This is a genomic window from Pseudomonas sp. P110(2024) (genome assembly GCF_057480795.1).
This window is the reverse complement of sequence record NZ_JBLIYT010000022.1, coordinates 1-45,248: the sequence shown is the minus strand read 5'-3', so window position 1 is coordinate 45,248 and position 45,248 is coordinate 1. Positions and strand designations below refer to the sequence as shown.

Below are 45,248 nucleotides of genomic sequence, written 5' to 3'. Positions count from 1 at the left end.
GATCTTGAATTCTTCGGGGTAACGCTGACGACTCATGGCACCTCCTATTTGGGCCTCATTATGAGGCTTGGAGGTGTCTACGAAACCAGGGGCGATTCAAGTTTGACAAATTTAACTCAGCCTTCAATTGCTTTAAGTCGTCGCTTCAACTGCTCGTTAAGTGACATGCCGTGCACGCCTGAATGAATCTCGCGATGGCAGGACGGGCAGACAGCACCAACGTACCGAGGATGGTCGAGGCCTCCGTCAGAGAGCCGATTTACATGATGCGGCTCCAGGTATGGGGTTCCATCCTTCTTAATGAAGGGGGCTGGCTTGTCGCAGCTTTCACATAAGCCTTTGGCACGCATGAGGACGTAGTGAGCGACCTTCCGTCTACGCTGGTAAATTTTGCGATGCGCCGATTGGTCCATTGCATTCGTTATGGGCTTGCAGGCAGCCAGAGCGGCTATCCGAGCAGCAGCTAACGAATCTTCGAGTTCAACCCCCGTCCCCAACTCAGTTTCGATGTTCAGCTCTGGACTGCTCACAGGTACCAATCTGAATACAAGAGCAGTACGATCCTCACCATCAATATCCGGTTGGATTCGTTCAAAGACGTCGGCGCAGCAGAACTCACCTATATAGCGATTACCTTTCCCTTTACCGAGCGATTTGAACAGATGAAGCGCACGACCTGTCTCAGCATGCTCAGCGACAGCTCTGTTGCCACGGTTCAATGTCATAGGCCCACGCTGCCCTTCACCGGTGTAGAGAAACGCACCGTTCTCCCAGCGGTCGGCATAGCCGTATTGCTCGCCACTATCGCCTGTAAACAAGAAAATCGCCGGGTAGGTAGCAGATGCCGCTATGCCGCTCTGTCGGCTACCCCCGAATGGTCCGTTGATTTCAGTCACTCGATCGTAAATGGCCCCAGGCTCGAACTGCAGGACTACTTCTAGACCAGTGCTTTGCAGCTCGATGATGGTAAACCCACGCTTTTCTAAATAGCGGTTTGTGAGGTGTCCGCCAGGGAATTGGCCCACTGCGATGCCGGTAGCCAAGGAGACTATTTTCTTTGCTGGATAGGATGTATCCCCTACAGCAATCGCGTAGCGGTGGGCCGGGTTCGTCTCCCAACCAAGCCACTCTCGTTTTCCTCTAAAATCGCGGTCAAATTCCAGCAAAGCCTCGTCAATACGTTCCTTCGATACAGCTTTGATCGCCACGTGTGCTGCCCTTTGTCGCCGATGTTTGTAGGAAATTTCCCCATCGTCGCCAAAGTGATCAAACGGTTCAAGAAAAATGGCAAAGCGCCACTGCGATCGTAGCCTCCGCGCGAGAGTTCGTATGCGTTTCAGGTCCATATTCGTTGTGGCAGCAGGCGTGCCCAGGGTCTACGGAATCGGATTTTCCCTCTTCCTTGTAGTCCGTTTCCGAAACATACTCCTACCCCCTTACAGCCCGTTGCAGCCGCTGCATCACCCATCTAGTCTCGCCAAGTCGCTGCCAATTCAGCGGCCGGTTTTGACAGACCGGGAAGATAGTAACGCGCGTGCATGGCCGTCTATGGTGGCTGTACGTGGGGCACCTCGGTGCGCCGGTTTCCTATTTTCCCGGTCTGTCAACCCGCGTACAGCTGCCACCTTTCTGTTTGACAGCAGAGAGCGGTAGCTCCATTTGAAAATAGGAGCTCTACCATGCTGAAAATAGTCCCCGATCCACCTCTACACGACAAATACACCACCCACACCCTCGAAGACCTCCTGGTCCAGATCTCCGAATACCTCGTCTGCGCCCTGACCGTCAGCCAGCAAACCGTCCTGCTGCACGCCAAACCCCCAGGCCAGGTCCTGACCCTCGCCGCCATGCACGAAATCGACAGCGCCCGCACCCTGGTGGAAGTAGCGCTGAGCCGCGTGCAATCCCGGCACTGACCTGGCGAGCCTGGGCTCGCACTTGATCTTCACCGATCAGGCCCCGCGCTGTTCGCGGGGCCGCAGGAGGAATGGTATGGATAAGGAATTGCAGATCCCGTGCATCAAGAAACTCGCCACCACCGGCGTCGGGCATTTCGGCGAAGGCGCGCAGGTGAGTGTGCAAGACCCGCTGTTCCGTGTTGTGGCGGGGCATCCGCTGGACCATGCGGTGGAGCAGGCGACCGTGCTGATGTGTGCGGTGCACAAGATCAGTGATCTGGCGATGGTGGAAACTGATCATCTGCCTACGCTGCTGACAGCGGTGCATTACCTCAGTGGCATGGCCAAGGCGTTGGCCCAGGATGTGAATCATGGGTTGACGGTTCGCTTACCGGCGGAATAGCGATTGAGTAAATCGCCCGGGCAATATTACCTGGGCGCTTCCCCGTTCTGACATTGTGAGGGAATATTCAGCTGTAATAGTCCAGCGCTACCGAGCAAAGTTGTGCGCTGTACCGCCAACGAAACCGCTTTCAGCTATAGGCCCGCCCATGGATGCGACCATTGAACTGAAGATCAAAAACGCGCTGCACGATCTCTTCGCCGCTGTCGGGCAACTGCAGGCGGCCTATCCTGGCAAGCCTTTTACCCTGGACGGTAGGTTGGTCGGCGATATCGGCGAGGTGGTGGCCAGCCTGGCGTACAGGCTGACGCTCAATGACGGGCTCACCAGGCATCACGATGCGGTTTGTGATGCGGGGCGTAATGTGCAGATCAAGACCACCTTCGGCACCACCCTGACATTCCCCGTGCATCACGTGCCTGATTATTACCTCGGTATTCGCATGAACCGGGATGGCACGTTTGAAGAGGTCTACAACGGTCCGGGCTATCTGATTCAGCAGCAACTGGCTGGGCGCAGGCCTACGCGTACGGGGTTGCATGGGAATCTGATGGCCATGCTCAGGCGGTTGAATGGTACGGTGGCTGAGCAGGATCGGATACCGCGGCGTTGAGCGGGGTTGTTTTGGCAGGGTAGGTCCCAGTTCGTTATGAAGCAGGCCATGTGGTGGATGGCACCAGCTGCGCCGGTGTTGGGAGCAGCCCACTCCCACAGGATTTGTTTTCGCCTAGCCGCTATGGCGCCAGGTTCACCCCGTTACAGCGGCCCTTGGTGGAAAAGTCGTTGATCTGCCGCGCCTTGTTCACCGACATCAAGATCGTGCAGCCGCCAGGATGGGCCACGTCGTCCCAGTAGTTGGTATGGACCATCACATTGCCTTGCATCTCGGCTGTACTGCCGACCACCTCCTTTTGCACGTAGGTGGTATCGCGGTACCAGCCCAACTGCACCCCAGCGCCGTTGGGCAGCGGCTCCATGCGCATGGGCGGGCCGAAGAAGTCGATGGCCTGCTTGGCGTCGCGCCCTTGCCATTGGTTGCCCGCCATCAGCTCCGGCAGGGTCGGGATGCAGCCGGCCAGCACAGGCAGCAACAGGCCAAGGACCAGCAGAGGACGCGTGCTCATCGTGGGGTGTTCGCCAGCATGTCGTCCAGCTCCTGCACTGCCTGGCTGTTGGCCTGCACGCCAATCAACTGGATGAACATGGCCTGGATGGTGGCGACCATCTTCGCCGCCGGCATCTTGCCGATCGACAGCATCTGGTTGCGCGCGCGGTTGTCGGGGGCGCAGACGAAGGCGAAGGTGCGCTGCAGCCAGTAGTCCTTTGGTGCGGCCCAGTCTTTGGCGTTGGTTTTCACATCGCGCACGGCGCCGTCGAAGCGACGTATCGCCCGGGCGCTGTCCAGGCGGATCTGGCGCTGTTTGCATTTGACCTGCACCTCGTAGGCGGCGAGGGTCGGGAAGGCCGGGTCTTCGAACAGCTGCATGACCTGGGCCGATTGCACGCCACCGGGCTTTTGCAGGATGCCAGCGGCATCGGCGACGTAGACCTCGTTGTGCAGGCGTTCGCCTTTGCCGTAGATGATCCAGTAGTCGCCCGAGGCGGGGGCGGCCAGGGTTGGGATGCTGCAGGTGAGGGCCAGGATGGCCAGCCATTGGCAGAGGGGGGGAAGTTTGTGACCCATGGAGTCCTTTCCTGGTTTTTGTAATCCAGAGGGGACTATACGAGTGCTGGGTGAGTAGGGTCGATTAGGGCGGTTGTGCTAATGGCTAAAGGCCTGCGGCGTTCAGGTGCGGTTTAGAGCGAGCGCCTGTGCCGATCGATCGGCAATGGGCATGTAGTTCCGTTCTGAAACATGTAACGGTGGGCTTGTGCCTCATTTCCCTCAAGTCATTCTGCTGTACATTCCCTTGGTCAGACCGCACATGCGGCAGTTGTCGCATAGTTCGGATGAAGGAGCAAAACATGTCCAAATCAAGGGTGAACGTGGAACTTCTGGCCATCGAATGCGAAGCGCAGGAGGCCGAAAAAGCCATTCTTGAGCTTGTGCACACGGACATTACCGAGAACCCGGAACGTCTCCAGCCCATCCCTGCATCGTTGCTGAGTCGCATGGCTGATCTTCGGGCACGGGCACAAGCGAATCGCAAGTGCACCGTGCTGTTCGAAGGTTGAGAGCGTGATCGTCAGCAGACAACTTCTGCACACTCACGCCCCCGGCCCTGATTGTGCCATCCCCCGTTCCGCTTATACCAAAGGCTACGTTGGCCGCCCTCAGATTGCCCGCTCCAGCAGTTGGGCTTCGGCGATCTGTCCGTTCTCATAACGCAGCAGTACCTGACGCTCCCCTTGATCGAACAGCGACTGCTGCAGTTGCTGGGTGTCCTGCGGGCCTTGGGCCAAGACGCTGCTCAGGCCGTCCAGTTGCGCCGTGAAGCTTTGTTTCAGCGAGGCGTCGAGGCTGAACATGCGTGAACTGGTCAGTTCCATCTGCGAGTTGTAGATGCTGCGGCTCTGGTTACCGATTTCCTCCAGTTGGCCGAGACTTTCGAGAGCCTTGGCCGCCTGGGTGCGATAGCGTTGCAGTGGCTCGGCCAGGTAGCGCAAGGCACAACTGACCACCTGCAGCTGTGCGGTTTGCAGGTAACCGCTGACCCAACCCTCCATCTTCGTCAGGCTGCCCAGCAATGCCTGGCGGGTGCTGTCCACACCGAACAATCTGTCAGCCTGCACATCTTGGGCGTGCTTCAGTTCTTCGTTCATCTTGCGATCGAAGTATTTGGCCAGGGAGGTGATCTGGCTATGTTGATTCTCAAGTGTCTGGCGGGCAATGCTGTCGATGCCTTCTTGCGGATAGTGATCGAGCACGCCTTGGGTGTACTCGAACATCCCGGTCAGCTCTTCCCACTGTTTTTCGTCCAGATCGTGCTGCACGGCATCCAGTTGACGCTTGATGGCGTCCAGCTTCTCGTTGATGTCGTGCAAGTGCTTCTGGCCCACCGCCGAGGACACCGCGTTCCACACCACGCCACTGAGCAGCACGTTCTGCAGGTCTTCAGGCAGTGACAGGCTGGCCTGTTCACTGATCTTGCCGCCGGTACGCACGAAGGCCCGGACGCTGCCGTCGCCGTTGGCGTTCTTGGTCAGTGTCTCGAACGGCAGGCTGCACACCACGTAGTTGCCGCTAGCCAGCTCGCCCATGGCGGCCAGGCCGGGCACATTGGCCAGCAGCGGGTTGAGCGCACTGATCTGGTCGGTTGGCAGTGAGCGATGGGTACCTGCGGGCGGGCGTTGCACGACGTTGAGCTTGAGCAATGTGCCGCCCTGGCCGTCCTGGACCACCAGGTCGGCCGTGGTCTGGGAAGCGGTGGCCACTGGCTGGGTGTCGGGGCGTGTGGCCGGGGGCGTGGCGGGTGCTTCCCGGCGCAGGCGGATCCAGCCCATCTGGGCAACGAAGGGCACGGTCACGCGGTAGGCTTCAGCCACGCTGCTGTGCAGGCCCACGCCGGCCGTGAAGGCAGCGCCGAAGGGGTTCAGGCGCAATCCGGTGGTCGCGGCCATGGTGAACAGTGCCGCGCTGCGCGAGGCGGAGAGGCCGATCATGCTGGCGGCCCCTTTGGGCAGCGCCTCTTCAAGTTTGAACAGCCCAGCCAGCACCTTGGTGCTGGTGGCCCGCTCGAAACGCTCGCTGGCCGGTAGCTCCCGCCAGCCGGCACCGAACAGCGCCAGGGCGATCTGGCGTTCCTTGTCCGCCACGCTGGTTGCGCCGCTGCCGTTGAGCTTCTGGTACACGTCGTTGACGATCTCGGCGTAGGGCACCGCCGATTTCTTCAACAGGCGACGGGCCAGGTTCATGGCCGAATGCCCGCCGAACTGCTGCAGCTCATGGCCCAGCAGGTCAAGTTGCTGCTCGGTATAGCCCGCCGGTCGCGAGCTGTGCTTGGCCTGTACCAGCTGCTTCTTGATGTCTGCATCCAGGCCGGCGCGGCCCCGGGAGAAGTCGGTGATGATGTCCACCAGAATGTCCACTTCTTCGGGCGTGGCGCTGATGAGGCTGGTGAACAAGTCGTCGTCGCAATCGATTCCTGAGGTTGCCATCGTGTGTCCTTACCTTTTGAACGGTGTATCGGGTAAAGGGAGCGGGTGCCCCCGTACAAGGTGGGGTGGGCTCAAGGCACCAGCCAGGTGCTGGTAGGCCTGGCGTCGCGCTGAATGGCGACAGCCTGGCAGTGTTCCAGTATCGGCAGGATGTAGGTGATGACGACGGTGCCTGGACGGCCATCGGGTTGGCGACGAGCGGCGTGGCAAAGCGGGCCGGCGTTTTCTGGCGCTAGATTGGAGCGAATCTCCACTGCGTGTGCTTCCCCGAAGTGTCGGTTGCTGGCCAGGTAATCTAGCGTTTGCTGGAAGGCCGCACGGGTCAGGGTGATTGAGCTGTTGTTCGTGCCGGTTACCACCCTTACGTGGTCGTTGTTGACCGCCGCGATTCTGAAACGGGTGTTGCTGGCGTTGGAGGGCGTTCGCAGCTCCGTCCCCTGTAAGCGGCTGATCAGTGCCCAAAGAGTGTTATCGACTTGGGTAATGTGCTGCATGGCGTCCTTCCTTGTTGTTCGCTGTTCGTCTTCCTAGATTAGCGTGGCATGATGTCCGAATGACATCATTCTTTGGACTTACCTGTGTAACGATCCACGGCGGTCCTGCAGCTGCAATTAGGCGTGCAACAGGTGTCCTACCGCGTGTCGCCCGCATCGCGGGGCAAGCCCGCTCCCACGATGATTTCGATGGTGTCGATTGCCCTTCGCGGAACGTGCCTTCGCCTCTTTAATGTTGTAGTCCCTGGACTACTAAAATGAGCGAATTTTGTAGCCTCGGTGACACAAAGCCTCCTGGATGAACCACGGTCTGGAGTTGCTTGACCATGACCTTGACGTCCATGTCCGTTCCAGGCTCGTGGCCAAGCTTTATCGGCGCGTGACAATAACGCGGCGATGATCGAGCAGCTTTGCGTCTGAATTGCTGGGCAAAAGGTAATCCCGCTCGGGGTTGTCAGGTGAGCCTTGCCTTTATGGAATCTTGATCCCCAGTGAATTGAGAGTGGGTGTATCCATCCTGCCATTCACGGTCAGGGCACTATCCATTTGGAAGGCCATTAACGCGCCACGAGTAGCCTTGCCCAAGACCCCATCAATTGTGCCTTGATAGTACTGGCGAACCATAAGTGCAGTCTGTACGCGCTTGACCAAGTTGCTTTTCTGTTCGTTGGTCGCGCGGGTCTTTGACGTACCCGGGCTCGCTCCGGGAGCAGTGCCGGTCGACTGATAAAGGCTATTGCTACCTGAAGTACTGTGCGAAGTACTCGGCGCACTGTAGCTCCGCGTGCTCGTTGCGGGCGGGCTGTAGTAACGAGGCGCGCTATAGCCACCGGACCCGCTGTAATGGGAACTGTGGGAGCTATGGGACCGATGTGAGCTGTGCGAGCGATGTGCCGCATAAATGTTCACTGCGTCTGCGGCATTGAGCGTATCGGCAAAGACTGGAGGCTGCAGCTTGTCGCTTGGTTGCCAGTTCGCATCGGCAAGCGGTGTATGGCCCGCCTGTGCCAATGTGGTACCAGCCATCGGCAACAAGGTGATGCCACTGATCAGGATTTTCCAGCGGTCAAGCAATTTCACTGTGCACTCCTTGCATAGGCGCTAAAGGCCTCGGTCGATAGTTGTCGTACGCCGCGGCTCTGCCAGCGGTCAGTGTGGGATTTGAAGAACCCTGAGCAATGTTTGACGGCAGCGCATTGCTGACAGGTATCGATGAACAGGTTTTTCCAGTCGGAGATGCTCTGGCGGGCGAATCGTGAGAGGTGGGGTGGGATCAAACACAGGGGCAGGTTGTAGATTGAAACCGGCATCCCACGGTTGAAGAGGAAATAGGCGGTTTGGCTCAATGCCTCTTGATAATCCAGCGGGTCAATCCACAACTCCTCGTAGTGCTTTCTGGCCAGACCAGTACTTTCGATACCCATCAACGCAACGTGCCGTACGAAGGGGAGGTTCCTGAACACGTAATGGGCTAATTCAGGCAAGCGTGGTGTGGTCAGGCGACTGAGTACCACGCGTATCTCAATGATCTGGTTAGCGCGTGCGAGGTTATAGAGTCCTTGCACGGTTTCGCTGAAGGCGCCCGGGGACTGAACTACATGGTCATGGTCGACTGCGTTGTCGGCATACAGCGGGATGCCCCAACTCAACTGTGGGTGGCCTAGGACCGCGAGGGCTGCGATCCAGCTCGGATCTTTGAACAGCCGACCATTGCTGAGCACATGTATGGACTTCCGCGGCAAAACGGTTTTGCACTTGGCCAGAATCTCAAGCAGGCCATCGCGATAAAGTGTGGGCTCTCCGCCGCTGATCCCCAGGTTTTCCTCGCCTGCATCCATCAGGTCGATCAGTCGAAGGTTTTCCTCGATATGCCAGCGGTCATCGATATCTTTAGGCGGTTGCGAGCACATCAGGCAGAGACTGTTGCAACGATCCGTCATGAACAGCAGGTTACTGTCTGACCCGCGTCGATAGAGCACTCTTACCAATGCATTGCCAGGGGTAATGGCAATGACATCGCCAGGTTGAACGACATCCGGGTCTTTGGGGGAATGCAGATGTAGCCTGCCGTTGTCGAAGGGGCTAGTGAGTGACTCTGGGGTCAGGAAGCCGCCCACTGGCAATGAAACCAGATGTGGATTTCGCTCAAGATCTTTGTTGGGTAGCCAGAGCAGCAAATCATGGAATTGCGCGGCACCGGCGCAAACTGCGACACCTTGCTCAATGAACTCATCCAAGGTGATGACCTTGAGCAGCTTTGGTTCATTCAGGTGTTGAATTTCGAAGTGGGTATCTTTGCGCAGCATCGTCCTCAGCCCCTGTAGCCTGGAAAGCGAACATCGTTGTATGAGCGCCTGTTCAACCAGGACAGCAGTACCCTTTGGACGTTGTCATCTCCGTCGCGAAGCAAGGCGAACAAGTGCTTTAACAGCCCCATGTTCTTCTTGCAGAAACTGCTGAACAACCGGTGTCCGATCGGATCACCTTGGCGAGCATAATGCTCGACCGGGTCTGCGCCGCAGTAGGGAACCAATGCGCAATCCGAACAGCCCGGCAATGCCTCCGCGACGCCACTGGCAAGCAGCGCCTCCTTAACGGGTGAGGCCAAAAGTTCTGACAAGGGTTGCTGGACTGTGCCCAACCTTAAACCGTCTTCGCCCATCTCCAGCAGCATCCGAGCCTCGTCCGACGGGTAGACGTAACCGTCATAGTTGTAGACCAGCGCCGCTGTACCCGCGCCGGCGGGTGAGCGCAGGTCGACATAGCCGGATGAGAAGGGCGTCAGGATGTTCTTCAGCAGCAAGCTGGTGTAGCTCTCCGACAGGTAGGTTCCTTGCTGGTTGATCTTCAGCAGATAGGCCAGCGCCTTCGTGTAGAAGGTCAGGTACTGCTCAATCGGATAGTCAAGGCGATGTGCACTCTTGGAAGCAAACCCGTAAGGGCTGAGCGGTCTAAGTGAAATGCTGGAAAAACCCTGCTTTACGTATTCGTCGATGATAGCTTCAGGCTGTTCAAGGCTTCGAGAAGTCAACGTTGTCAGTGCGGAGACTGCGTCGTGTCCAAGATGCTCACGGACCCGTTTTATGCCTTCCACGGTGCGCTCGTAAGAGTCTCGTGAAGGCGTTGGGCGGTTGGCATTGTGCAAGGGCGCCGGTCCATCGAGGGACGTCGAGAACTGGATGCGGTGCTGTTTTGCGAAGTCGAGTACTTCGTCTGTCAGGTGGTGCAACGTTGTGGTAATGACGAACTGAATATCTCGTTGCTCGACCAAGTTTCGTGCAGCTACCCATTCGACAATCTGGCGTACACGTTCGAAGGCCAGAATTGGCTCGCCGCCCTGAAACTCCACTGTCAGGGCGGGAGCGTTCGACTCGAACAAGCGATCAACAGCAGCGAGTGCATCCGCTTCCGATAAGTCATGGCCTGAGCCACCCAGCGGTGCGCGCGAAACTTGGCAGTACTGGCAGGTGTGGTTGCAGCGTAGCGTTACAACGAACAAGTGCAGGGCTGGGCCCTGGAAAAGAAAGTCTTTGCGGCTGCGATATTGCGCCGCCATTTCGGGAAAAGGGTCGTGACGTGTCGGTTCGTAGATGAAATGGCGAGCTAGCAGGTCCTTGTAGAAAGGTGTGCCTGTTTCTATGTCGAAGTAACTGAGGGCCCGCAACTGCGCGTCGTTCACGTGCATGTACTCGCCTGTATCGGAGGTGAGCAAAATGTCGCGGTCATTTCCGGTGCTCAGGCGCATGAAGCGAAAGGGCAGCAGATGGTAGCCGTTAGCGTCGGTCGCGATCAGTGTCACCGCGAAACTCCGCATCCAGCAAGCGCTGCTCGAGCCAGCACCTCACGCAACCCAGCTGTCTCACGGTTGATGTGATCACGTAGGGCAAAGTCATTTAAATGCTGGAGGATCAGCGAATGCGCCTGCTCCTGAGGCAGGATGACTTTCGCTTTAGCAGGGAAGGCAGCGAGGCTGATCTGGTCAGCTTCAATGCCGATCTGAATCGCGACTGTTTCAGCCAAGGCATAAGCGGTTCGTTGCACCACGCTTAGGGAATAGGCTGCGCTGTCGAGTTTCAGAATGACTGGCCATGTCATTGGAACCGATCCTTCAAATCCATTGGGAATGTATGGATTTTGCCGGCTAACGAGGCATAGTGCCATCATATTTTTTTACATTTGCATACATTCAGTCAGGATTTTGATGGGCGGTATAGGAAAAATGATGAGAGTGGGAAGCGTTGTATGAAAGCTTCCCAGGCTATGGATGATCCTCAGAATGTCGGTGGTAGTTCATGCTCGAAGGGCAGATCCGGGCCTGTTCGGGAGCAGGTGATCGCTGCGGCATGGATTGCGTAGGCGAGGATCGCATCGATGGTTTCATGGGGGAGCTTCGCCACACCGGCTGGGCTGTCTGCTCCGAGGCGTGCGAGGTAGGCGAGCACTGCAGCTTGGAAGGTGTCACCGGCGCCTACGGTGTCGCAAACCGGCAACGAGGTATCCGCTGGGCGCTGCCATGAGCCGTGCGCGCAATGCACACTGGCACCGTCTGCTCCATGAGTAATGAAAACCAACCGGCAGCGTTCGTTGAGCCAGCCCCGCGCCACGTCACGAGTCTCCCGGCCCGGATAGAGCAGGGCGATATCTTCCTCACTGGCCTTGATCACATGCGCATGCCCGGCAAACGCTTCCACCTGCCGCCGCCACAACGCCACATCCGGCTGCGGATTAAGCCGCACATTCGGATCAAGGCTGATCAGCCGCCGGTCCCGCTCGCGCTCCACCAGTGCCATCAGCGTATCGGCTACGGGCTGCACTACCAGTGTGTATGAGCCTACATGCAACCCACGCACACGCTCATCCAGCTCCGGCAGATGTGCCAGCGTCACCTGCCGATCCGCACAGCCTTCACCGCGAAACTGATACTGCGCCGAGCCATTGGCATCCAGCCCGACCATGGCCAGGGTGGTCGGTGCATCGCTGGTTACCACATAGCGGCAGTCCACTCGTTCCTCCTCCAGCACCCGGCGCAGCCGGGCACCGAGGTAGTCGCTGGACACCCCGCCAAACAACGCCGACGCCACGCCCAGCCGGCGCAGGCCGACGGCCACGTTGAACGGCGACCCGCCGGCAATCGCGGTAAACCCCAGCTCGCTGCTGCGGCTGCTGTTTTCCAGGCTGAAGACATCGAACAGGGCCTCGCCACACACCAGGTACATGCAATTCTCCAGAACGATAGACAAGGGAAGGATACCCGCACTCAGCGCGCAGGCAGTTGCTCCCGGTAGCGTTGATAGGCGACCTCGTACTCGGCCTGTTGCGCCGGGCGGGGCAGGGTTCGGGTGCTTTCGTCGAGGGCGACGCAGCGTTTGCACAGGGTTTCGAGGCTGTCGCCCTGGCCCAGTTGGCGACCGAGGCTCCAGGCGGCCTGGATCGCGGCGCCCAGGGCGGCGGCTTCGGTCTGTTGGGGGCATACCACTGGCAGGCCGAGCAGGTCGGCCAGTGTCTGGCGCCACAGCGGGCTTTTCGCCGCGCCGCCGACCAGGCGGATCTCGCTGCCTGGCAGGCCGCTGGCGCGCAGCAGGTCGAGGCCGTAGCGCAGGCTGAAGCAGGTGCCTTCGAGCACGGCGCGGCAGAGGTTGGCGCGGGTCAGTTTGGCGCTGGTCATGCCGTGCAAGCTGGCGGTGGCTTCGGGCAACGCGGGCACGCGTTCGCCGTCGAAGAAGGGCAGCATCAGCAGGCCGTCGGCGCCGATCGGGGCTTGGGCGGCGAAGGCGGTGAAACGGTCGAGGTCGAGCTCCAGCAGGTCGCGTACCAGGGCGCAGGCGCTGGTGAGGTTCATGGTGCAGATCAACGGCAGCCAGCCGCCGCTGGAGGCGCAGAAGGTCGCCACTTCGCCCTGGGCACTGACGTGGGGCTGGTCGGCGTAGGCGGCCAGGGTGCCGGAGGTGCCGAGGCTCAGGGTGATCATGCCGGGGGCGATATTGCCGGTGCCGATGGCGCCGAGCATGTTGTCGCCGCCGCCCGTGGCCACCCAGGTCTGCGGGCTCAGGCCGAGGGCAATGGCGGCCTGTTCGCGCAGGGGGGCGATGCAATCGCCGGATTCGACCAGCTCAGGTAGCGCCGCCAAAAGACGCTCGCCTGGCTCGATGTGCTGAAGGACATCGGGCGCCCAGGTCCGTCGGCGTACGTCGTAATAGCCGGTGCCGGAGGCGTCGCCGGGTTCGGTGCAGGCGCGACCGGTCAGCCAGTAATTCAGGTAGTCGTGGGGTAGCAGGATATGGGCGAGGCGGGCGAACAGATCGGGATGATGGCGCTTGGTCCACAGTAACTTGGACACGGTATAGCCCGGCGCGATCACCAGCCCGAGGCGCTCGAGGGAGCCTTGGGCGCCGCCGAGGGCATCGAGCAGTGCCTGGTTCTCGGGCGCGCTCTCGGTGTCGCACCAGAGCTTGGCCGGGCGCAGCACCTGGCTCTGGGCGTCGAGCATCACCAGGCCGTGCTGCTGGCCGGACACGGCCAATGCGCGGATCGCGTGGCCATCCACACCGGCTTCACGCAAGGCAGCGGCCACCGCCGCTCGCAAGGCATCCAGCCAGTCGGCGGGATCCTGCTCGCGCCGGCCGTCACGGCCCCGGGGCGGCGCGTGGGCGGCGCTGCCCAGGCCGAGTACCTGGCCGCTGCCGGCGTCCAGCACCAGGGCCTTGGTGCCCTGTGTGCCGCAGTCGATGCCGAGGAACAATCCGTCCATTTCGAAACACTCCGTGTCAGTCGCCGAGGACCTGGCGCAGGGTTTCACTCACGCCGACTTCGCGCAAGCTGTCGTACAGGCGCTCGAAGGCGCTGACGAAGGCCTTGGACGCGGGGATGGCGCTGCCGAAGATCGCTTCGTCGCCCAGCACCCGGGCGGCCAGGCCGTCGCGCTGCACCACACGCGCCTGGCAATCGGCGGCGCGGGGGTCGGGGATGCTGTAGCGGTTGCCGTGCTCGTCTTCGCCGCGCAGGTACAGGGCCCAGGCGGCCACCACCAGGGCCACGCGCTCCAGGGGCTTGCCGTCGGCGATCAGGCGGTTGGCGGTGGGCACGATGAACTTGGGGAACTTCGACGAGCCGTCGGAGCACACGCGCTCCAGCTGGTCGGCGATGGCGCGGTTGGCGAAGCGTTCGCCGAGGCTTTGCTTGTAGCGCTCAAGATCGATGCCGGGCACCGGGGCCAGTTGCGGGGTCACGTCCTGGTCCATGAAGGCGTGCATGTAGCGGCGCAGCAGCGGGTCGGCGAGGGTTTCGTGGACGAAGCGGTAGCCTTGCAAAAAGCCCAGGTAGGTGAGGGCCAGGTGGCTGCCGTTGAGCAGCTTGATCTTCATCTCTTCATAGGGGGTGACGTCGCGGGTGAACTGCACGCCGACTTTCTCCCAGGCCGGGCGGCCCGCGACGAAGTCATCTTCCACCACCCATTGCAAAAACGGCTCGCACACCACCGGCCAGGCATCGTCGACGCCGTGGCGCTCGCGCAGTTGCTGGCGGTGGGCGGGGCTGGTCATCGGGGTGATGCGGTCGACCATGGCGTTGGGGAAGCTGACGTGGCTGGCGATCCAGTCGGCTAGGTCGGGGTCGAGGCGCTGGGCGAAGGCCAATAGGGCCTTGCGGGCGACGTCGCCGTTGTGCGGGAGGTTGTCGCAGGACATCACGGTGAACGGCCCGGTGCCGGCGGCGCGACGGCGGCGCAGGGCTTCGCAGAGGTAGCCGAACACGCTTTGCGGGGATTGCGGGTTGGCCAGGTCGTGCTGGATCTGCGGCAGGTCGGCGCGGAACTCGCCGGTGCTGTCGTCGATGCAGTAGCCGCCTTCGGTGATGGTCAGGGAGACGATGCGGATATTGGGTTCGGCCAGTTTGGCCAGCAGCGGTTCGGCGCCGTCCTCGGCCAGCAGCATGCCGTTGATGGCGGCGATCACGCGTACCTTGGTGTCGGGCTGGTCGCCCAGTTCGAACAGGGTGTAGAGATGGTCCTGCCCGGCCAGGGCGTCGCGCATGGCGCGGTCTTCGCCGCGCAAACCGATGCCGCAGATGGCCCAGTCGAGGCCTTCTCCGCCGTTCATCAGGGCGTCGGTGTAGGCGGCCTGGTGGGCGCGGTGGAAGCCGCCGACGCCGATGTGCACGATGCCCTGGCGCAGTTGGGCGCGGTCGTAGCTGGGGCGGGCGACGGTGGGCGGCAGTTGGCCGAGGTTGTGCTGGTTCAGTTTCATCCTGGAGTCCTTAGGCCGCTTGTTGCAGGCGTTTGTCGAGGGCCTGGCCGTTGCTGTCGAACAGGTGGCAATGGGCGGGATCGAAGGTCAGTTCCAGCGCCTCGCCAAAGGCTGGTGCGAAATCCCCGCGCACTCGCACGGTGAGCATTTCCCCGGAGGCGGCGCGCATATGGCAGTAACTGTCGCTGCCCAGTCGCTCGCTGACATCGGCGGTCACCTGCAGCGAGCCTTGGATACCTTGCCCGGCGCGGTCGATGTTCAGGTGCTCGGGGCGAATCCCCAGCGTCACCTGGCTACCGGCATGCAGTTCCCCCGCGCACAACGGCAGGGCGATACGGGCGCCGCACTCAAGCGCGACCTCGCACTGGTTGCCCTGGTTGCGGCTCAGGTGCCCACGCAAAAAGCCCATCTTCGGTGTCCCCAGAAACCCTGCGACAAACAGGTTGGCCGGATGGTGGTACAGCTCCAGCGGCGAACCGACCTGCTCGATGCGCCCGCCGTTTAGCACCACCACCTTGTCGGCCAGGGTCATCGCCTCGACCTGGTCATGGGTCACGTAGATCATGGTCGCCGCCAGCTCCTGGTGCAGGCGCGCCAGTTCCAGGCGCATCTGCACGCGCAGGGCGGCGTCGAGGTTGGACAGCGGCTCGTCGAACAGGAAAATTTTCGGGTTGCGCACGATCGCCCGGCCGATCGCTACCCGCTGGCGCTGGCCGCCGGAGAGCTGGCGGGGCTTGCGTTCGAGCAGCGGTTGCAGCTCGAGGATGCGCGCGGCGTTGTCGACCTTGGCTGTCACCTCTTGCTTGCCGACGCCGGCCAGGTCCAGGGCGAAGGACAGGTTCTTGCGCACGGTCATGTGCGGGTACAGGGCGTAGGTCTGGAACACCATGGCCAGGTCGCGCTTGGCCGGGGCGGTGTCGGTGATGTCGGTGCCGTCGAGGGTGATGCTGCCGCTGCTGACCTCCTCGAGGCCGGCGATCAGGCGCAGCAGGGTGGACTTGCCGCAGCCGGAGGGGCCGACGAAGACCACGAACTCGCGGTCGCGCACGTCCAGGTCGATGCCCTTGATGATGGCGTGGCCATCGAAGCCTTTGTGCAGGTTGCGGATTTTCAGGTCAGCCATGGGGGGGTGTCCTCGGCGAAAGTCGGGGTTGGATGCGGGAATGCCGGGACCGCTTCGCGGTCCTTTCGCGACGCAAGGCCGCTCCCACAGGCGTGCGCGATCCCCTGTGGGAGCGGCCTTGTGTCGCGATTGGGCTGCAAAGCAGCCCCTGATAGCGGAGTCATTTGACTGCCCCAAACGAAAGCCCACGCACCAGCTGCTTCTGGCTGATCCAGCCAAAGATCAGGATCGGCGCGCAGGCCAGGGTCGAGACGGCCGAGAGCTTGGCCCAGAACAGCCCTTCAGGGCTCGAATAGGACGCCACCAACGCCGTCAGAGGCGCGGCGGCGGACGAGGTCAGGTTCAGCGACCAGAACGCCTCGTTCCAGCACAGGATTAGCGACAGCAGCAAGGTCGAGGCCAGCCCGCCGCGGGCGATCGGCAGCAGCACGCGGACGATCTCCTGCCAGGTGCCGGCGCCGTCCAGCCGCGCGGCTTCGAGGATGTCCACGGGGATGTCCTTGAAGTAGGTGTACACCATCCACACCACGATCGGCAGGTTGATCAGGGTGTAGACGATGATCAGCGCCAGGCGCGAATCGAGCAGGCCGAACTGCTTGGCCAGCAGGTAGATCGGCATCAACACGCCCACCGGCGGCAGCATCTTGGTCGACAGCATCCATAGCAGCGTGCGCTTGGTGTGGCGGGTCTCGAAGAAGGCCATCGAGTAGGCCGCAGGCACGGCGATCAGCATGCACAGCAGGGTCGCCGAGAACGAAATCAGCACCGAGTTCCAGGCGTAGGCGAAGTAGTCGCTGCGCTCGTTGATGTGCAGGTAGTTCTCCAGCGTCGGCGCAAAGAGGAACTGCGGCGGCGTGGCGAAGGCGTCCAGCTCGGTCTTGAAGCTGGTCAGCAGCATCCAGAAAATCGGGAAGAAGATCACCAGGGCGATGGCCCAGCACAGCAGGCCGAGCAGCGCGTTCTTCAGGGTGCGGGTTTGCTTGAGTGTCAGCATGGCGGGCTCCTCAGCTGCGCGCGGTGAGGTTCTTGCCGATCATGCGAACCAGCACGATGGCGGCAATATTGGCGATCAGCACGGCGATCAGGCCACCGGCCGAGGCCATGCCGACGTCGAACTGCAGCAACGCCTGGTTGTAGATCAGGTAGGCGAGGTTGGTGGACTCGTATCCGGGGCCGCCGCTGGTGGTGGTGAAGATCTCGGCGAACACCGAGAGCAGGAAGATCGTCTCGATCATCACCACCACGGCGATCGGCCGGGCCAGGTGCGGCAGGGTCAGGTGCCAGAAGATCGCCAAGGGGCCTGCGCCATCCAGGCGCGCGGCTTCCTTCTGTTCCTGGTCCAGCGACTGCATCGCGGTCATCAGGATCAGGATGGCGAACGGCAGCCACTGCCACGACACGATCAGGATGATCGACAGCAGCGGGTAGTGCGCCAGCCAATCCACCGGCTGCGCGCCGAACAGGCGCCACACGGCGGCGAGGATGCCCGACACCGGGTGGAAGATCAGGTTCTTCCACAGCAGCGCGCTGACCGTGGGCATGATGAAGAACGGCGAGATCAGCAGCACCCGCACCACGCCGCGGCCCCAGAACTCGCCGGCCTCCAGCAGCGCGGCGATCAGCACGCCGAGCACCACGCTGATCGCCAGCACGCTGCCGACCAGGGTCAGGGTGTTGAGGGCGCCGGGCATGAAGCCGGCGTCGGTGACGAAGAAGGCGAAGTTCTCAAGACCCACGAACTGGTTTTCGCCTGGGTACAGCAGGTTGTAGCGGATCAGCGAGAAATACAGGGTCATGCCCAGGGGCACGATCATCCACAACAGCAGCAGCGCCACCGAAGGGCTGACCAGGAACCAGCCGGGGCCGACGCGGCGTTTGCCGGGGCGCGCGGTGGCGAGGCTCGGGGTGTCGAGGGCCGATGTGTTCATGGCGACTCCGTGTGCATCGGAAAGGGGCGGTCACCGCGCCGCAGGACGGCGCGGTCTACGGCGGTGCGAGCTACTTGGGGTAGCCGGCGCGCTTCATCTCGCGTTCAGTGGATTGCTGGGCCGAGGCCAGCACCTGGTCCACGTTCATCTGCCCGGTGAGCGCGGCGGAAAACAGCTTGCCGACCTGGGTACCGATGGCCTGGAACTCGGGGATGGTCACCAGCTGGATGCCCACATAAGGCACGGGCTTGAGGGTGGGGTGGTTGGGGTCGACGCGTTTGAGCGATTCCAGGGTCACCTTGGCGAACGGCGCGGCGGCCAGGTACGCGTCGCTGTAGGTCGAGGCGCGGGTGCCCGGTGGCACGTTGGCCACGCCTTCCTGCTCGGCCACCAGCTTGCCGTAGGCCTCGGAGGTGGCCCAGGTGCTGAAGGTTTTGGCGGCGTCCTTGGCCTTGGAGCTGGTGGGAATCGCCAGGGCCCAGGAATACAGCCAGGTGGCGCCCTTGTCGGTGACCTCCTTGGGCGCGAAGGTGAAGCCGACCTGGTCGGCGACCTTGCTCTGGCTCTTGTCGGTGACGAACGAGCCGGCGACGCTGGCATCGACCCACATCGCGCACTTGCCGCTGTTGAACAACGCGAGGTTTTCGTTGAAGCCGTTGCTGGAGGCACCGGGCGGGCCGTATTGCTTGAGGGTGGTCACATAGAAATTCAGCGCGTTCTTCCACTCGCTGCCACTGAATTCGGGTTTCCATTGCTCATCGAACCAGCGCGCGCCGAAGGCGTTGGCCACGGTGCCGATCAGCGCCATGTTTTCTCCCCAGCCGGCCTTGCCCCGCAGGCAGATGCCGTACTGGCCCTGGTCGGGGTGGTTGAGTTTGGCGGCGAACTCGCCGAGCTGGGTCCAAGTGGGTTGCTCGGGCATGCTCAGCCCGGCTTTCTCGAACAGGTCCTTGCGGTAATAGGTGATCGAGGCTTCGGCGTAGAAGGGCAGGGCGTACAGCGTGCCGTTGGCCGACAAGCCGTTGCGCACCGAAGGGAACACATCGTCGAGGTGGTAGTCGGCGGGCAGGTCGGTCATCGGCGCCAGCCAGCCCTTGGCGCCCCATAGCGCGGCTTCGTACATGCCGATGGTCAGCACGTCGAACTGCCCGCCCTGGGTGGCGATGTCGGTGGTCAGGCGCTGGCGCAGCACGTTCTCTTCGAGCACCACCCACTTGAGCTGGATGTCCGGGTGCTGCTGTTCGAACACCTTGGCCAGGCGCTGCATGCGGATCATGTCGTTGTTGTTGACCGTGGCGATGGTCAGGGTCTCGGCGGCCTGGGTGTGCAGCGGCAGGCTGAGGCAGGCGGCGGCCAGGCAGGCCTTGATCGAGTCGTTCATCGGTGAACTCCCTCGGGGAAGACGTTATTGTTTTTGTGTCGCTCGCTGCCGATTACACCGTTGTGCGACGACGCCGACAAAGCCTCGCCTGCACCTTGGCTGATACTTTTTTGCTGTGCCGGGATTAGGTATTTCCCTGTGGGAGCGGCCTTGTGTCGCGAAAGGGGCGCGCAGCGGCCCCAGGGTTTCAGCGTTAACGCATGAATCGCCGGGGCCGCTGTGCGGCCCTTTCGCGACACAAGGCCGCTCCCACAGGGATTGCGTACGACCTCGGCACATCGCCCCGATTCAGGCCCGGTTCTGCTCGGTAAGGCGCTGGGTCACCAGGCTGCGGTAGTCGGACGGGGTCATGCCCTTGAGCTGCAAAAAACGCCGGTTGAAGTTCGACAGGTTGCTGAAGCCCGATTCGAAGCACACTTCGGTCACCGGCAGCTCGCCCTTGGCCAGCAGCTCGCACGACTTGCTCACCCGCAGCCGGTTGACGAACTCGACGAAGCCGCGCCCGGCGGCCTGCTTGAAAAACCGCGAAAAGTAGGTCGGCGTCATCCCCAGGTGCTCGGCCACCGCGTTCTGGTTCAGGTCCTGGGCGTAGTGCTGGAAGATGTAGTCCACCGCCCGGTTGATGCGCTCGACGTTGTGCTCGTCGGCCAGCTGCGAGGAGGTGACGGTGGACAGCAGCTGGTACTCCTCACAGGCGGCCAGCTGTTCCATGAGGATAAAAAAGTATCCCAGGCGGGTCATGCCGCAGCTATCGGCGATGCGTTGCAGCAGGTGACGGCTATCGCGGATCAGCGCCGGGTCACGGAACTCGATGCCGTAGCGCGCTCGTGCCAGCAGCGGGGCGAGCTGGGTGAGCTCGGAGAACACCTGGCTGCCGCCTTCAAGCACCTCGTCGGTGAAGTTCACCAGCATGTCGCGCTTGGCCACCACTTCGTCGGGGCCGACCTGGCTGATCCAGTTGTGCGGCAGGTTGGGGCCGGTGAGGAACAGCGTGTCGGGGGCGAAGTTGCCGATGTAGTCGCCGATGAACACCTTGCCTGCACTGGCAACGATCAGGTGCAGCTCGTATTCCTTGTGGAAATGCCAGCGCACCAGCGGGCTGGGGAAGCCGTGCTGACGGTAGATCAGCGAGGCGCCTTCATGGTCGTCCATCAACTCGTAGGATGGGTCGGTGACTTTGCTGGTTCTGGGCATGGCGGTGGCTGGGCCTGGCGGGGCGAGGTGTCATCGTAGCCTGAAGTGCTGGAGCAGGGCAGATGCTTTGCAGCCAAGGCATCCCTGGTGCCACCCGATGCAGGTCAATGCGGCCTTCGTGGGCGCGGCGATGCGACTTGTCTCGCGGTGGACAACCTATGCGGAGAATATTTCAGGTCCTGCAGCCTTTGTTTCGTTGTTTATGTAGGCCTTTTCCTAAAGATGCCTTTTCCTGCCGGTAGCCCGTTGTAGCGCATTGGCGATCGCTTTAGTCTCGGCCTGCTCGTCGCGCTTCACCCGTCGGAACAGGCCGCACCACTGGGCAGCTTACTGCGCACGGATCGCGCAGTCAGGTATGGCGGTTCCGGAGGATGAAGCGCGACGGGCTCTTTCTTTTTCCAGGGGGCAAGGTCATGGACAAGGACGAACACGCAAAGGGCACCACAGACTTGAAGATCGTCAGCCTGGTCGGCCGCACCAGGCAGTTCTCGGTACGCGACTGGGTGCAGGCGATCCCGGGGTTGCCGACCGAGGACGTGCTGCAGGAAACAACAATCATCCTGGGCTGTATCACATCGCTGACGTACCAGGCGTTGAGCCAGCCGAAAGAGGCACAGACGCTGATGCGGGCGACGTACTACCTCAGTGGCATGGCCAAGGCGATGATCGATGGGCAGTTGCCGGTGAGGCAGGAGCAAGGCGACAGTTGAGCATTGGCGTAAAGGTAAGGGCCGCTTTCGAGCAATCGAAAGCGGCTTTTTCATCTGGAGGGAGTACGTCAGCGCATTTCGGCTTCGAATTGAATCAACAATCGCATTTTCTCCAGGATCATGTCGATTACCACGCGTTCGTCGAAGCTTTCCAACTTCCATTCGAAGCCGATCACGCGCCGGCCTTCGGTCCACGGCTGTCTTGTGGTATCCACGAACAAATGGCGACCGAACGCCATCTGGCGCGTGTCGACGTTGATAAGGTACACGCGGATGGTCGGCCGCAGTGGCGTCTGGCTGCCGTCCAGGTAGAGCACCACATCCGACCATTCGACCCAGTTGTTGCAGGCGTAACGTAGCGCCGGTCCATCCGCCCAGGGTTGCCGGCGAGTGAAGGTTTCGAAGCCGTCGATCTCGGCCTGCAGGTGGGCGATGATCTTGCGATCCAGTGCCTCGACTGCCTGGTCGCGCAACTTGTTGAGTACATTGATCTGCGGCAGGTGTTCGAAGATGAAATCAATGCTTTCAGGGTTCATGTCACGCTCTACGGTGATGTTTTCCAGATGCAGCAGGAACTCGTCGGCCAGTACGCGCCACTTGTTCAGGCGGTTGTGCTCGACGTTTTGCGACAGCGCTGTGCGCAGGGCACCGAGAAGCTCGGCATAGCTGAGCCCTGTCCAGCCATCGGCGACATTGCTGCCCGACGGTGACAGCACCGCGAACAACACGCGTTTGTCGCGGCCACCGACCAAGGTATCGGCATACAGTTCGTAGTCGGCGAACGGGTTGACCTGGGCGTGGAAGACTTTGTTCTCGAGGATCAGCAGCCAGTCCTCGCCCTGCAACAACAGATCGATGCGTTTGCCATTGGTGGTTGTCACTTCACGCTGCGGAGGCAGGCGCAGGGTCGGCTGGGGTGGCGACTCCTTGCAGATGCAGCCCAGCAGAGTGCTGAGGAAGCAATCACCAAAGCCATGGATCTGATCGGGGTCGAGGAAGAACGCGAGTAGGTCAGTGGTGGGGTTTTCGTAGTAACCGCGCCCTCCCAGGGCAAAAATGCTGGGCTCATACGCCGGCTGGCGATGCCGTTCAGCTTCGGCAAGCAGGGCGCGTGCCTGATCCAGATGCATGGTGTTTCTCCGTGTGTTCCCCTTGCGGGGCATCAATGTCGGCGGTACCGATGTGCCTTCAATTGCGGTGGCGTAAGGTACGCCCTTTCAACAAGGTTGCCAGGATGACGGTGAGGCCAACGGCGATTGTCATTGCAACCAGCATGGTAAGCGCGACGCTCGTTTTTTCCAGCAACCCCGCCATCGCCAGGTAGAACGCGATCACCCCCACCGCGCCAATCGCATTGCCCCGCACCATCGCCGCCATCCCGGCTCGGCCGCCCTGCACATGGGCGAATACCACCAGCGGCCAGGCAATCACCGGAATCGGCGCCAGCATGCCGCTGGTGGCCGGCCCCAGCCAGCTGGCCAGGCTGGTGGTGACCATCAGCAGCGAGGTGGCGGACACCATGCGCAGCGGAATCTCCCAATATCGGTGTCGGGGGCGGGCAAGGGTGTTGGGCCTGGGCTCGCGGCCACTGGCGCGGATCAGCACGCCGATCAGCAGCAGCGCCACGGCCACCGACAGGTACAGCCCACCCCAGTGGGTGAAGGCATAGGCCGCCAGGCCATAGAACAGGATCGACAGCGCGACGGCCGGTGCGGTACCGAGTCTGCGCGTGACGAACAGGTAGAAGGTGTAGGTGGCCTGCACGGCCGCCAGCCCACCCAGTGCGCCGGGCACCGCGCCCAGGGCGAAGCCCGTGCCTTGCTCCAGGCACAGGAAGGTCATCACCAGGGCCGAGGTGATCGGCAGCCCGGACAGCAGCCCGCCAAGCAGGCCACCCCAGCGCCGCGAGGCGAGGGAGATGGCCCACATCAGCAGCGGGGTGACGACGAGTTTCAGGTAGAAAAGGGTCATTGCGCGGGGTTCCGGTTCTGCAAGGGTTGCGCCCGCCGTCGGCATTGGGTGGGGCGCGGGTCAATCAGCCTCGGCTGGCCTCCAGCGCCTGGGCGAGGTCGGCGATGATGTCGTCGCTGTGCTCGATGCCGATCGACAGGCGCACCATGTCGCGCGGCACGCCGGCTTTTTCCAGCTCTTCATCGTTGAGCTGGCGATGGGTGGTGGAGGCGGGGTGGCAGGCCAGCGACTTGGCGTCGCCGATGTTGACCAGGCGCACCACCAGTTGCAGCGCATCGATGAAGCGCGCCCCGGCGGCCTGGCCGCCCTTGATGCCGAACGACAGGATCGATGCCGGCTTGCCGCCGGTGTAGCGCCGGGCCAGTTCGTGCTCGGGGTGGTCCGGCAGGCCTGCGTACTTCACCCAGGCCACCTGGTCGTGCTCCTGCAGGTAGCGGGCGACCTTGAGCGCGTTCTCGGTATGGCGCTCCATGCGCAGGGCCAGGGTTTCCAGGCCTTGCAGGATCAGGAAGGCATTGAACGGCGACAGCGCGGCGCCGGTGTTGCGCAGCGGCACCACGCGGCAGCGACCAATGAAGGCGGCGGGTCCGAAGGCCTCGGTGTAGGTGACGCCGTGATAGGACGGGTCGGGGGTGTTGAGCAGGGCGAAACGTTCCTTGTGATCGGCCCAGGGGAATTTGCCCGAGTCGATGACGATGCCGCCGATGCTGGTGCCGTGGCCGCCGATGTACTTGGTCAGCGAGTGCACCACGATATCGGCGCCGTGCTCGAACGGGCGGCAGAGGATCGGCGTGGCCACGGTGTTGTCGACGATCAGCGGCACGCCATGGCGGTGGGCGGCCTCGGCCAGGGCGGTGATATCGACGATGTTGCCGGCGGGGTTGCCGATCGACTCGCAGAACACCGCCTTGGTGCGTTCGTCGATCAGCGCCTCGAGGGCGGCGATGTCGTCGTGGGCGGCGAAGCGGGTGGTGATGCCCATGCGCGGCAGGGTGTGGGCCAGCAGGTTGTAGGTGCCGCCATACAGCTTGGCCACCGAGACGACATTGTCGCCGGCCTCGGCGACGGTCTGGATGGCGTAGGTGATGGCGGCCATGCCCGAGGCCACCCCCAGCGCGCCGACGCCGCCCTCGAGGGCGGCCATGCGTTGCTCGAGCACGTCGTTGGTGGGGTTCATGATGCGCGAGTAGATATTCCCGGCCACCTTCAGGTCGAACAGGTCGGCACCGTGCTGGGTGTCGTCGAAGGCGAACGAGGTGGTCTGGTAGATCGGCACGGCCACCGCCTTGGTGGTCGGGTCGGGGCTGAAGCCCGCGTGGATGGCGAGTGTTTCCAGCTTCATGCGGTCGTTCCTTGAGCGTGGGGGTGGAAGCGTTCGAGCATGGAGCGGGCCGCAGGTGCGGGTCAAGTGTCACACGGGCGGTGCGGCCAGGCCCGGCATCGGTCGGGCCTGGTTCGCGCGGCTGCTCAGGCAGAGGTCGTGCTGTCGAGCGGCAGCAGGGATCGTTTCGGCAACAACGTCATGATCTGTTCGAACTGTCGGCGCTTGCTCCAGTCATCGTAGTCACCGATGACGTACAGCCGCTCCCTGGCGCGGGTGACTGCAACGTTGAGCAGATTCGGGGTTTCCACCGCCCAATCTCGCGCACCTTGGCTGTCGGCGCTTCCGCCCAGCAGCAGTACGATGATCTGCGCTTCCTTGCCTTGCATGGTATGAATGGTCCCGTAGACGATCTGGGCGGGCAAGAATGTCGAGAGTTTGCTCCGTACGTCTTGAAACGGCGTAATGACCGTGATCGCGTCCTTTGGCACACCATCGGCCTCAAGGCGTTCCAGCAGACGTTTGAGCATGATGCCTTCCTGACGGACCCAGTTGCCTGACGAAGGACCGGGAGCATGCAGCCAGCCGGAGGGAAGGCTGGCCTTGGTAGCTTTCGCGGGTTCCGGCGTGCCCGTGCCATAGACCATAGCGCCGGCATAAGCGATACGGTTTGCCATCTCGAACATTGGACGGTCGCAGCGGCGATGGACCACCAGTGGTAGGCCTACCCAGGTCTGCGCCTCCTTTGGGCCCAGCATCTTGCCCCATCGCGTGGCGAGGTCGGCAAGGGACTGGGCGGACTGGCGATTGCAGATCCAGTGCGGATCGACCTGGTAGTGGTTTCGCATGTGCTCAAGCACCGCATCGCATACCGGCACGATGGGCGGCAATTGCAGCGGATCGCCGACCAGCACGGCGCGGCGTGCACGCCATAGGGCGCCTACGGCAGCCTGTGGCGTGGCCTGGCCGGCCTCGTCCACCAGCAGCCAGCCAATTTCTTCACAGCCAAAGCTGCCGAACGATCGGGCGAACGAGGCGAAGGTACTGCTCAGGACCGGAACCACCATGAACAGTGATGCCCAGATCGACCGGCTCAGGTCTTGGGAAATGCCCAGATACTGGCTGCCTGTCAGTTGTCGGGTGATGCAGTAGAGGTTGGCGCTCAAGCGCTTCGCCTCGATCTGGAACAGGGTCTTGTGCAGGCCGAGTGCCTCGATGAACACCCGTGCCCGTGCCTGGCGCCAGCCTTTCAATTGCCAGGGCTCGAGTTTCTCAATGGCCTCCCCACGGCCAATATCCCCCTGCGTCAGCCAGGGCAGCAGATGCTCGGCTCCCCCCACGACGGCAAGTTGCCGAGCTGTTTCGACGTCGGTGTGCAGTGCAGCCTCTGCAAGCCCAAGCTGCTGCTTGACGGCTTCGAGCTGCAGTTGATGCATCTGTAGCTGCTCGGAAAGGCGCGCATCCTGTTTCATGGCGGTGGCGTAACTGTCGCTGCAAAGCTGGTGGCGTTGCTGCAGATAGGTACGTTGCGCACGCCATGTGCGGCCCGCCCCCCCGAGGGTGACGAGATTGCGCCATATGCCGGGCCGTTGGCCGACGTGGCTGTCCAGGGCATCCAGCGCATTTCTCAGTTGGTTCCGGGCTGGCAGCAGATTCGCGTTCTCGTGGTCTAGCTGGCCGGCCTTGAGTCGCTCATGGGCGCGCCAGTGAGCGTCATGCTCAGCCTGTTGAAAGGTCAGCGCCGTTCGACTTTCACGAACGGCATCGATTCGTTGATTGATCGCCGCGATTTGCTCACACAGCGCGTCGGCTGCTTCCTTGCTGGCGGTGTAGCGACGTTTTGCCGCTTTCCAGCGTGCCTGGCGTTCGCTCTCGGGGATGCTGTTGGCCGGGTTGCTCAGCCAGCCGATGAACCCCCGAGGACCGGTCGGCTTGTCGGATACGTCGATATCCGCGGTGTAGCTGTCTTCGTGCTCAGCGAGCACGTCGGCGGTCTGCAGGTCGTTTGCGGCTTCGCTCGTTCGTGCCTTTTTCTTCTTGGGGGGGGCTTCACCGTAGAAAAACTGGCTGACGAACTGCTTGCGCTTGGTCTTGCTGCCCAGTGCCGCAGAGATCAATCCCCAGGCCGGCTGGTCGATCAGCAACGTGGCGATGTCAGCGAAATAATCGATTTCGCCAAGCCAGGAGGGGTCGACCTTTCCGGCCTGCGGCAGCTCCAGCGTGATGTTTTCCACCGCGCCATTATTGCTCGAGGCTACTACCACTTCGAAACCGAACAGCTCGGGGTTCAGGCGGTAGCCTTTCTGCGGCCGCCCGCCGTCGTTGAGCTCCTCGCAGCCATTGTTGAGAAAGGCCTGGGAAGCCCTGTCGAACGAGGCGAGCACATCGGCTCTGCGGGTCACCACGGCCGCGATCAGGTCGCGCAACAGCGTGGTCTTGCCTGTTCCTGGTGGGCCGTTGACCCCCATGACTCCAGCACTTTCACCGAGTTCGGCCAACAGGCTGTTGACTGCCAGCTGTTGCGAGTGCACCAGGCCAAGATGCTTATCGCTCGGCCAGCAGCCCGGCGCATGGCGATGGGGATAGAGACGCTCGATGATCGGCAGCGAGGCATGCGGCTGGTCCAGGTGCAGCCGTTGGCCTGGGGCATGTTCACGCAGGTACTGGGTGAGCGCGGTACTGGACACGCCGCGATCCAGCGCCGATGCGACATGAGTGAGGTCATCGAGCAGGAAGCTGTTGAGTGGATCGTCCTGAGGTGTAGGCTTTTCTGGATCGATCGGGGTGGAGCGCACCCTGTGGCGGTGAGCGGCATCGCCGAAGAATGCCTCCAGCCCCAACGCTTGAACAATCGCCAGGGTCAGTTCATGCAACGCATCGCTGGTGACGACGGTGCCAAGCAGCTGACAGGCCAGTTGGCGGGCGTCGTCCTGCGCGCTGGCGAAGCCATGCTCCCAATTCCGCTCGGCAAGCACGCAACCAAGAAACCAGGCTTCGCTGGACAGCACCAGGCTGTCCGGTACCAGCATGCCTTCGGCGCTGAAGCGCAGGGCGAACAGGGCCGTTTCCCGCGACTGTGGCTCGCTGTAGCCCTGGTCGGCGCCAAACCGCTCCCCCAGGGCGGTAGTCACCGCCAGGCTGTCGTAAAGGTGGGCGAACAGGCTGTGGCTCCATACGCGTTTTTCCGGCAGTTTCTGCTTGCCCACCAGGCTGCCGGGCATCCAAGGCAGCGGGTCGTCCTGGCTGCGGATGTCGTGAAAGAACGGCAGATAGATGTCGTCCTCGTCACGGATGTTCAGTTTGGGGACGGGTTGAGGTTGCAACAATTCGATGGCGTGCCAGTAGCGCACGATGTTTGACGGGTTCATCGACATCCTTGAAAACGGGGCCTGGGGATCCGGGCGGTCGCTCTAGGCAAAAATGCGGCATGTGAACTGCGGCGCGTTGGCGTCCTGCCGCGCTGACAAGATGGGCTTCAGGGTAGAAGCCAGGTCGTGGTCGGGGTGATGGCGCGCTGTATGCCGACCGCCTGGCAGTGCTCGAGAATAGGCAGGATGTAGGTGATGACCATGCGCCCAGGGTTGCCGTTGGGCTGAAGACGCGCCGCCAGGCAGACCGGGCCGGCCAGTGCCGGATCCTTGTTTGAGGCGACCGGGACTGCGTTGGAAACGCCGAAGTGCCCGTTGGCTGCGAGATAGTCCAGTGTTTGCTGGAACGCCCCACGGCTGATGGTCAGGCTACTGGCCTGGGCGCCGGTGGTGATCGTCAGGTTGTCGGCACCCACCGTGTCGACCTGGAAGCGGGCGTTGCTTGGCGTGTGGGGTGTTTGCAGCTCCTGACCCTGCAGGCGAGTGATCAGCGCCCAAAGGGTGCTGTCGACCTGGGTGATGTATGGCATGAGAAGACTCCTTGTGATCTCGGCGAGCAGGCGTGCATCGGATCCAATGATGCGATGGCTGAGTGTATACCGCGAGCTTAACGCGATTTGATGGCTTCATGATATTGCCAGCTGCCCTGTGGCGTTCCCCTGCGGTCGCTCAATATGGTGCTTGCAAGCGCGTCGTTTCCTCTTCGAGATAGCCGACCAGCGCCGCCACTTCTGTTTCCCCCAATCGCATGTTGGGCATCGCCAGCTGGTTGTACTGCGCGTACAGCAGCATCGCCAGCGGGTCTTTCTCCGCCAGCATCCGGTCGGGCTCCATCAGCCAGCGCTTGAGCCAGGCCTCGTCACGCTGGCGGGTCACTCCCAGCAGGTCCGGACCGATACCTCGGGTGGCGCCGGGCTCGGCCTCGCCCAGGGTATGGCACGACGAGCAGCGGGTCCTGAACAGTTGTTCGCCCGCGCTGGGCGGGCGAATGTCGGGGGCCTGGGTGTAGTCGTGGTGCTGGGCGCTGGCGGTCTTCCAGTTGTGCAGGCTGTTGGCCAGGCGGTCGGCGAGGATGTACGGGCTTTCGAAGGGCGAGGCCTTCATCCAGCGGCCGGTGGCCTGGTTGCCGATGATCAGGCTGAGGTTGTGGTCCTTGCTGCGGCCATTCTCAAGGCCCTCTATGTACAACCCGAGGCTGCGACGCAGTTGCTCGATGTCGGCGGCTTGGCCGGTGAGCAAGGTCCAGCCCGGGCCGATGGCGAACTTCTCGGCGTAGCGCTTGAGGGTGGCGGGGGTGTCGTTAAAGGGATCGATGCTGATCGAGTAGATGAAGATGTCCTGGCCGACGCGCTCGCCCAGCAGCTTCTGCACCTGGCGCAGGCGGGCGGTCTCCACCGGACAGGAGTCGCCGCAGCCGGTGAAGATGAAATTGATGGCCACCACCTTGCCCTTGATCAGGTCGTCGAAAAAGCGCACCTGTTGGCCGTCCTGGGTGAGCAAGGGGATGTTGGGAAAGTAGTCGGCGCCCCAGGGAGTGGAGGGTGTTGCGCGGGGGCTGGGGGGCAGCGACCAGGAAAGGCCGAGGGTGAGCAGCAGCAGGAGCAGCAGGCGGCAGAGGCGGGGCATGGTCTGACCCTCTTGGATTGGCATGAAAGGGCCGCCTGGCGGCCCCTTGCACGACGTCACTTGATACTCAGCGGCACCGTCACGCTCTGCCCCAGTGCCGACTTCACCGTCACCGCCGGTGGTGACGCCGGGCCGCTGCCGGTGGTGGTCACCGACAGCTTCCAGCGCGCGCCGCTGCCGCTGCTGCTCAAGGGCGCCAGGCCCAGGTCGAGCGGCCCGCTGGTGGTGTTGGTGGAAACCCGGATGCTGTTGCCGGTGGCCACCGAAGTGGTCCCGGAGACTTCCCAGGTCCAGCGGTTGTTGCTGCGCAACTGCACCGTGGCGCTGCTGACCTGGATCTCGTCCATCGGCACCGCTGGCGAGACCGCGATGCTCACCGTGGCCGGCGCCAGCGACTCAAGGCCCTTGGCGTCGCGCGCGGCGTAGGTGAAGCTGGCGGTGAACGCCGTGGCGACGGTGGCCGGTGGGGTGTAGGTGAGCTGCGTGCCGTTGCTGCTGACCGTGCCTTGGCCGGAGTCGGGCTGGGCCAGGCTGCTGATGCTCAGCGGCAGGTTGCCGTCGGGGTCGGTGTCGTTGGCCAGCACGTTGAGCACGATCGGCTTGCCGGCCATGGTCGCGGCGCTGTCGTTCACCGCCACCGGCGGCTTGTTGCCGTCGTTGCCGGAGCCACTGCTGGCAGTGCGAAAGGTCGGCAGGGCGGCGGAGTTGACGTATTCCACGCCATCCCAGCCGGGCAGCGGCGTCGGCATCATCTGGAACTGGCCGGGGTGTTCCAGGTCCCAGCGCAGCAGCATCGAGGTGTCCTCGTGCTGGGTGTTGTGGCAGTGCTCCATGTAGGTGCCGGCGAACTCGCGAAAGCGAATGGCCATTTCCACTTCTTCCGACGAATCAGCGTCCGGGCCGATGCGGTAGACGTCCTTGCGCGCCCATTTTTCCCATTCCGGCGGCGCCTTGCCGTCACGGCTGAGGATTACCCCTTCCTCGAAGTGTACGTGCACCGGGTGGCTCCAGCCATTGCCGCCGTTCTTGATCTTCCACACCTCGAGGGTGCCGTCGCCGCTGAAACCGCCGTCGGTGGCTTCGCTGGCCAGTTGCGGGGCGGCGTTGATGCGCCGCGGGTCCATGCTGTAGCCGAAGCCGCCGTCGGTCTTGATGGTCCAGGGCGCGCTGTCGGTGCCATCGGAGCGGCCGAAGATGAACTCGCGGTGGCGGGCGGCCCTGAGCTTGACCTGATCGCTGGCGCTGGTGCGGTCCAGGGGCAGGGGAATCATCACCAAGCCCGCGGCCTTGCCGGGTTTGGCCGGTTCATACAGGCTCGGGTCCATGCTGACGTCCTGGCCGGTATACGGCTGCACGATCAACTGCATGAACTTGCCGACCACCGGGTCGCCGCCATCCCATTCCGGGCCCTTGCTGGTCTGCTTGATGACCGCCTTGTACTTTTCCGACAGCACGTCGGCCAGGTTAATGGCCTGTTTCGGGCCCTTGCCGGTGTCGTGTTCCATGAGGTTGACGAAGTACAGCTTGTCTCCGGCCTTGATCCCGTTCCTGGCGAAATTGATGATGATGTCGTAGCGCTCGGCGATGCCCTGCAGCGGCAGGATGGCGTTGTTGTCCTGCAGGTTGCCGTCGCCATTGAGGTCCAGGGTGCCGTCGAATGGCACCGCGTGCTCCATGATGTTGCCGTCGTTGGCGATCATGTGGAACGGCACGCGGGCATAGGAGACGTTGGAACCGCTCGGGCCCTTGAGCTCGCCGCTGTTGCCGGCGATTTCACGCACTACGGCAAACTTGAAGTAGCGCGACACCGAGCCGTTGAGGATACGGAAGCGGTAGCTGCGCGCGCGCACCTTGAGCTTGGGCTGGTACTGCCAGTTGACCAGGATCTGGTCGCCGAGAAAGCCGTCGGTGTTGAACGGGTTGAACCACAGCTGGCCGTTGGCGTCCCAGGCCTTGTCGGCGATCACCAGGTTGACGTCGTAGTCGCGGTTGCCCCAGGGCATCGCCGCGCCACTGGGGAAGCGCAGGTTGACGCCATCCTGCAGGGCTTCGTTGCCGCGGTCGATGGCCGAGTAGTAGTTCATCATCACCGCATTGCCCTTGTAGACGTTCTGCGCGGTGAAATCGAGCATGTGGTCGTGGAACCAGTGGGTGCTCATGGTCTCGCGCCAGTCGCCGCGAATCTTGATGCTGCCGTTCTCGCAGGTCTTCAGGCCAGGGGAGGCGTCGTTGACGAACAGGGTTTCGCCCGGTGCGCAGGGGAAGGCCGCGCGCGGGTCCTGGGCGCGGGTGTTGATGGTGTCGTAGCCGGCCAGCTGGATCGGCCAGCGATAGTCGTAGTACTGGCCGGGGAAGAAGTAGGCATTGGCGAAGCCGTCGCTCTCGGCTGGCGAGTGGCCATTGTGCTCGTGGGTGGAGATGGTATGCAGGCCAAAGCCGTTGTTGGCCGAAGGGTCGATCGGCAAGGCGTTGTAGTGGCGCATCAGCACCGGTTGGCCATAGCGCACCATCAGCAGCTTGGGTGGAAAGGTGCCGTCGAAGGTCCACAGCGCCTTGTGGCCCTGCAGGGGCATCTTGGGGTGGAAGCGGGTGTCGATGCCCTTGGTGGTGCCCAGGGTGGTGGGGATGTCGGAGGTCTGGTAGTACAGCCCGCCCGGGGCGAACTCGCCCTTGGCATAGTTGTGCAACTGCTTGCGATCGCGCAGGCCCTGGTTGATGCGCGCCCCGGCCTGGGCGGTCTTGAACGCGGCCTGGGGGTAGAACTCGTTCCAGCGCTGGTGCGACCAGCCCTTTCCTGGCGGACGGCCTTCGGCGGGCGAACCGACCCCGCTGCGGTTGAGGAACATCTCGATCTGCGCCTTCCACGGGTTGCGGTCGAGCACGTTGGCGTACTGCGACGGGAACGGCGTCAGCCCCGGCTGGGTCAGGAACGCCTCCAGAGCGTTGCCGTTGGGGCTGCTGCGGGCGGCGTAGTCGGGGTCCTGGGCGGGGGCCGCGCCGACCACGGGCGGCGGAAAGGTCATGACGTAGGGCGGTGTGGCCGGGTCGAGTTTCTCCGGACCGAATTCCTCGAACAGCAGCAACTCCTGGGTGAACGGCTCGGCGCCGAACAAGGGGCTGGGCTTGCCGTTGGTGGGGTATTTGCGCGAGGTCTGCAGCGCGGGGGGCAGCACGTTGTTGGTGGTCACCGTCGCGCGGTTGCCATAGACGCCATCGGTCAGTTCCAGCGAGCCCTCGTTGGCCTCGGGCATCGATTTCAAGTCTTCCAGCGCTGCCGCCAGGGCCACTGGCGTGACGGGCGGTTCGCTGTAGGCGGAAGGATCGGTAGGCGGTGGCTGGCCCACATCGTCGAGCGACCCGGCGAACGCGCTGGCCAGCCCAAGGCTGACCAGCAGTGCCGTAACGGTAGACAACCTGAACACCTGGGTCGATGTCGCAGCGGGTTTGTTCATTGCCGTATGCCCCGTGTTGTGCAGACCGGCATCTGTTGCCACTCGAAGAGCGACGAAGTGCCTTGAACAGGGCACAGCAACGGCTGTGCCAAACGGCAAATGGCCAAACGCCAGTTGTTTCAAGATGTTGCTGAGAGTGAGGGCGAGAAACGCTCAAGGTATTGCCGCAAACCTGGGGCTGGACACCCACTGCTGGGTGGGGAATGCTGCCCACCCGATGCCTTCGATCGTCACCGGGAGCCCACATGGATCCGCTTTACCTTATCGCCCTTGGCGCCATCGTCGCCGGGTTCGTCCAAGGCTTGTCAGGCTTTGCCTTCGGCATGGTGGCCATGTCGTTCTGGGCCTGGGGGCTGGAACCAAAGGTGGCGGCGGTGCTGACGGTATTCGGCAGCCTTACCGGGCAGTTGATCGCGGTGTTCAGCGTGCGCCGGGGCTTCAGCTGGTCGCTGTTGTGGCCCTTTGTGCTTGGTGGCCTGGCGGGGATTCCGCTGGGTGTGTGGGTGCTGCCTTACCTGGACATGCTGTGGTTTAAAGCGGTGTTCGGCACGCTGTTGGTGGTGTGGTGCCCACTGATGTTGCTGGCGCCACGCCTGCCGCGTCTGCAGGGGGGACGACTGGCCGATGGCGCGGTGGGCATGGTCGGCGGGGTGCTGGGCGGCATCGGCGGCTTTACCGGCACCGTGCCGACGCTCTGGTGCACCCTGCGCGGGTTCGAGCGCGACACCCAGCGGGCGGTGATCCAGAACTTCAACTTGTCGATGCTGGCGGTGACCATGCTCACCTACCTGGGCAGCGGGTTGGTGACCCCGGCGCTGCTGCCGGCGTTCGCGGTGGTGGTGTTGGCGATGGCAGTGCCGACGCTGCTGGGCACGCGGCTGTACCTGGGGATCAGTGAGCGGGCGTTTCGCCGGATCGTGCTGGGGCTGCTGACCTTGTCCGGGGTGGCGATGCTGGCCGTGGCGGTGCCGGGGTTGCTGGCGCGGGGCTGATCAAGCTGAACACCACCTCTGTAGGAGCGTACATTCCGACTATCACGCAAGACCGCTTCACCTCAGGCAGCCAACCCTTGCCCGAATCCGGTGTTCTTGGCACCCTTGCCTGCCTTGCCTCTCGACACGCCCGTAAAACAAGGAACCCTCAGGTGAATTGGGAAAAAGTCGGTAAATCCCTGGTAGGGCTGCTCGCCCTGGTCGCCGTCGCCGCCATGCTCTATGCGGTGCTGCGCGATGACGACCGCCTGCAGGCACGCCTGACCTACGCCCATCTCACCTACCCGGGCCAGTTCAGCGAGCGCATCAGCCAGGCCAACGACCTGCTCAAGTATGAGCGGTTGCACTCGCAGATCAGCGAGATCGGCGCCGGCGCCCTCAGCCATCCGCAGATCGACAAGCTGGTCGACCTGGCCCAGGCTCCGTACCTGCACCTGTTCGCCAGGCCGTTCGAGGCCGGGTTGGTGGATCACCGCACCGGCCTGCTTATCGAGCTGTACAACCCCGCGCAGGTGCCGCTCAAGGCCGTGCACATCCGCTTGCCGGCCAAGGGCCTGGTGCAGGTGCGTGACGCCGCCGGCAACGACACGCTGGTGCCGACGCCCACCAGCAGCATCGACCTGCCGGCCATCGACGGGGTGAGCGAAAGCAAGGTCTGGGTGTACTTCGATGCCGATTATTCGCAGATCCGTCAGGGCGGGATCAGCATTCGCGATGCCGACGGCAGCGCCGATATCCAGGTGACCCGTGAAGTGGTGGGGTTCCCGGCGCTGCTGGCGCGCTACAGCCAGGTGGTGGTCGCGGTCTTTGCCGGGTTGGTGCTGGGGTTGCTGACGTTGGCGTATGCGTGGCTGGGGCGGGCGAGGACAGCGAGTATTTCGCATCCTCTGTAGCAGCCTTGCTTGAAAAAGACCTGAATTATGACCAAAATATAGCGCTTGAATGAGGGCTATTAACATGCAGAACATCTTTGCCGACGTCACTGTCAGTGTCTCGGAATTAAAGAAGAATCCTACGGCAGTCATGGCCGATGCACAGGGGAAACCGGTGGCAGTCCTCAACCATAATCGCGTCATGGGCTACATGGTGCCCGCTGAACTCTACGAGGCGATGATGGAACGACTGGAAGATATCGAACTGGTGGCATTGGTCAAGGCGCGCGCGGGAGAGAAAGGCATCCCGGTCGAGCTGGATGACCTATAGGCTCGAGTTCCTGCCTTCGGCCCTGAAGGAGTGGGAGAAGCTGGGGCACACCGTGCGTGAGCAGGCCAGAAAGACGCTCCGGCAACGCTTGCTCTCGCCCAAGGTCGGTGTGGATGCGCTGCGTGATTTGCCCAACCACTACAAGATCAAGCTCAGGGCCAGCGGCTATCGACTGGTCTACCGCGTCGAGGATGATCGGGTAGTGGTGGTGGTGGTGGCGATAGGCAAGCGTGAGCGCGGGCAGGCCTACCGCTCGGCTTACAATCGCTGAGTGTCTGCAGCATCCCAGCTAGGTCGCTGGTGTACAGGCCGACAGCAAGGCCTCGATGAACAGGCCTTCCGCACGGCTCATGCGCTGGTCCCTGTTCCACAGCAGGTGGATGTCCACGTCGGCAATGCCCTCGTGCGGCGGCAGTTTCCACAGCAGCCCCGCGTCTACATCCTCCGCCACCACGTGTTCGGGCAGGCAGCCGATGCCGAAACCGGCAATGACCAGGCGGCGCACCTCTTCCAGGCTCGGTGACGAGGCGACGATGCGCCCGGCGAAGCCCTGCTGGTCGCGGAAGATGGTCAGCGGCGAAAGCATGCCGCCGATCTGGTCGCTGGTAAAACTGACAAAGTTCTCCCGTTGCAGATCGCCTTCGGCCTGGCCGAACAGCCCGTGGTGCCTGCCGCAGAAGAACGCGTAGCGCTGGCGCAGGAACAGCCGTTGCTCCAGCCGTGGCTGCGGCCGACGGTTGAGGCTCAGGCCGGCGGTGGCGGTCTTTTCCTGCAGCGCGGCGACGATGTCGGAGCTGCGCATCACGTCGATCTCCAGCTCCACCCGCGGGTGCTGGCGGTGAAACTCGGCGAGGAAATCATCGAAGCGTTCGCTGACGATGCGGCTGATCATCAGCAGGCGCACCTTGCCTACCAGCTCGTCCGCCGGCTGTTCCAGCAAGCCACCGATCTGCGACATCTGCCCGTATACCTCGCCGGCCAGCTGGAACAGTTGCTCGCCCACCTCAGTCAGCACGAAGCGCGGGCCGCGACGGGCGATGAGCTGGCGTCCGAGCTGTTCCTCGAGGCGCTTGAGCGCCTGGCTCACGGCTGGCTGGGTGAGGTGCAGGCGGGCGGCGGCGCGGCTGATCGACAGCTCCTGGCCGATGACGCGGAAGGTGCGCAGCAGGTTCCAGTCGAGGCGGTCGTTGAGCAGGCGGTCGGGCATGGTCGGGCTCGATAATAAGTGTGGCTAATAATTCGAATAATAAATAGAAAATTGAATTATAGGCTTCGGCGATGAATCATCTCCAGCAGTGCAGGCGCCGTCAGAGCGTCGCCATGTCCTAAAAACTCCTGCCAGAAAAACAACCAAAGGAGCCACCCATGAAGCCCGCCGCTTCGCCCCAACCGCGCCGTGCCGCCGCCGCCGCGTTCATCGGCACCATGATCGAGTGGTACGACTTCTACATCTACGCCACCGCCGCCGCGCTGGTATTCGGCGCCTTGTTCTTCCCCTCCGACAATAGCCTGTTCAGCACCATGGCCGCCTTCGGCACCTTTGCCGTGGGCTTCTTCGCCCGCCCCCTGGGCGGCATCGTCTTCGGCCACATCGGTGACCGCATCGGTCGCAAGAAATCACTGGTCATCACCCTGCTGATGATGGGCGTGGTCACCGTCGCCATCGGCCTGCTGCCGACCTACGCGCAGATCGGCGCGACCGCGCCGGTGCTGTTGATCCTGCTGCGGGTGGTTCAGGGCATTGCCGTGGGCGGCGAGTGGGGCGGGGCAGTGCTGATGGCCGGCGAGCATGCGCCCAAGGGGCGCCGCAATTTCTTCGCCTCGTTCGCCCAGCTGGGCAGCCCGGCGGGCCTGATCCTGTCGTTGCTGGCGTTCAGCGCGGTCACCCGCCTGCCGGAAGACGACCTGATGAGCTGGGGCTGGCGTGTGCCGTTCCTGGCCAGCGCGCTGTTGCTGCTGGTGGGCCTGGCGATTCGCCTGGGGGTCAACGAATCGCCCGAGTTCCTCGCCAGCCGCGCGCAGGCCGAGAAGGCCCGGCGCAAGGAGCAGGCGCCAGTGCTGGAGGTGCTTCGGACCGCGTGGCGGCCGCTATTGCTGTGCATCGGCGCCAATACGCTGGGTATCGCCGGGGTCTACTTCACCAACACCTTCATGATCAGCTACACCACCCAGCAGTTGCACCTGGAGCGCTCGCTGATCCTCGAATGCCTGTTCTTCGTGGCGATCATCCAGTTCTGCGTGCAGCCCCTGGCCGCTTGGGTCTCGGAAAAGCTCGGCGCCACGCGCTTCCTGGCGCTGGTCGCGCTGCTGGCGATGGCCTCGCCGTACCCGATGTTCGTGCTGGTGGGCAGTGGCGAAGGCCCGCTGATCGTGCTCGGCATTGCCTTGGCGGCGGCGTGCATGGCGTCGTTCTACGCGGTGATCGCCGGGTATGTCAGCGGCATGTTCGACACCCGCGTGCGCTACACCGCCATCTCCCTGGCCTATCAGGTCTGCGGCGCCATCGCCGGGGGCCTGACCCCGCTGATCGGCACCTGGCTGGCGCACAGCTTCACCGGCCAATGGTGGCCGATGGCGGTCTTCTACAGCCTGATCGCCTGCACTTCCCTGGTCTGCGTGCTGGCGCTGACGCGCCGATACGCCCGTAGCCGGCAGCTCGAGCTGGCCTGAATCTGGAGTATCCGCAATGTTGAAATGCAATGGCGAACGCCTGTGGGCGAGCCTGATGGCCATGGCCGAGGTCGGCGCCACCGCTCGTGGCGGCAGCTGCCGCCTGGCCCTGAGCGACGAGGACAAGGCCGGTCGCGAGCTGTTCGGCCACTGGTGCCGCGAGGCCGGCTTGAGCCTGAGCGTGGATGCCATCGGCAACCTGTTTGCCCGTCGCCAAGGCACCGACCCGCAGGCCGCGCCGGTGATGATGGGCAGCCACCTCGACACCCAGCCCGAAGGCGGGCGTTTCGACGGCGTCTACGGCGTGCTGGCAGGGCTTGAAGTGGTGCGCCGCCTGAACGACCTGGGCATCCGTACCCGCAAGCCGCTGGAGATCGCGGTGTGGACCAATGAGGAGGGCGCCCGTTTCACCCCGGCCATGTTCGGCTCGGCGGTGTTCACCGGCACCTTGCCGCTGGCGCAGGCCCTGGCGATCCGCGATGCCGACGGCATCAGCGTCGCCGATGAACTGGCGCGCACCGGCTTTGCCGGCCAGCGTCCGCTGGGTGGCGCCGTGGACGCCTATTTCGAGGCACATATCGAGCAGGGCCCGATCCTCGAGGATAACGCCAACAGCATCGGCGTGGTCAGCGGCGGCCAGGCGATCCGCTGGCTCGACGTGACCGTCGAGGGCATGGCCGCCCATGCCGGCACTACGCCGATGAAGCTGCGCAAGGATGCCTTGTACGGTGTGGCGCGGATGATCCAGGCCATCGAGCAGCTGGCCACGGACTTCGCTCCCGAGGGCCTGACCACGGTCGGTGAGCTGAGCATCGCCAAGTCGTCGCGCAACACCATTCCGGGCGTGGTGCGTTTCACCCTCGACCTGCGCCATCACCGCGACGCGGCCATCGACGCGATGGAGCGCGACATCAGCCTGCAACTGCAGGCCATTGCCAACCAGCGCGGCCTCAGCGTGCGCATCGAGCGCCACTGGGTCAGCCCGGCCACGCCGTTCGATGCCCAGTGCGTGGCCGTCGTGCAGCAGGCGGTGGATGGCCTGGGCTACAGCCAGCAGTCCATCGTCAGTGGCGCCGGTCATGACGCGATCCTGCTGGCGCGCTTCTGCCCCACGGCGATGGTGTTCATCCCCTGCGTCGGCGGGCTGAGCCACAACGAAGCCGAGGACGTGTTGCCCGACGATGCCCGCCAGGGCGTCGATGTATTGCTCAACGCCGTGCTGGCCCGTGCCGGCCAGGTTGACGAAGGAGAGGCCTGATGCGCTGCTATTTCCACCCCGAACAACTGCTGCACCATCCGCGCAGCTATTACTCCCGTGGCGCGATGCGCACCCCTCAGGAGGTGCCCGAGCGCGCCCAGCGGCTGTTGCAGGCCGCCAAGGGCCTGGGCTTCGACATTCGCCAGCCTGCCGACGCCGGCCTCGCACCGCTCAAGGCCGTACACGGCGAGGCCTACCTGAGTTTCCTCGAACAAGCCCATGCGCGCTGGAAAGAGGTGCCCGAGGACTGGGGCGACGAGGTGATGTCCAACATCTTCGTGCGCGAACCCAACGCCCTGCGTGGCATTCTTGCCCAGGCTGCTCGCTACCTGGCCGATGGCAGCTGCCCGGTGGGCGAGCACACCTGGCGCTCGGCCTACTGGTCGGCGCAGAGCGCGGTGGCGGGCGCCCAGGCGATTCTCGATGGTGAACCCGCCGCTTACGCTTTGTGCCGGCCGCCGGGGCATCATGCCCGTTACGATGCCGCCGGTGGATTCTGCTACCTCAACAATGCCGCCGTGGCCGCCCAGGTATTGCGAAGTCGCTACGGCCGCGTGGCGATCCTGGACACCGACATGCACCACGGGCAGGGCATCCAGGAGATCTTCTACGAGCGCGACGATGTGCTGTATGTCTCGGTGCACGGTGACCCGACCAACTTCTACCCCGGCGTGGCCGGCTTTGCGGACGAGCGTGGCCAAGGCGCGGGGGAGGGCTGCAATCTCAATCTGCCGATGGCCCACGGGGCGAGTGAAGCGGACTTCATGGCGCAACTGGAGGTTGCGTTGCAAGCGGTGAAGAACTTTGGCGCCGAGGTGCTGGTGTTGTCGTTGGGGTTCGATATCTACGAGCTGGATCCGCAGAGCAAGGTGGCGGTGACGACCGACGGTTTTGCGCGGCTGGGGGAACGTATTCGGGCGCTGCGGTTGCCCTGCCTGATTGTGCAAGAGGGGGGGTATCACCTTGAGAGCCTGGACGCGAATGCGCGGGCGTTCTTCTCTGAAAAGCGGGATTGGCGATAGGACTATCGCGGGGCAAGCCCGCTCCCACTGTTGTGATACAACCTGTGGGAGCGGGCTTGCCCCGCGATTGCGGTGGTAGGGGTGTTACACCCCGCCCCGGCGAACATGCTTGACCAGCACCTTCTCCAACAACTCCCACATCGCCGGATCGGTGCTGAACGCCACATTGAAGCGCATCCACCCGGTGGCCTTGGCATCTACCATGAATAGCTGTCCGGGCCCGAGCATGATGCCTTTCTCCAGGGCATCGTCCAGCAGCGCGGCGCTGTCGGGGATCGCCGGATGGCGGGTCCAGATATACATCCCCTCGTCCGATTCGATGAACAGCTCGAAGCCCAGCCGGTGCAGGTGCCGCCCCACTTCCTGATGCGCCTCGGCCAAGCGCTGGCGCAGGCGCTTGAGGTGTTTGCGCCAGCGACCGTCGATGATTGCGGCGTACACCACCCGCTCCATCACCTGCGAGGTGGTCAGGCCTGAGCGCATCTTCAGGTGCAGCAGTTGCTGGGTCAGTTCGGGGTTCGCCAGTAGGTAGCCGACCCGCACGTTGGGCGAGATGCTTTTCGAGTAGCTGCCCACGTACACCACCTGCTGCAGGTGGTCGAGGCTGGCCAGGCACGGCAGCGGGTCGGCGATCATGTCGGCGTAGAGGTTGTTCTCCACCAGCCGGAAGCCATGCTGGCTGGCCAGTTGCAGCAGGCGGTGCAGTTGCGCCAGCGGGGTGCGCGAGCAGGTCGGGCTGTGCAGGTGCGGCTGGGTGAAGAACGCCGTGGGGCGGTGGTGGGCCAACAGGCGCTCGAGCTGGTCGAGGTCGTAGCCCGCCGGGGTACGCGGCACGCCCACCAGGGTGGCGCCCTGGGTGCGCAGGATGCTCATCAGGTTGGGGTAGCCGGGGTCGTCCACCAGCACCACGTCGCCGGGGCGCACCAGGGTGCGCACGGCCAGGTCCAGAGCCTGGCTGGCGCCGTGGGTGAGCATCAGCTGCGCCGGGTTGGCGACGATCGACAGTTCCTGCTGCAGGTTCTGCGCGGTCAGCGCGCGCAACTCCGGCAGGCCCAGGGGGTCGCCGTAGCCGGACAGCTCCAGCGGGCTGCCGGCGACCTGGCGCAGGCCGCGACGCAGGCCTTCCTCGTACATCCAGTCGTTGGGCAGCCAGCCGCAACCGGGCTTGAACGGCAACTGACGGATCTCGAAGATCTGCTGTAGGTACCACTCGGAATTGAAGGTGGGGCGACTGGTGTCGACCTCGACGTTGTGCTTTTCCAGTAGCTCGTTCGCCGCACGATTGACGAAGAACCCCGCATTGCCCTTGCTTACCAGCAAGCCCTGGGCCACCAGCCTGTCGTAGGCCTCGACCACGGTGAAGGTGCTCACCGAGTAGGTAGAGGCGAACGCCCGGATCGACGGGACCTTGGCCCCGGGCTTGAGCGTCTGGTCGTCGATCAGCGCGCGCAGTCCGTCGATGATCTGGTTGACCAGCGGGGTGGAGGAGTCCGGATGGAGCTGGAGCATTCGGGGGCCTTCAGGTGTGCGCGGCGCCAGGCGCCTGCAGGGGTATCGCGGGTGTATTGCATCGGCGGCCTGTACAGTGCAGTGCGTTTTTCATGCCGCTGTGCATGGCTCTATGTGTTCGACATTTTTACATTACGTGTCAGATATAGCCAACACAGCACGTACCAGCGCCATGAATAATCACAACATCGCTGCTTTGCCGTCGGGGTTTGCCCCGCACCTTCTTTTCGCCTGGCCGGACGCCTCTCGTCCGTCCCCAGCATGGTTCAGTTCGTCCAGAGGGTTGCCTCTGGCCGCGTAAGCAGGCCGCCACGGATGGCCTGCGTGTGCTCGCGCACACCTCCCTGCCCGCAGTAGCACTGATGTACAGGTGAGACCGATAACCATCGGGGTTTCACAGTTTTTCCTTGGATAAAAAGAAGCACGGGGTAAATAACTGATGGACGCAACATCCACATCCACCACCGCGAAGGACGGGCACGAGAGCAAGCTCAGTGCCTCGCTCAAGTCGCGCCACCTGACGATGATGTCCATCGCCGGGGTGATCGGCGGCGCCTTGTTCGTCGGTTCCGGCAGTGTCATCCACAGCGCCGGCCCGGCCGCTGTGCTGGCGTACCTCGCCGGCGGCATCCTGGTGGTGCTGATCATGCGCATGCTCGGCGAAATGGCGACCTCCTCGCCGGACACCGGCTCGTTCTCCACCTACGCCGACCGCGCCATTGGCCGCTGGGCCGGTTTCACCATCGGCTGGCTGTACTGGTGGTACTGGGTGATCCTCATGGCCTGGGAGGCCTACGTGGCGGGCAAGATCCTGCACGGTTTCTTCCCCGACGTGAGCGTCAACGTGTTCGTGCTGGCCACGACGCTGCTGCTGATCACCGTCAACTTCTTCAACGTCAAGCACTATGGCGAGTTCGAGTTCTGGTTCGCGCTGATCAAGGTGGTGGCGATCGTCTGCTTCCTGGTGGTGTGCACCGCCGCGGTGATGAACATCTGGCAGTTCGGTGAAGTGCGCGGTATTACCCACCTGACCGCCGAAGGCTTCATGCCCAACGGCATCACCACGGTGATCGGCGCCTTGCTGGGGGTGATGTTCGCTTTCCTCGGCGCCGAGATCGTCACCATTGCCGCCTCAGAGGCGAAGGACCCGGCCACCCAGATCGTCAAGGCGACCAACTCGGTGGTGTGGCGTGTGTGCCTGTTCTACGTCGGCTCGATCTTCCTGATCGTCTGCCTGGTGCCGTGGAACGACCCGCAACTGGGTGTCTCCGGCTATGGTGCCTACCGCCGTACCCTGGAACTGCTGGGCGTGCCGTATGCCGAGCTGCTGATGAACTTCGTGGTGCTCACCTCGGTGAGCAGCTGCCTGATCTCCGGCCACTACACCGCTTCGCGCATGCTGTTCTCCCTGGCTCAGCGTGGCGACGCGCCGCGCCTGTTCACGTTCACCCGCATCGGTACCGGCGTCCCGGTGAACGCGATCATCGGCTCGTGCCTGGTGGCGGTCTTCTGCGCGCTGATCAACTTCAGTGACACCCTGCGGCCAAAGGACGTGCTGGAAACCCTGATGAACACCACTGGCATGATTGCCCTGCTGGTGTACCTGGTGATCGCCTTCTCGCAGCTGCGCATGCGCCGCAAGCTGATCGCCGAGGGCAAGGAAGTGCGCCTGAAGATGTGGCTGTTCCCATGGCTGACCTACCTGGTGATCGTGTTCATCGTGGCGGCCCTGGTGACCATGGCCTTCATGCCTGACTACCAGATCCTGGTGATTTCCACCGGTATCGCCGCAGCCATCGTGGTGGCCATGGGCGTGGTGCACCAGATCCGTAGCGCCAAGCGTCACTGATTGCGCTGGTGCCTTTGGCAACGGCCGGTCCCTTTCGAGGGACCGGCCGTTTTCGTTTGTTGGCAAAACCTTGTTTGCCAGTCAGATCATCCTTACGTTGCAGCATGCCGACATGGCTTATGCTGCACATAATTGCCCTACTAGGAGTCGCCCATGGTCTGGTCCGCCACCCAGTATTCGTTGTTCGAGGATGAACGCACCCGCGCCGTGCGTGATCTGCTGGCCGCCGTGCCGGCGCGTCCGGCGCGGCATGCCACGGACCTGGGCTGCGGCCCGGGCAACTCCACCGAGGTGTTGCTGCAACGCTGTCCCGATGCCCAGGTCCTGGCCCTGGACAGCGATCCGGACATGATCGACAAGGCTCGGCAGCGGCCACGGCTGAGCATTCCACGGGTGCGTTGCGAGATTGGCGAGATCGCCAGCTGGACCGCCCACGAGCCCCAGGACCTGATCCTGGCCAACGCGTCTTTGCAGTGGGTGCCGGACCACGCCAGCCTCTACCCGCACCTGGTGCGGCAACTGGGCGAGGGCGCCAGCCTGGCCGTGCAGACCCCCGATAACCTCGACGAGCCGGCTCACCGCCAGTTGCGCGAGATCGCCAGCCAGGGGCCCTGGGCTGGCAAGTTCGCCGATTTCTGCCTGCCGCCGCGGCACAACGCCGGGTTCTACTACGACCTGCTCAGCCCGCTGTGCGCACGGGTGGATGTGTGGCGTACCACCTATCACCACCCGCTGGTCGGCGGCGCCGAAGCGGTGGTGGAGTGGTTCAAGGGCTCGGCGTTGCGGCCTTACCTGGCGCGGCTGGATGATCAGGAGCAGGCGAGTTTCCTGCAGCTTTACTTGCAGGCCATGCAGCGTGACTACCCGCCGGCCAGCGATGGTCGGGTGTTGTTGCCGTTCCCGCGGTTATTCGTGGTGGCGACGCGCTAGGCGCCAGAGCACGCAGGCGTAGATGCCGAGGTTGAGCAGCAGTACGATGGTGCCCAGCCACAGCTGGTTTTGCGGGGTCAAGCCGGCGGGGTAGATCACTGGCCAGATGTAGTGTTCGACGAAGCCGCCGTGGTAGCCGGCGTCGCCGGCGGTTTTGCGCAGGTGGTTTTCCCAGTCGGTCAGGGGGCACTCCAGGTGCAGGCCTTCCACGGCCAGGCCCCAGGCGAGGGCGGGGAGGTGGATCAGCAGGGCGCGGCTGCGCCAGAGCACCAGCAGGCCGCCGAACAGGACCAGCAGGATGAACGAGAGGTGGAACAGGACCAGGGTGTCGGCGGCCAGGCGGTAGAACATGGTGGGGTGGGGCCTTGCTGTTGGAGTCGGGTTAGTTTGTCATGTTTTTTGTTTCTGAGTTTCTGAGTTTCTGAGTTTCTGAGTTTCTGAGTTTCTGAGTCTGGGCGGTGATTGTTTTTATAGTTGTATGCGCATTCATTTGCGATGTCGACGCATAGTCACCTTTCCGCCCTTACGGCGGGTTACTTAATGAGATGGTCACCCCGGCACCCTGCGAGGCGTACGCTTTCGCAGGGTGCTTTTACTTCGGAGACCGT

General features: G+C 63.1%; 41 protein-coding genes. 14 read left to right on the top strand and 27 right to left on the bottom strand.

The window, feature by feature from the left end; translation table 11 throughout:
• Positions 1–116 precede the first annotated feature (116 nt).
• Positions 117–1,208, bottom strand: coding sequence for an HNH endonuclease (locus AC25ND_RS25490; RefSeq protein ID WP_486976658.1), 1,092 nt, complete (start codon positions 1,206–1,208; stop codon positions 117–119).
• A 471-nt stretch (positions 1,209–1,679) separates the two neighbouring features.
• Between AC25ND_RS25490 and AC25ND_RS25485 the strand changes: the two genes are divergently transcribed.
• From AC25ND_RS25485 to AC25ND_RS25475, 3 genes are all read left to right on the top strand, one after another.
• Complete coding sequence (locus AC25ND_RS25485) at positions 1,680–1,916, top strand: hypothetical protein (protein WP_028688843.1); 237 nt, start codon at positions 1,680–1,682, stop codon at positions 1,914–1,916.
• Positions 1,917–1,992: 76 nt separating this feature from the next.
• Positions 1,993–2,301 (top strand): DUF3077 domain-containing protein, encoded by a 309-nt coding sequence (locus AC25ND_RS25480; RefSeq protein WP_083242121.1) that lies wholly within the window; start codon positions 1,993–1,995, stop codon positions 2,299–2,301.
• 148 nt (positions 2,302–2,449) lie between these two features.
• Positions 2,450–2,914, top strand: coding sequence for a DUF6998 domain-containing protein (locus AC25ND_RS25475; RefSeq protein ID WP_486976657.1), 465 nt, complete (start codon positions 2,450–2,452; stop codon positions 2,912–2,914).
• A 121-nt stretch (positions 2,915–3,035) separates the two neighbouring features.
• Here AC25ND_RS25475 and AC25ND_RS25470 read toward each other — a convergent pair whose 3' ends face one another.
• Positions 3,036–3,425 (bottom strand): hypothetical protein, encoded by a 390-nt coding sequence (locus AC25ND_RS25470; RefSeq protein WP_069017820.1) that lies wholly within the window; start codon positions 3,423–3,425, stop codon positions 3,036–3,038.
• Positions 3,422–3,985 (bottom strand): hypothetical protein, encoded by a 564-nt coding sequence (locus AC25ND_RS25465; protein WP_486976656.1) that lies wholly within the window; start codon positions 3,983–3,985, stop codon positions 3,422–3,424. Before AC25ND_RS25465 ends, AC25ND_RS25470 begins: the two co-directional genes overlap by 4 nt.
• Before the next feature lie 281 nt (positions 3,986–4,266).
• Here AC25ND_RS25465 and AC25ND_RS25460 point away from each other — a divergent pair, with 281 nt between their 5' ends.
• Positions 4,267–4,476 carry an AbrB/MazE/SpoVT family DNA-binding domain-containing protein gene (locus tag AC25ND_RS25460; RefSeq protein ID WP_028692034.1) on the top strand — a complete coding sequence of 70 codons (210 nt, stop codon included), beginning with the start codon at positions 4,267–4,269 and terminating at the stop codon, positions 4,474–4,476.
• Between the two features lie 99 nt (positions 4,477–4,575).
• On the opposite strand, the gene AC25ND_RS25455 is transcribed toward AC25ND_RS25460, so the two are convergent.
• The 14 genes from AC25ND_RS25455 to AC25ND_RS25390 form a co-directional block, all read right to left on the bottom strand.
• Entirely contained in the window at positions 4,576–6,399 is a 1,824-nt protein-coding gene (locus AC25ND_RS25455) for a hypothetical protein (RefSeq protein ID WP_486976655.1), read from the bottom strand.
• 71 nt (positions 6,400–6,470) lie between these two features.
• Positions 6,471–6,893, bottom strand: coding sequence for a hypothetical protein (locus tag AC25ND_RS25450; RefSeq protein ID WP_084942470.1), 423 nt, complete (start codon positions 6,891–6,893; stop codon positions 6,471–6,473).
• Positions 6,894–7,364: 471 nt separating this feature from the next.
• The gene (gene hxsA, locus AC25ND_RS25445; protein ID WP_036986456.1) at positions 7,365–7,973 is read right to left on the bottom strand and encodes a His-Xaa-Ser repeat protein HxsA; all 609 of its coding nucleotides are present in this window, start codon (positions 7,971–7,973) and stop codon (positions 7,365–7,367) included.
• Positions 7,970–9,199 carry a His-Xaa-Ser system radical SAM maturase HxsC gene (gene hxsC, locus AC25ND_RS25440; RefSeq protein ID WP_486976654.1) on the bottom strand — a complete coding sequence of 410 codons (1,230 nt, stop codon included), beginning with the start codon at positions 9,197–9,199 and terminating at the stop codon, positions 7,970–7,972. The genes hxsA and hxsC overlap by 4 nt, the downstream gene beginning before the upstream one ends.
• A gap of 5 nt (positions 9,200–9,204) precedes the next feature.
• Complete coding sequence (hxsB, locus tag AC25ND_RS25435; protein ID WP_486976653.1) at positions 9,205–10,692, bottom strand: His-Xaa-Ser system radical SAM maturase HxsB; 1,488 nt, start codon at positions 10,690–10,692, stop codon at positions 9,205–9,207.
• Positions 10,689–10,988: a His-Xaa-Ser system protein HxsD gene (hxsD, locus tag AC25ND_RS25430; protein WP_486976652.1), complete on the bottom strand. Its 300-nt coding sequence runs from the start codon at positions 10,986–10,988 to the stop codon at positions 10,689–10,691. The genes hxsB and hxsD overlap by 4 nt, the downstream gene beginning before the upstream one ends.
• A 176-nt stretch (positions 10,989–11,164) precedes the next feature.
• Complete coding sequence (locus AC25ND_RS25425) at positions 11,165–12,109, bottom strand: carbohydrate kinase family protein (protein ID WP_486976651.1); 945 nt, start codon at positions 12,107–12,109, stop codon at positions 11,165–11,167.
• Between the two features lie 41 nt (positions 12,110–12,150).
• Complete coding sequence (xylB, locus tag AC25ND_RS25420; RefSeq protein WP_486976650.1) at positions 12,151–13,641, bottom strand: xylulokinase; 1,491 nt, start codon at positions 13,639–13,641, stop codon at positions 12,151–12,153.
• Positions 13,642–13,657: 16 nt separating this feature from the next.
• Positions 13,658–15,133 carry a mannitol dehydrogenase family protein gene (locus AC25ND_RS25415; protein ID WP_236248710.1) on the bottom strand — a complete coding sequence of 492 codons (1,476 nt, stop codon included), beginning with the start codon at positions 15,131–15,133 and terminating at the stop codon, positions 13,658–13,660.
• A gap of 10 nt (positions 15,134–15,143) precedes the next feature.
• Positions 15,144–16,256, bottom strand: a complete 1,113-nt coding sequence (locus tag AC25ND_RS25410; protein WP_062361025.1) for an ABC transporter ATP-binding protein — start codon at positions 16,254–16,256, stop codon at positions 15,144–15,146.
• A 160-nt stretch (positions 16,257–16,416) separates the two neighbouring features.
• Positions 16,417–17,250 (bottom strand): carbohydrate ABC transporter permease, encoded by an 834-nt coding sequence (locus AC25ND_RS25405; RefSeq protein ID WP_028692024.1) that lies wholly within the window; start codon positions 17,248–17,250, stop codon positions 16,417–16,419.
• Between the two features lie 10 nt (positions 17,251–17,260).
• A complete protein-coding gene (locus AC25ND_RS25400; protein ID WP_011533228.1) occupies positions 17,261–18,184 on the bottom strand; it encodes a carbohydrate ABC transporter permease in 924 nt (307 codons plus the stop codon).
• A 70-nt stretch (positions 18,185–18,254) separates the two neighbouring features.
• Positions 18,255–19,565, bottom strand: coding sequence for an ABC transporter substrate-binding protein (locus AC25ND_RS25395; RefSeq protein ID WP_028692022.1), 1,311 nt, complete (start codon positions 19,563–19,565; stop codon positions 18,255–18,257).
• Positions 19,566–19,853: 288 nt separating this feature from the next.
• Complete coding sequence (locus tag AC25ND_RS25390) at positions 19,854–20,759, bottom strand: AraC family transcriptional regulator (RefSeq protein WP_486976649.1); 906 nt, start codon at positions 20,757–20,759, stop codon at positions 19,854–19,856.
• A gap of 413 nt (positions 20,760–21,172) precedes the next feature.
• Between AC25ND_RS25390 and AC25ND_RS25385 the strand changes: the two genes are divergently transcribed.
• A complete protein-coding gene (locus AC25ND_RS25385; RefSeq protein ID WP_063630095.1) occupies positions 21,173–21,469 on the top strand; it encodes a DUF3077 domain-containing protein in 297 nt (98 codons plus the stop codon).
• A gap of 68 nt (positions 21,470–21,537) precedes the next feature.
• On the opposite strand, the gene AC25ND_RS25380 is transcribed toward AC25ND_RS25385, so the two are convergent.
• The 7 genes from AC25ND_RS25380 to AC25ND_RS25350 all read right to left on the bottom strand — a co-directional run bounded on the left by AC25ND_RS25380 (position 21,538) and on the right by AC25ND_RS25350 (position 33,207).
• Positions 21,538–22,599: a PD-(D/E)XK nuclease family protein gene (locus tag AC25ND_RS25380; protein ID WP_486976648.1), complete on the bottom strand. Its 1,062-nt coding sequence runs from the start codon at positions 22,597–22,599 to the stop codon at positions 21,538–21,540.
• A 58-nt stretch (positions 22,600–22,657) separates the two neighbouring features.
• Complete coding sequence (locus AC25ND_RS25375) at positions 22,658–23,440, bottom strand: hypothetical protein (protein ID WP_062361035.1); 783 nt, start codon at positions 23,438–23,440, stop codon at positions 22,658–22,660.
• A gap of 64 nt (positions 23,441–23,504) precedes the next feature.
• Complete coding sequence (locus AC25ND_RS25370) at positions 23,505–24,782, bottom strand: bifunctional O-acetylhomoserine aminocarboxypropyltransferase/cysteine synthase (protein ID WP_280060538.1); 1,278 nt, start codon at positions 24,780–24,782, stop codon at positions 23,505–23,507.
• Positions 24,783–24,907: 125 nt separating this feature from the next.
• Positions 24,908–28,129, bottom strand: coding sequence for a DEAD/DEAH box helicase (locus AC25ND_RS25365; RefSeq protein WP_486976647.1), 3,222 nt, complete (start codon positions 28,127–28,129; stop codon positions 24,908–24,910).
• A gap of 107 nt (positions 28,130–28,236) precedes the next feature.
• Positions 28,237–28,659, bottom strand: a complete 423-nt coding sequence (locus tag AC25ND_RS25360; protein ID WP_028692015.1) for a hypothetical protein — start codon at positions 28,657–28,659, stop codon at positions 28,237–28,239.
• A 139-nt stretch (positions 28,660–28,798) separates the two neighbouring features.
• The gene (locus AC25ND_RS25355; protein ID WP_280060539.1) at positions 28,799–29,755 is read right to left on the bottom strand and encodes an SCO family protein; all 957 of its coding nucleotides are present in this window, start codon (positions 29,753–29,755) and stop codon (positions 28,799–28,801) included.
• A gap of 56 nt (positions 29,756–29,811) precedes the next feature.
• Complete coding sequence (locus AC25ND_RS25350; protein ID WP_486976646.1) at positions 29,812–33,207, bottom strand: Ig-like domain-containing protein; 3,396 nt, start codon at positions 33,205–33,207, stop codon at positions 29,812–29,814.
• A gap of 245 nt (positions 33,208–33,452) precedes the next feature.
• Between AC25ND_RS25350 and AC25ND_RS25345 the strand changes: the two genes are divergently transcribed.
• The 4 genes from AC25ND_RS25345 to AC25ND_RS25330 all read left to right on the top strand — a co-directional run bounded on the left by AC25ND_RS25345 (position 33,453) and on the right by AC25ND_RS25330 (position 35,673).
• Complete coding sequence (locus AC25ND_RS25345; protein ID WP_069017253.1) at positions 33,453–34,199, top strand: sulfite exporter TauE/SafE family protein; 747 nt, start codon at positions 33,453–33,455, stop codon at positions 34,197–34,199.
• 152 nt (positions 34,200–34,351) lie between these two features.
• Positions 34,352–35,092, top strand: coding sequence for a hypothetical protein (locus tag AC25ND_RS25340; protein WP_062361048.1), 741 nt, complete (start codon positions 34,352–34,354; stop codon positions 35,090–35,092).
• Between the two features lie 64 nt (positions 35,093–35,156).
• On the top strand, positions 35,157–35,402 hold the full coding sequence (locus AC25ND_RS25335) for a type II toxin-antitoxin system Phd/YefM family antitoxin (RefSeq protein WP_050705246.1): 246 nt from the start codon (positions 35,157–35,159) through the stop codon (positions 35,400–35,402).
• Positions 35,392–35,673, top strand: coding sequence for a type II toxin-antitoxin system RelE family toxin (locus tag AC25ND_RS25330; protein ID WP_062361050.1), 282 nt, complete (start codon positions 35,392–35,394; stop codon positions 35,671–35,673). The genes AC25ND_RS25335 and AC25ND_RS25330 overlap by 11 nt, the downstream gene beginning before the upstream one ends.
• An 18-nt stretch (positions 35,674–35,691) precedes the next feature.
• Here the strand turns inward: AC25ND_RS25330 and AC25ND_RS25325 are convergent, their stop codons facing one another.
• Entirely contained in the window at positions 35,692–36,609 is a 918-nt protein-coding gene (locus AC25ND_RS25325; protein WP_062361051.1) for a LysR family transcriptional regulator, read from the bottom strand.
• 158 nt (positions 36,610–36,767) lie between these two features.
• Between AC25ND_RS25325 and AC25ND_RS25320 the strand changes: the two genes are divergently transcribed.
• Genes AC25ND_RS25320 through AC25ND_RS25310 form a run of 3 tightly spaced genes read left to right on the top strand, consistent with a single transcriptional unit; the run spans position 36,768 to position 40,352 of the window.
• Entirely contained in the window at positions 36,768–38,072 is a 1,305-nt protein-coding gene (locus AC25ND_RS25320; RefSeq protein WP_486976645.1) for an MFS transporter, read from the top strand.
• 16 nt (positions 38,073–38,088) lie between these two features.
• Positions 38,089–39,330 (top strand): Zn-dependent hydrolase, encoded by a 1,242-nt coding sequence (locus AC25ND_RS25315; protein ID WP_182324449.1) that lies wholly within the window; start codon positions 38,089–38,091, stop codon positions 39,328–39,330.
• The gene (locus AC25ND_RS25310; RefSeq protein WP_062361057.1) at positions 39,330–40,352 is read left to right on the top strand and encodes a histone deacetylase family protein; all 1,023 of its coding nucleotides are present in this window, start codon (positions 39,330–39,332) and stop codon (positions 40,350–40,352) included. Before AC25ND_RS25315 ends, AC25ND_RS25310 begins: the two co-directional genes overlap by 1 nt.
• An 84-nt stretch (positions 40,353–40,436) precedes the next feature.
• Here AC25ND_RS25310 and AC25ND_RS25305 read toward each other — a convergent pair whose 3' ends face one another.
• Positions 40,437–41,861: an aminotransferase-like domain-containing protein gene (locus AC25ND_RS25305; RefSeq protein WP_062361059.1), complete on the bottom strand. Its 1,425-nt coding sequence runs from the start codon at positions 41,859–41,861 to the stop codon at positions 40,437–40,439.
• Between the two features lie 439 nt (positions 41,862–42,300).
• Here AC25ND_RS25305 and AC25ND_RS25300 point away from each other — a divergent pair, with 439 nt between their 5' ends.
• Positions 42,301–43,710, top strand: coding sequence for an amino acid permease (locus AC25ND_RS25300; protein ID WP_486976644.1), 1,410 nt, complete (start codon positions 42,301–42,303; stop codon positions 43,708–43,710).
• A gap of 153 nt (positions 43,711–43,863) precedes the next feature.
• Entirely contained in the window at positions 43,864–44,640 is a 777-nt protein-coding gene (gene tam / locus AC25ND_RS25295) for a trans-aconitate 2-methyltransferase (protein WP_186596188.1), read from the top strand.
• On the opposite strand, the gene AC25ND_RS25290 is transcribed toward tam, so the two are convergent.
• Entirely contained in the window at positions 44,617–44,991 is a 375-nt protein-coding gene (locus AC25ND_RS25290) for a DUF2784 domain-containing protein (RefSeq protein WP_186596186.1), read from the bottom strand. The two genes, tam and AC25ND_RS25290, sit on opposite strands and share 24 nt — an antisense overlap.
• Positions 44,992–45,248: the final 257 nt, after the last annotated feature.

Excerpts from the sequence above, each read along its gene's own strand:
- AC25ND_RS25485 (WP_028688843.1), top strand. The coding sequence starts at position 1,680 with ATGCTGAAAATAGTCCCCGATCCACCTCTACACGACAAATACACCACC.
- AC25ND_RS25480 (WP_083242121.1), top strand. The coding sequence starts at position 1,993 with ATGGATAAGGAATTGCAGATCCCGTGCATCAAGAAACTCGCCACCACC.
- AC25ND_RS25475 (WP_486976657.1), top strand. The coding sequence starts at position 2,450 with ATGGATGCGACCATTGAACTGAAGATCAAAAACGCGCTGCACGATCTC.
- AC25ND_RS25470 (WP_069017820.1), bottom strand. The coding sequence starts at position 3,425 with ATGAGCACGCGTCCTCTGCTGGTCCTTGGCCTGTTGCTGCCTGTGCTG.
- AC25ND_RS25465 (WP_486976656.1), bottom strand. The coding sequence starts at position 3,985 with ATGGGTCACAAACTTCCCCCCCTCTGCCAATGGCTGGCCATCCTGGCC.
- AC25ND_RS25460 (WP_028692034.1), top strand. The coding sequence starts at position 4,267 with ATGTCCAAATCAAGGGTGAACGTGGAACTTCTGGCCATCGAATGCGAA.
- AC25ND_RS25455 (WP_486976655.1), bottom strand. The coding sequence starts at position 6,399 with ATGGCAACCTCAGGAATCGATTGCGACGACGACTTGTTCACCAGCCTC.
- AC25ND_RS25450 (WP_084942470.1), bottom strand. The coding sequence starts at position 6,893 with ATGCAGCACATTACCCAAGTCGATAACACTCTTTGGGCACTGATCAGC.
- hxsC (WP_486976654.1), bottom strand. The coding sequence starts at position 9,199 with ATGCTGCGCAAAGATACCCACTTCGAAATTCAACACCTGAATGAACCA.
- hxsD (WP_486976652.1), bottom strand. The coding sequence starts at position 10,988 with ATGACATGGCCAGTCATTCTGAAACTCGACAGCGCAGCCTATTCCCTA.
- AC25ND_RS25425 (WP_486976651.1), bottom strand. The coding sequence starts at position 12,109 with ATGTACCTGGTGTGTGGCGAGGCCCTGTTCGATGTCTTCAGCCTGGAA.
- xylB (WP_486976650.1), bottom strand. The coding sequence starts at position 13,641 with ATGGACGGATTGTTCCTCGGCATCGACTGCGGCACACAGGGCACCAAG.
- AC25ND_RS25415 (WP_236248710.1), bottom strand. The coding sequence starts at position 15,133 with ATGAAACTGAACCAGCACAACCTCGGCCAACTGCCGCCCACCGTCGCC.
- AC25ND_RS25410 (WP_062361025.1), bottom strand. The coding sequence starts at position 16,256 with ATGGCTGACCTGAAAATCCGCAACCTGCACAAAGGCTTCGATGGCCAC.
- AC25ND_RS25405 (WP_028692024.1), bottom strand. The coding sequence starts at position 17,250 with ATGCTGACACTCAAGCAAACCCGCACCCTGAAGAACGCGCTGCTCGGC.
- AC25ND_RS25400 (WP_011533228.1), bottom strand. The coding sequence starts at position 18,184 with ATGAACACATCGGCCCTCGACACCCCGAGCCTCGCCACCGCGCGCCCC.
- AC25ND_RS25395 (WP_028692022.1), bottom strand. The coding sequence starts at position 19,565 with ATGAACGACTCGATCAAGGCCTGCCTGGCCGCCGCCTGCCTCAGCCTG.
- AC25ND_RS25390 (WP_486976649.1), bottom strand. The coding sequence starts at position 20,759 with ATGCCCAGAACCAGCAAAGTCACCGACCCATCCTACGAGTTGATGGAC.
- AC25ND_RS25385 (WP_063630095.1), top strand. The coding sequence starts at position 21,173 with ATGGACAAGGACGAACACGCAAAGGGCACCACAGACTTGAAGATCGTC.
- AC25ND_RS25380 (WP_486976648.1), bottom strand. The coding sequence starts at position 22,599 with ATGCATCTGGATCAGGCACGCGCCCTGCTTGCCGAAGCTGAACGGCAT.
- AC25ND_RS25375 (WP_062361035.1), bottom strand. The coding sequence starts at position 23,440 with ATGACCCTTTTCTACCTGAAACTCGTCGTCACCCCGCTGCTGATGTGG.
- AC25ND_RS25370 (WP_280060538.1), bottom strand. The coding sequence starts at position 24,782 with ATGAAGCTGGAAACACTCGCCATCCACGCGGGCTTCAGCCCCGACCCG.
- AC25ND_RS25365 (WP_486976647.1), bottom strand. The coding sequence starts at position 28,129 with ATGAACCCGTCAAACATCGTGCGCTACTGGCACGCCATCGAATTGTTG.
- AC25ND_RS25360 (WP_028692015.1), bottom strand. The coding sequence starts at position 28,659 with ATGCCATACATCACCCAGGTCGACAGCACCCTTTGGGCGCTGATCACT.
- AC25ND_RS25355 (WP_280060539.1), bottom strand. The coding sequence starts at position 29,755 with ATGCCCCGCCTCTGCCGCCTGCTGCTCCTGCTGCTGCTCACCCTCGGC.
- AC25ND_RS25350 (WP_486976646.1), bottom strand. The coding sequence starts at position 33,207 with ATGAACAAACCCGCTGCGACATCGACCCAGGTGTTCAGGTTGTCTACC.
- AC25ND_RS25345 (WP_069017253.1), top strand. The coding sequence starts at position 33,453 with ATGGATCCGCTTTACCTTATCGCCCTTGGCGCCATCGTCGCCGGGTTC.
- AC25ND_RS25335 (WP_050705246.1), top strand. The coding sequence starts at position 35,157 with ATGCAGAACATCTTTGCCGACGTCACTGTCAGTGTCTCGGAATTAAAG.
- AC25ND_RS25330 (WP_062361050.1), top strand. The coding sequence starts at position 35,392 with ATGACCTATAGGCTCGAGTTCCTGCCTTCGGCCCTGAAGGAGTGGGAG.
- AC25ND_RS25325 (WP_062361051.1), bottom strand. The coding sequence starts at position 36,609 with ATGCCCGACCGCCTGCTCAACGACCGCCTCGACTGGAACCTGCTGCGC.
- AC25ND_RS25320 (WP_486976645.1), top strand. The coding sequence starts at position 36,768 with ATGAAGCCCGCCGCTTCGCCCCAACCGCGCCGTGCCGCCGCCGCCGCG.
- AC25ND_RS25315 (WP_182324449.1), top strand. The coding sequence starts at position 38,089 with ATGTTGAAATGCAATGGCGAACGCCTGTGGGCGAGCCTGATGGCCATG.
- AC25ND_RS25310 (WP_062361057.1), top strand. The coding sequence starts at position 39,330 with ATGCGCTGCTATTTCCACCCCGAACAACTGCTGCACCATCCGCGCAGC.
- AC25ND_RS25305 (WP_062361059.1), bottom strand. The coding sequence starts at position 41,861 with ATGCTCCAGCTCCATCCGGACTCCTCCACCCCGCTGGTCAACCAGATC.
- AC25ND_RS25300 (WP_486976644.1), top strand. The coding sequence starts at position 42,301 with ATGGACGCAACATCCACATCCACCACCGCGAAGGACGGGCACGAGAGC.
- tam (WP_186596188.1), top strand. The coding sequence starts at position 43,864 with ATGGTCTGGTCCGCCACCCAGTATTCGTTGTTCGAGGATGAACGCACC.
- AC25ND_RS25290 (WP_186596186.1), bottom strand. The coding sequence starts at position 44,991 with ATGTTCTACCGCCTGGCCGCCGACACCCTGGTCCTGTTCCACCTCTCG.